Annotated in this window: 49 protein-coding genes; 15 read left to right on the top strand and 34 right to left on the bottom strand. The window is 72.7% G+C overall.

Annotation, left to right across the window (positions count from 1 at the left end; genetic code table 11):
* Nucleotides 1-429: 429 nt before the first annotated feature.
* Nucleotides 430-1695: a tyrosine--tRNA ligase gene (gene tyrS, locus ABT118_RS31850; protein WP_350677728.1), complete on the bottom strand. Its 1266-nt coding sequence runs from the start codon at nt 1693-1695 to the stop codon at nt 430-432.
* A gap of 248 nt (nt 1696-1943) precedes the next feature.
* Between tyrS and ABT118_RS31845 the strand changes: the two genes are divergently transcribed.
* Nucleotides 1944-2459, top strand: coding sequence for an HNH endonuclease (locus tag ABT118_RS31845; protein WP_350677708.1), 516 nt, complete (start codon nt 1944-1946; stop codon nt 2457-2459).
* A 66-nt stretch (nt 2460-2525) separates the two neighbouring features.
* Here ABT118_RS31845 and ABT118_RS31840 read toward each other — a convergent pair whose 3' ends face one another.
* The 6 genes from ABT118_RS31840 to ABT118_RS31815 form a co-directional block, all read right to left on the bottom strand.
* The gene (locus ABT118_RS31840) at nt 2526-4271 is read right to left on the bottom strand and encodes an outer membrane protein assembly factor BamB family protein (protein WP_350677702.1); all 1746 of its coding nucleotides are present in this window, start codon (nt 4269-4271) and stop codon (nt 2526-2528) included.
* Between the two features lie 98 nt (nt 4272-4369).
* The gene (locus ABT118_RS31835) at nt 4370-4666 is read right to left on the bottom strand and encodes a 4a-hydroxytetrahydrobiopterin dehydratase (RefSeq protein ID WP_350677697.1); all 297 of its coding nucleotides are present in this window, start codon (nt 4664-4666) and stop codon (nt 4370-4372) included.
* Between the two features lie 34 nt (nt 4667-4700).
* Entirely contained in the window at nt 4701-5459 is a 759-nt protein-coding gene (locus ABT118_RS31830) for a sulfite exporter TauE/SafE family protein (RefSeq protein WP_350677694.1), read from the bottom strand.
* Between the two features lie 174 nt (nt 5460-5633).
* Nucleotides 5634-6650 carry an SPFH domain-containing protein gene (locus tag ABT118_RS31825; RefSeq protein ID WP_350677689.1) on the bottom strand — a complete coding sequence of 339 codons (1017 nt, stop codon included), beginning with the start codon at nt 6648-6650 and terminating at the stop codon, nt 5634-5636.
* Between the two features lie 10 nt (nt 6651-6660).
* Entirely contained in the window at nt 6661-7083 is a 423-nt protein-coding gene (locus ABT118_RS31820) for an NfeD family protein (protein WP_350677683.1), read from the bottom strand.
* A gap of 124 nt (nt 7084-7207) precedes the next feature.
* A complete protein-coding gene (locus ABT118_RS31815; protein ID WP_350677678.1) occupies nt 7208-7999 on the bottom strand; it encodes an ABC transporter ATP-binding protein in 792 nt (263 codons plus the stop codon).
* Nucleotides 8000-8206: 207 nt separating this feature from the next.
* Between ABT118_RS31815 and ABT118_RS31810 the strand changes: the two genes are divergently transcribed.
* Complete coding sequence (locus ABT118_RS31810) at nt 8207-9001, top strand: Rv1486c family protein (RefSeq protein WP_350677673.1); 795 nt, start codon at nt 8207-8209, stop codon at nt 8999-9001.
* On the opposite strand, the gene ABT118_RS31805 is transcribed toward ABT118_RS31810, so the two are convergent.
* From ABT118_RS31805 to ABT118_RS31795, 3 genes are all read right to left on the bottom strand, one after another.
* Complete coding sequence (locus ABT118_RS31805) at nt 8998-9645, bottom strand: response regulator (RefSeq protein WP_350677670.1); 648 nt, start codon at nt 9643-9645, stop codon at nt 8998-9000. The two genes, ABT118_RS31810 and ABT118_RS31805, sit on opposite strands and share 4 nt — an antisense overlap.
* Entirely contained in the window at nt 9638-10783 is a 1146-nt protein-coding gene (locus ABT118_RS31800; protein WP_350677665.1) for a GAF domain-containing sensor histidine kinase, read from the bottom strand. The genes ABT118_RS31805 and ABT118_RS31800 overlap by 8 nt, the downstream gene beginning before the upstream one ends.
* 85 nt (nt 10784-10868) lie before the next feature.
* Nucleotides 10869-13307: an FHA domain-containing protein gene (locus ABT118_RS31795; RefSeq protein WP_350677659.1), complete on the bottom strand. Its 2439-nt coding sequence runs from the start codon at nt 13305-13307 to the stop codon at nt 10869-10871.
* Between the two features lie 148 nt (nt 13308-13455).
* On the opposite strand from ABT118_RS31795, the gene serB reads away from it, so the two are divergent.
* Nucleotides 13456-14700, top strand: a complete 1245-nt coding sequence (gene serB, locus ABT118_RS31790; RefSeq protein ID WP_350677655.1) for a phosphoserine phosphatase SerB — start codon at nt 13456-13458, stop codon at nt 14698-14700.
* A 4-nt stretch (nt 14701-14704) separates the two neighbouring features.
* Here the strand turns inward: serB and ABT118_RS31785 are convergent, their stop codons facing one another.
* From ABT118_RS31785 to ABT118_RS31770, 4 genes are all read right to left on the bottom strand, one after another.
* Complete coding sequence (locus ABT118_RS31785; RefSeq protein WP_350677652.1) at nt 14705-16609, bottom strand: glycoside hydrolase family 20 protein; 1905 nt, start codon at nt 16607-16609, stop codon at nt 14705-14707.
* 167 nt (nt 16610-16776) lie between these two features.
* Nucleotides 16777-17307, bottom strand: coding sequence for a SixA phosphatase family protein (locus tag ABT118_RS31780; RefSeq protein ID WP_350677647.1), 531 nt, complete (start codon nt 17305-17307; stop codon nt 16777-16779).
* 73 nt (nt 17308-17380) lie between these two features.
* Entirely contained in the window at nt 17381-17503 is a 123-nt protein-coding gene (locus tag ABT118_RS31775; RefSeq protein ID WP_350677642.1) for an SGM_5486 family transporter-associated protein, read from the bottom strand.
* Nucleotides 17504-17547: 44 nt separating this feature from the next.
* The gene (locus ABT118_RS31770; protein ID WP_502884752.1) at nt 17548-18804 is read right to left on the bottom strand and encodes a CynX/NimT family MFS transporter; all 1257 of its coding nucleotides are present in this window, start codon (nt 18802-18804) and stop codon (nt 17548-17550) included.
* A 79-nt stretch (nt 18805-18883) separates the two neighbouring features.
* On the opposite strand from ABT118_RS31770, the gene ABT118_RS31765 reads away from it, so the two are divergent.
* Nucleotides 18884-19552: a FadR/GntR family transcriptional regulator gene (locus ABT118_RS31765; RefSeq protein ID WP_350677635.1), complete on the top strand. Its 669-nt coding sequence runs from the start codon at nt 18884-18886 to the stop codon at nt 19550-19552.
* 101 nt (nt 19553-19653) lie between these two features.
* Here the strand turns inward: ABT118_RS31765 and fabI are convergent, their stop codons facing one another.
* Together fabI and fabG are read right to left on the bottom strand one after the other, a co-directional pair.
* On the bottom strand, nt 19654-20424 hold the full coding sequence (fabI, locus tag ABT118_RS31760) for an enoyl-ACP reductase FabI (RefSeq protein ID WP_350677628.1): 771 nt from the start codon (nt 20422-20424) through the stop codon (nt 19654-19656).
* Between the two features lie 2 nt (nt 20425-20426).
* Complete coding sequence (gene fabG, locus ABT118_RS31755) at nt 20427-21146, bottom strand: 3-oxoacyl-[acyl-carrier-protein] reductase (RefSeq protein ID WP_350677623.1); 720 nt, start codon at nt 21144-21146, stop codon at nt 20427-20429.
* A gap of 300 nt (nt 21147-21446) precedes the next feature.
* Here fabG and ABT118_RS31750 point away from each other — a divergent pair, with 300 nt between their 5' ends.
* From ABT118_RS31750 to ABT118_RS31735, 4 genes are all read left to right on the top strand, one after another.
* Complete coding sequence (locus ABT118_RS31750) at nt 21447-22580, top strand: MBL fold metallo-hydrolase (RefSeq protein ID WP_350677616.1); 1134 nt, start codon at nt 21447-21449, stop codon at nt 22578-22580.
* Nucleotides 22581-22792: 212 nt separating this feature from the next.
* Complete coding sequence (locus ABT118_RS31745) at nt 22793-24346, top strand: TldD/PmbA family protein (protein ID WP_350677613.1); 1554 nt, start codon at nt 22793-22795, stop codon at nt 24344-24346.
* Complete coding sequence (locus tag ABT118_RS31740) at nt 24346-25743, top strand: metallopeptidase TldD-related protein (protein ID WP_350677608.1); 1398 nt, start codon at nt 24346-24348, stop codon at nt 25741-25743. Before ABT118_RS31745 ends, ABT118_RS31740 begins: the two co-directional genes overlap by 1 nt.
* Nucleotides 25744-25745: 2 nt before the next feature.
* A complete protein-coding gene (locus ABT118_RS31735; RefSeq protein WP_350677721.1) occupies nt 25746-26300 on the top strand; it encodes an RNA 2'-phosphotransferase in 555 nt (184 codons plus the stop codon).
* Here the strand turns inward: ABT118_RS31735 and ABT118_RS31730 are convergent.
* The gene (locus ABT118_RS31730) at nt 26283-26549 is read right to left on the bottom strand and encodes a GlsB/YeaQ/YmgE family stress response membrane protein (RefSeq protein WP_350677602.1); all 267 of its coding nucleotides are present in this window, start codon (nt 26547-26549) and stop codon (nt 26283-26285) included. The genes ABT118_RS31735 and ABT118_RS31730 overlap by 18 nt on opposite strands.
* 183 nt (nt 26550-26732) lie before the next feature.
* Here ABT118_RS31730 and ABT118_RS31725 point away from each other — a divergent pair, with 183 nt between their 5' ends.
* Nucleotides 26733-27062 carry a DUF3099 domain-containing protein gene (locus ABT118_RS31725; RefSeq protein WP_350677597.1) on the top strand — a complete coding sequence of 110 codons (330 nt, stop codon included), beginning with the start codon at nt 26733-26735 and terminating at the stop codon, nt 27060-27062.
* A 260-nt stretch (nt 27063-27322) separates the two neighbouring features.
* Nucleotides 27323-27568 carry a hypothetical protein gene (locus ABT118_RS31720; RefSeq protein WP_350677593.1) on the top strand — a complete coding sequence of 82 codons (246 nt, stop codon included), beginning with the start codon at nt 27323-27325 and terminating at the stop codon, nt 27566-27568.
* 7 nt (nt 27569-27575) lie between these two features.
* On the opposite strand, the gene moaA is transcribed toward ABT118_RS31720, so the two are convergent.
* The 4 genes from moaA to ABT118_RS31700 all read right to left on the bottom strand — a co-directional run bounded on the left by moaA (nt 27576) and on the right by ABT118_RS31700 (nt 31869).
* Entirely contained in the window at nt 27576-28565 is a 990-nt protein-coding gene (moaA, locus tag ABT118_RS31715) for a GTP 3',8-cyclase MoaA (RefSeq protein ID WP_350677588.1), read from the bottom strand.
* Nucleotides 28566-28680: 115 nt separating this feature from the next.
* Complete coding sequence (locus ABT118_RS31710) at nt 28681-30291, bottom strand: monocarboxylic acid transporter (protein ID WP_350677584.1); 1611 nt, start codon at nt 30289-30291, stop codon at nt 28681-28683.
* On the bottom strand, nt 30288-30641 hold the full coding sequence (locus ABT118_RS31705) for a DUF485 domain-containing protein (protein ID WP_350677579.1): 354 nt from the start codon (nt 30639-30641) through the stop codon (nt 30288-30290). Before ABT118_RS31705 ends, ABT118_RS31710 begins: the two co-directional genes overlap by 4 nt.
* Nucleotides 30642-30825: 184 nt before the next feature.
* On the bottom strand, nt 30826-31869 hold the full coding sequence (locus tag ABT118_RS31700; protein ID WP_350677575.1) for a zinc-dependent alcohol dehydrogenase family protein: 1044 nt from the start codon (nt 31867-31869) through the stop codon (nt 30826-30828).
* A gap of 168 nt (nt 31870-32037) precedes the next feature.
* On the opposite strand from ABT118_RS31700, the gene ABT118_RS31695 reads away from it, so the two are divergent.
* From ABT118_RS31695 to ABT118_RS31685, 3 genes are all read left to right on the top strand, one after another.
* Nucleotides 32038-33027: a DEDDh family exonuclease gene (locus ABT118_RS31695; RefSeq protein WP_350677570.1), complete on the top strand. Its 990-nt coding sequence runs from the start codon at nt 32038-32040 to the stop codon at nt 33025-33027.
* Nucleotides 33028-33095: 68 nt separating this feature from the next.
* Nucleotides 33096-33878: an SURF1 family cytochrome oxidase biogenesis protein gene (locus ABT118_RS31690; RefSeq protein ID WP_350677567.1), complete on the top strand. Its 783-nt coding sequence runs from the start codon at nt 33096-33098 to the stop codon at nt 33876-33878.
* 29 nt (nt 33879-33907) lie between these two features.
* Nucleotides 33908-34669, top strand: coding sequence for an SDR family oxidoreductase (locus tag ABT118_RS31685; RefSeq protein ID WP_350677564.1), 762 nt, complete (start codon nt 33908-33910; stop codon nt 34667-34669).
* A 188-nt stretch (nt 34670-34857) separates the two neighbouring features.
* On the opposite strand, the gene ABT118_RS31680 is transcribed toward ABT118_RS31685, so the two are convergent.
* From ABT118_RS31680 to ABT118_RS31640, 9 genes are all read right to left on the bottom strand, one after another.
* Nucleotides 34858-35481, bottom strand: coding sequence for an Asp23/Gls24 family envelope stress response protein (locus ABT118_RS31680; RefSeq protein WP_350677558.1), 624 nt, complete (start codon nt 35479-35481; stop codon nt 34858-34860).
* Nucleotides 35478-36011 carry a DUF6286 domain-containing protein gene (locus ABT118_RS31675; protein ID WP_350677554.1) on the bottom strand — a complete coding sequence of 178 codons (534 nt, stop codon included), beginning with the start codon at nt 36009-36011 and terminating at the stop codon, nt 35478-35480. The genes ABT118_RS31680 and ABT118_RS31675 overlap by 4 nt, the downstream gene beginning before the upstream one ends.
* A complete protein-coding gene (locus ABT118_RS31670) occupies nt 36008-36331 on the bottom strand; it encodes a hypothetical protein (RefSeq protein ID WP_350677552.1) in 324 nt (107 codons plus the stop codon). The genes ABT118_RS31675 and ABT118_RS31670 overlap by 4 nt, the downstream gene beginning before the upstream one ends.
* A complete protein-coding gene (locus ABT118_RS31665; protein ID WP_350677549.1) occupies nt 36331-36522 on the bottom strand; it encodes a hypothetical protein in 192 nt (63 codons plus the stop codon). The genes ABT118_RS31670 and ABT118_RS31665 overlap by 1 nt, the downstream gene beginning before the upstream one ends.
* 27 nt (nt 36523-36549) lie before the next feature.
* Nucleotides 36550-37008, bottom strand: a complete 459-nt coding sequence (locus ABT118_RS31660; protein ID WP_350677713.1) for an Asp23/Gls24 family envelope stress response protein — start codon at nt 37006-37008, stop codon at nt 36550-36552.
* Nucleotides 37009-37180: 172 nt separating this feature from the next.
* Nucleotides 37181-37987 carry an enoyl-CoA hydratase/isomerase family protein gene (locus tag ABT118_RS31655; protein WP_350677544.1) on the bottom strand — a complete coding sequence of 269 codons (807 nt, stop codon included), beginning with the start codon at nt 37985-37987 and terminating at the stop codon, nt 37181-37183.
* A gap of 220 nt (nt 37988-38207) precedes the next feature.
* Nucleotides 38208-38441: a helix-turn-helix domain-containing protein gene (locus ABT118_RS31650; protein WP_350677540.1), complete on the bottom strand. Its 234-nt coding sequence runs from the start codon at nt 38439-38441 to the stop codon at nt 38208-38210.
* 340 nt (nt 38442-38781) lie between these two features.
* Complete coding sequence (locus tag ABT118_RS31645) at nt 38782-40380, bottom strand: ABC-F family ATP-binding cassette domain-containing protein (RefSeq protein WP_350677536.1); 1599 nt, start codon at nt 40378-40380, stop codon at nt 38782-38784.
* Between the two features lie 210 nt (nt 40381-40590).
* On the bottom strand, nt 40591-41496 hold the full coding sequence (locus tag ABT118_RS31640) for a PQQ-binding-like beta-propeller repeat protein (protein WP_350677530.1): 906 nt from the start codon (nt 41494-41496) through the stop codon (nt 40591-40593).
* A gap of 186 nt (nt 41497-41682) precedes the next feature.
* Between ABT118_RS31640 and ypfJ the strand changes: the two genes are divergently transcribed.
* Together ypfJ and ABT118_RS31630 are read left to right on the top strand one after the other, a co-directional pair.
* Entirely contained in the window at nt 41683-42564 is an 882-nt protein-coding gene (gene ypfJ, locus ABT118_RS31635; RefSeq protein WP_350677527.1) for a KPN_02809 family neutral zinc metallopeptidase, read from the top strand.
* Nucleotides 42565-42713: 149 nt separating this feature from the next.
* Nucleotides 42714-43787, top strand: a complete 1074-nt coding sequence (locus ABT118_RS31630; protein ID WP_350677523.1) for a glycoside hydrolase family 26 protein — start codon at nt 42714-42716, stop codon at nt 43785-43787.
* On the opposite strand, the gene ABT118_RS31625 is transcribed toward ABT118_RS31630, so the two are convergent.
* The 4 genes from ABT118_RS31625 to ABT118_RS31610 are packed head-to-tail and all read right to left on the bottom strand — an operon-like array spanning nt 43764 to nt 47673.
* Complete coding sequence (locus ABT118_RS31625; RefSeq protein ID WP_350677518.1) at nt 43764-44921, bottom strand: GNAT family N-acetyltransferase; 1158 nt, start codon at nt 44919-44921, stop codon at nt 43764-43766. The genes ABT118_RS31630 and ABT118_RS31625 overlap by 24 nt on opposite strands.
* A complete protein-coding gene (locus tag ABT118_RS31620) occupies nt 44918-45616 on the bottom strand; it encodes a YveK family protein (protein WP_350677513.1) in 699 nt (232 codons plus the stop codon). The genes ABT118_RS31625 and ABT118_RS31620 overlap by 4 nt, the downstream gene beginning before the upstream one ends.
* A gap of 57 nt (nt 45617-45673) precedes the next feature.
* Nucleotides 45674-46855: a glycosyltransferase gene (locus tag ABT118_RS31615; protein WP_350677510.1), complete on the bottom strand. Its 1182-nt coding sequence runs from the start codon at nt 46853-46855 to the stop codon at nt 45674-45676.
* On the bottom strand, nt 46852-47673 hold the full coding sequence (locus ABT118_RS31610) for a polysaccharide deacetylase family protein (RefSeq protein WP_350677507.1): 822 nt from the start codon (nt 47671-47673) through the stop codon (nt 46852-46854). Before ABT118_RS31610 ends, ABT118_RS31615 begins: the two co-directional genes overlap by 4 nt.
* Between the last annotated feature and the right edge of the window lie 195 nt (nt 47674-47868).

Here is a 47868-nt window from a genome sequence, read left to right as displayed (position 1 = left end):
TATCTGGCGTTGACTTTTGGCACGCTGTTGAGTTCTCAAGGAACGGACACTTCCTTCGAGCCGCTTATCAGGCGGACCCTCCGGGCGCTTCGTTCGTTCTTTCGTGTTTCAAGCTTATCAGATCCGCTATTCGGCGTTTTCCGACTTGCTTTTGCCTTTCGGCGTTTGTGCCTTTCGGCGCTCCCGAACTCTACCAGAGTTATTCGGTCCGCTTTTCCCGCTCGAATGTGCATCCGAATGGGCGCGTGACGAAGTGACTCGTCAGGGTTTGGGGGTTCCGCTGTCCGGTGTGACCCGGTTTCAGCGACTCGGACTACGTTAGGGCACCGTTGGGCCTGCGTCAAACACAGAGGGGCCGGATCTGTCCAGATCCGGCCCCTCCTTGACTGCTCCGCAGCTCAACTGGCGTGCGGTTTCAGCCATCTGACACTAGTTCGAGGCAAGCTCGATCGCGGCCAGGTTGCGCTTCCCTCGCCGCAGGACCAGCCAACGGCCGTGCAGCAGATCCGAGTTGGCGGGTACGGCCTCCTCGTCGGCGACCTTGGTGTTGTTCAGGTAGGCGCCGCCCTCCTTGATGGTGCGGCGGGCGCCGGACCGGCTGGGGGCGAGGCCGACCTCGACCAGGAGGTCGACGACCGGGAGCAGCTCGGTGACCGTGGCCTTGGGGACCTCGGCCAGAGCGGCCGCCAGGGTGGCGGGCTCCAGGTCGGCCAGGTCGCCCTGGCCGAAGAGGGCCTTCGACGCGGCGACCGCGCGCTCGTACTGCTCGGCGCCGTGGACCAGGGTGGTGAGCTCCTCGGCCAGGGCACGCTGGCCGAGCCTGGCCTGCGGGCGTTCGGTGGTCTCGCGCTCCAGCTCCTCGATCTCCTCCCGCGAGCGGAAGGAGAAGATGCGCAGGAAGTTCGAGACGTCCCGGTCGTCCGCGTTCAGCCAGAACTGGTAGAAGGCGTACGGGGTGGTCAGCTCCGGGTCCAGCCAGATGGTGCCGGACTCGGTCTTGCCGAACTTGGTGCCGTCCGCCTTGACGATCAGCGGGGTGGCGAGGGAATGGACGGACTTGCCCTCGGCCTTGCGGATCAGGTCGCCGCCGGCCGTGAGGTTGCCCCACTGGTCGCTGCCGCCGGTCTGCAGGGTGCAGTTGTACCGGCGGAACAGCTCCAGGTAGTCCATGCCCTGGAGGATCTGGTAGCTGAACTCGGTGTACGAGATGCCGGCGTCGGAGTTCAGCCGCCGGGCCACCGCCTCCTTGGCGATCATGTTGTTGACCCGGAAGTACTTGCCCACGTCGCGCAGCAGGCTGATCGCCGACATGCCGGACGTCCAGTCCAGGTTGTTGACCATGCGGGCCGCGTACTCGCCCTCGAAGTCGAGGAACTTCGAGACCTGGCCGCGCAGGCGCTCGACCCAGGCCGCGACCGTCTCGGGGTCGTTCAGCACCCGCTCGGCGGTGGGCTTGGGGTCGCCGATCAGGCCGGTGGCGCCGCCGACCAGGCCGAGCGGGAGGTTTCCGGCCTGCTGGATCCGGCGCATGGTGAGGATCTGGACCAGGTTGCCGAGGTGCAGGCTGGGCGCCGTCGGGTCGAAGCCGCAATAGAACGTGACCGGGCCGTCCGCGAACGCCTTGCGCAGTGCGTCCTCGTCGGTGGACAGGGCGATCAGCCCTCGCCACCGCAGCTCGTCGACGATGTCCGTCACGGTCACGCTTCTCCTTCGGTCGGGCGCCAGGTCCGCGCTCGGGCCCGTTCGGTCGGGCCCTGCACCTGGACGGCTCCAGCGTGCTAGAGCCTACGCGGTCCCGGCCAGCGCATTTCCGGCGCGCCCGCCCGCCGCACGGAAATTCCGTTGTTCGCAGCACCGATGGGGTTCAGAGTGAAGTACCGCCGAGCGGCGGACAGGTACTGGACGGGCGTGCCGTCGGCACGGTCCGCAGGGAGGTGGCCGAGGTGCGCAACACGCTGGTTCTGAACGCGAGCTATGAACCCCTGACGACGGTGTCGCTGAAGCGTGCCGTGGTGCTGGTACTCCAGGACAAGGCCGTGGTCGAGCACGCCCATCCGCTCGGTGTGGTGCGGGCGACCGGGATCACCGTCCCGGTGCCCCGGGTGATCAGACTCCAGCGCTACGTCCGGGTGCCGTTCCGACAACGGGCCCCGTGGTCGCGGCGCGGTGTGCTGGTCCGGGACCAGCACCTGTGTGCGTACTGCGGACGGCGGGCCACCACGGTGGACCACCTGCAGCCGAAGTCGCGCGGGGGTGCCGACTCCTGGCTGAACACCGTCGCGGCCTGCGCGGAGGACAACCAGCGCAAGGCGGACCGGACGCCGGAGCAGGCCGGGATGAGGCTGCTGCGCAAGCCGTTCGAGCCGACGCCGGAGGCGACGCTGATGCTCGCGCTCGGCCTGCACCGCAGTGAGATGAACGAGCTGGCGGCCTGGCTGCCGGCTGCGGCGGTGGCGTAGCCCGCCCTACGGAACGTGGGCCGACCCGATCGGGGGACGGGTCGGCCCACCAACGGCGACCGGGTGTCAGCCCTTGGCCTGGAAGGCGCCGGCCAGGCCGAAGTTGGCCGAGTGCTCGGGGAGCACGACCACCTTGCCGCCCCCGCTCAGCACCCGGCCGGAGATCAGCAGCGAACCGGTGCCCTGCGGATAGCCGCCGCCCGTCGTCGCCCGGCCGTCGGCCACGGCGTACCGGCTGAGGTGGGCGGGCTGGTCGAGCCGTTCGTCGCCGGCCAGCAGCAGCGCGCCGTTCTCCAGGCCGACCGGGGCGGTCTTGCCCTTCTCGGCGACCGCCGTCCTCCAGCGCGGCTTACCGGTCGTCAGGTCGTAGGCCACGGCGGACTGCTTGCCGCCGTCGGCACCACTGAGCGTGGTCAGCAGTGTCTGCTCGTGGAAGAAGACGGTGGGGGTGGCGTCGAAGCTGCCGCGGGACACGTCCAGCCTGGCGCCCTCGGTGACGACCGGGATCTCGGCGGCCGGGTCGCCGGTGGCGCCCCAGGCGAAGATCCGGTCGTCGGCGGGCTGCGCGCCGGTGGTGAGCACCACGGCGGGCTCGGCGGAGAGCACGGTGACGGTCTTGGGCTGGTTGTTCAGCCCGCGCCACCAGTGCAGCTTGCCGTCCTCGGCGTTCAGCGCGACGGCCTGGTCGGCCGGGACGCTGTCGGCGCAGGTGCTGTGCAGCACGACGGTCTTGCCGCTCGCGCCGCCGCTCAGGGTGCAGAACTTGCCCTGGCCGCCGTACGTCCACAGGTCCTTGCCGTCGGCGGCGGCCCAGGCCGTCGCCCGGTCGTCGCCGACCGCGACCACCTTGTCGTCCAGCACCGCGACGTGGGCGCCGTAGGCGTCCTTGGTGTCGGAGAGCGGCTTGGTCCAGGCGGCCTTGCCGCTCTTGGTGTCGACGGCGGAGACCAGGGCGCAGGCGCTCTTCGGGTCGGCCGAGACCCGGAAGAGTGCCGCACCGATCCCGGCCGGGCCGACCGTGGGCGAGAGCCCGCACGGGATGGCGCCCTCGACCGGCGGGGCGAGCGTCCAGGTCGGCTTGCCGTCGGCGAGCGCGTAGGCGTGCACGCCGGTGCTGTCGGCGCGGACCACCGCGTCGGCCAGGAGCCAGCCGCCGACCAGCGTGTCGTCGACCCCGGCGGCCGGGGCCGCGGCGGGCTGGGCGGCCCAGGCCTTGGCGTGCTCGACGGTGAAGGTCCTGGGGATCTCGGCCGGGCCGCCGGCCGCGCTCTGGTCGGACCGGCCCGCGACGACCGTCGCACCGGCGGCGATCAGCACGCCCAGGGCGGCGACGCCGGCCCCGGCCCGGATCAGCAGGGCGCGCTTGCTCGGCGCGTGCTCCCCCGAGATCACCGAGGCGGCCAGGTCCTTCAGCCGGTCGGCCGGGGAGGCCTTGCGCTGGCGGGGTACGGGGGGCTCGGCCGCAACCGCCGCAGCCGCCGCGACCACCGGCCCGGAGCCGGGCCCGGGGTCGGCTGACGGCGGCTCAGGCGCCACGGGCGGCTCGACCGGCGCGGTCGGGGCCTCGTACGGCACCGGCTGCTCGTAGTACTGCGGCGCGTACAGCTCCTGCTGCCCGTACCCGGGGTCGGCCGGCTGCTGGTAGTACTGCTCGGGCTCGCGCTGCTGCGGCATCCCGGGCTGCCACTGCGGCTGCTCCTGGTACCCGTAAGCCTGGTCGCCGTAGGGCTGTTGCGGGGTCGGGTACCAGCCCTGCTGGTAGTCGTAGCCGACCGGCTCCTGCCCGGCCGTGCCGGAATGGTCCTGAGCCATGCGTTCCGTCCGTCCGACTGCTTGCTGCGGCTGTCAGCATCTCACGCCGGTCGGACCATCCCGCCCGGAACCGGAGGTATCGGGCATCCCACGGAGGGTCAGGCGTCGCGCAGCGCCTGGTCGATCCGGGCCGCCATGGCGAGGTCGAGACCGGTCAGGCCGCCCGCGCTGTGGGTGGAGAGGACGAACCGCAGGGTGCGCCAGCGGATGTCGATGTCGGGGTGGTGGTCGAGTTCCTCGGCCGCCAGCGCCACCGTGCCGACCACCGCGACGGCGGTCGGGAAGCTCGCGGTCTCGGCGGTCCGGACGATGGAGCCGCCCTCCCGGGTCCAGTCCGGGAGGGCGGCCAGGCCGGCCGTGATCTGATCGTCGGTCAGTAGCGTTCGCTTGCTCATCGCCCCAGCGTACGAGCGGGCGCGCGAACGGCGCTCAGCCGAGCAGCATTCGGGTCACCGCGACCAGGCCGACGGCGACGATCACCCCCCGCAGGGCGGGCGGCGGCAGCCGGCGGCCGACCTTGGCGCCGAGCTGGCCGCCGACGGTGGAGCCGACCGCGATCAGCAGGACGGCAGTCCAGTCGATCTCGGAGGTGAAGAGGAAGAAGACCGCCGCCACGGCGTTGACGATCAGGGCCAGCACGTTCTTGGCGCCGTTGATCCGCTGCATCGAGTCCTGCAGCAGCATGCCCATCACCGCGACCAGCAGCACGCCCTGGGCCGCGCCGAAGTAGCCGCCGTAGATGCCGGTCAGGAAGACCCCGCCGAGCAGCAGCGGCCCGATCCGGTCCCCCTCGCCGTCCCGGCGCCGGGCGGCCATCGCCCGGGACACCCGGGGCTGGACCACCACCAGCACCAGGGCGAGCAGGATCAGCACCGGGACGATGGTGTCGAAGGCCGAGCTGGGCAGCCGGACCAGCAGGTACGCGCCGAGCAGCCCCCCGAGCAGCGAGGCGGTGCCGAGCCGGAGCAGCCGGCCGCGCTGCCCGCCGAGTTCGTGCCGGTAGCCGATCGCGCCGCTGAGCGTGCCGGGCACCAGGCCGATGGTGTTGGAGACGTTGGCGGTCACCGGTGGCACGCCGAAGGCGAGCAGCACCGGGAAGGTGATCAGGGTGCCGGACCCGACCACGGTGTTGATGGTTCCGGCGCCGACCCCGGCGAGCAGGACGGCGAGCCCCTCCCAGAGCGTCATGAGTTCCCCGTTTCTGGCCCCGCTCCGGTACACGGCACGGGGGCTCGCGTCAGGACGGGGCCGAGCAGTTGTCGGGCTGATCATCCATCAGCCCGGGCCGCCGGGGCCAGGGGGTGTCCAGTACGCGAACGGGCCCGCTCCCCCGGAGGGGAGCGGGCCCGTCGGCGCCGAGGCCTACTCGGGGTCGAGCTTGGGGTACTCGCGGTTGGGCTCGACCCGGGGGCGGGCGGCGCCCTTGTCGGTGTCGACCGGACGCGGCCCGGCCGGGCGGTCGACCGGGATCGGGGCGCTGGCCGGAGCCGCCGCCGGGGCGGCGCCGCCGGTCAGGCCGGAGAACGCGCCGCCGAGGCCCTTGAGCGCGTCGCCGACCTCGCTCGGGATGATCCAGAGCTTGTTGGAGTCGCCCTTGGCCAGCTCGGGCAGGGTCTGCAGGTACTGGTAGGCGAGCAGCTTCTGGTCGGCGTCGCCCTCGTGGATCGCCTCGAAGACGGTCCGGATCGCGGCGGCCTCACCGTCGGCGCGGAGCACCGCGGCCTGGGCCTCACCCTCGGCGGTCAGGACGGCCGCCTGCTTGTCACCCTCGGCCCGCAGGATGGCGGCCTGCCGGGCGCCCTCCGCGGTGAGGATGGCGGCGCGCTTGTCGCGGTCGGCGCGCATCTGCTTCTCCATCGAGTCCTGGATGGAGGTCGGCGGCTCGATCGCCTTGAGCTCGACCCGGTTGACCCGGATGCCCCACTTGCCGGTGGCCTCGTCGAGGACGCCGCGCAGGCCCGCGTTGATCACCTCACGGGACGTCAGGGTGGACTCCAGGTCCATCGAGCCGATGATGTTGCGCAGGGTGGTGACGGTGAGCTGCTCGATCGCCTGGATGTAGCTGGCGACCTCGTAGGTGGCGGCCCGGGCGTCGGTGACCTGGTAGTAGATCACCGTGTCGATGTTCACCACCAGGTTGTCCTGGGTGATCACCGGCTGCGGCGGGAAGGGGACGACCTGCTCGCGCAGGTCGATCCGGTTCCGGACCCGGTCGATGAACGGGACCACGATGTTCAGGCCTGCGTTCAGCGTCCGGGTGTAGCGACCGAAGCGCTCCACGATGGCGGCGCTGGCCTGCGGGATCACCTGGATCGTCTTGATCAGTGCGATGAAGGCCACCACGACCAGGACGACCAGCACGATAAGGACGGGTTCCACGCGTTCTCCCCTAGACGACCAGGGCGGTGGCGCCCTGGATTTCGACGACGTCGACCTGTTGACCCGGCTCGTAGACACTGCCGGGGTTGAGCGCGCGTGCTGACCAGATCTCGCCGTTCAGCTTGATCCGACCGCCCTGTCCGTCGACCTGCTCCTGCACGATCGCGGTGGCGCCGGTCAGCGCGTCGATGCCGGTCCTGATCCCCGGCCCCTGCTTCAACTGCCGGTAGGCGATCGGGCGGACGAAGACCAGCAGGGCGACGGACACCCCGACGAAGATCAGGAACTGCCCCACCACCCCGACGCCCAGCCCGGCCGCGGCGGCGGCCGCACCCGCACCGACCGCGAACATGGCGAACTCCGGCATCGCCGTGAGCACCAGCGGTATGCCAAGACCGACGGCGGCCAGGAGCCACCAAATCCAGCTGTCCACAGTTCCATCCTAGGGAGGCGAGGTCTCTCCCGGCGGAAAGTTCCCGCAGGTGGACGGGTGGAAACCGGCCGTACGTACGACCGGTCCCAGTTCAGTCCAGTTCCGTACCCGTTCAGTACCCGGATCAGCCGAGCGGCAGACCCTGCGCCGACCAGCGGTCGCCGTGCCGCTCCAGGGTGAGCGGGAGGCCGAAGCAGCGCGAGAGGTTGCGCGCGGTCAGCTCGGTGTCGATCGGGCCCGCGGTGAGCACCTTGCCCTGACGGATCATCAGCACGTGGGTGAAGCCGGGCGCGATCTCCTCGACGTGGTGGGTGACCATCGCCATCGCCGGGGCGAACTCGTCCTGCGCCAGCGCGCCGAGCCGGCGGACCAGGTCCTCGCGGCCGCCGAGGTCGAGGCCGGCGGCCGGCTCGTCCAGCAGCAGCAGCTCGGGGTCGGTCATCAGCGCCCGGGCGATCATGGTGCGCTTGCGCTCGCCCTCGGACAGGGTGCCGAACTTGCGCTGCACGTAGTCGGCCATGCCGAGGCGGTCGAGCAGCGCCAGCGCGCGCGACTCGTCGGTGGTCTCGTACTTCTCGTTCCAGGTGGCGGTCATCCCGTACGCGGCGGTCAGCACCGTCTGCAGCACGGTCTGGTCGGTCGGGAGCTTGTCCAGCAGCGAGGCGCTGGCCAGGCCGATCCGCTGGCGCAGCTCGAACACGTCGACCGCGCCGAGCTTCTCGCCGAGCACGGCGGCCGCGCCGGCGCTCGGGAAGAGGTAGGTGGAGGCGACCTGGAGCAGGGTCGTCTTACCGGCGCCGTTCGGGCCCAGGATCACCCAGCGCTCGCCCTCGGAGATCGACCAGGAGACCTGGTCGACCAGCGCGCGCCCCTCCCGGACCACGGAAACGTCCACCAGCTCCAGCACGTCGCTCATGCCTACGCCTTCCCCAATGCAGAAATTCGGCCGTCCGAGGGCCTTTGCGCGCGCGGGTCCTCGGGGTGCGGTCCACTCGTGTCGACAGTCGGCCGCGGGCGGGCAGCGTACTCCGGGGGCCGGGTGAGGCTCGGAGGGGGTGCGCCGCTCACAGCACAGGCCAAACCTACGCCACGCGGATGGCCGTACTTTCCGTAGGCTGGCCGGATGCCAGCTTCAACCACTGACAATCCGTACGAAGAGCCGCGCTCCGGGCGGCTGACCGCGTGGGGCAACGCACTGCTCGGCGGTCACACCTCTCCCGACCACGCCGCCCTCGCCGTCCAGGGCGAGGACGAGGGCCACCGGTTCACCGGCCTGCCGGGCGACACCGACGGCGAACTCCACAGCCCGGCCTGGGCACTCGGCCGGCTCCGGGTGCTCGGCGCGACCGGCCTGCGGCTGGCCCTGCCGGCCCCCGGCCACCCGCTCGGGCTGACCGGCCCCGCCCCGTTCAACGCCGCCGCGCTCACCGCCGGCGAGGCCGTGCTCGCGGTCGGCCTGCCGATCGGCTTCGTCCCCGAGGTCGAGGTGTACGGGCCGGAGGGCGACCGGGGCGTCCGGGTGCTGTGGCGCTGCTCCACCGTCAACGAGGGCCCGCCCGCCGACGTCCCGTCCCTGCACGAGGCGGAGCGCGAACTCGCGGACGGGCTGCGGGAGACCACGCTGCTGCTGACCAAGCTGGACGTCGCGGGGGCCGGGCCCGAGGCGGTCCGGGCCCTGACCGAATGGCGCCGGCGCGGCCACACCGAGCTGCTCGCCCCCGGCTACCCGCCGCGCGCCGTCCGCATCCTGGAGTCGGCCCGGCAGATCTCCGCCCTGCTCGCCATCGCCCTGGGCGGCCACGGCGCAGCGGTCAGCGCCTCCGAGATGGCGGCCCGGCGCGAGATCCTGGCGCCGCTCGGCCGCACCGCCCGCCGCGCGACGGCGGCGGCCTACAACGCGCTGGTCGACGAGCCCTAGGCCTCGTTGTTGCGGACGGCCCAGAGGGCGGCCTGGGTGCGGTCCGCGAGGTCGAGCTTCATCAGGATGTTGGACACGTGGGTCTTGACGGTCTTCTCGGAGAGCAGCAGCGCCCGGGCGATCTCCCGGTTGGAGCGTCCGTCCGCGATGTGTCCGAGCACCTCGCGCTCACGCTCCGTCAGGGTGCCGCCCCGGCCCTGCGGGGCGCGCGGGGAGTCGTCGGAGAGCAGCGCCGACGCCAGCTCCGGCTGGAGCAGGACGTGCCCGGCGTGCACGGAACGGATCGCCCCGGCCAGCGCCTCCGGGTCGACGTCCTTGTAGACGTACCCGGCGGCGCCGGCCCGCAGGGCGGGGACCATGGTGCGGTGCTCGGTGAAGCTGGTGACGATCAGCACCCGGGCCGTGCTGCCGCGCTCCTTGAGCAGCTTGAGCGCCTCGATCCCGTCCACCCCGGGCATCTTCAGATCCATCAGCACCACGTCAGGTCCGAGCGCCTCCGCCTGCTCGACGCCTTCGGCGCCGTCGGCGGCCTCGCCCACCACCTCGATGTCGTCCTGGACCTCCAGGAAGGTGCGGAGTCCGCGCCGGACCACCTGGTGGTCGTCCACCAGCAGGACGCGGATCGGTGACGTGGTGTCAGGCACCGGGTACCTCCAGCTCGATGGCGGTCCCCCGACCGGGGGCCGATTCCAGCGACAGCGTCCCGCCGACGGCCGCCGCGCGGTCCCGCATGGAGACCAGGCCCAGGTGCCGGCCCTCCCGGCGGACGGCCTCCGGGTCGAAGCCGTGTCCGTCGTCGTGCACCCGCAGCCGGGCGCCGCGGCCGGGCGTCCCGGTCAGCGTCACCTCGACCAGGGCGGCGCCGGAGTGCCGCAGCGCGTTGTGCAGGGCCTCCTGAGCCACCCTCAGGACGGCGGCCTCCTGTCCGGGCGGCAGGGTGCGGACGCCGTCCGAGCTGAACCGGACCTCCGCCGTGTGGGCCCGGTCGAGCACCTGGGCCTGGGAGGCGAGGGTGGCCACCAGGCCGTCCTCGTCGAGGGCGGCGGGGCGCAGCTCGATCACCACGGTGCGGAGTTCGTCGGCGGCCTCGGCGGCCAGCCGGGCCACCTCGGCGAGTTCGGCCCGGGCCCGGGCCGGGTCGCGGTCGACCAGGGTGGCGGCGGCCTTGGCGGTGAGGCGGAGCGAGAACAGCTTCTGCGCGACGGCGTCGTGCAGGTCGTGCGCGATCCGGGCGCGTTCGCCGGCCAGGGTGAGCTCACGGCTGCGCTCGTACAGGCGGGCGTTGCCGAGGGCTATCGCGGCGTGCGCGGCGAGGATCCGCAGCAGTTCCTCGTCGTGGGCGGTGAACCCGCCCGCCTTGTTGGCGAGGAACACCGCCCCGAGGATCTCGGTGCCGTCCACGATCGGCATCCCGAGGAAGTCCTTCAGGTCGGGGTGCGCGTCCGGCCAGCCCTCGAAGTCGGGGGCGCGGCGGACGTCGTCCAGCCGGGTCGGGGTGAGCCGGTGCAGCATCGCGGCCAGCACGCCGTGCTGCCGGGGCAGCGGGCCGATCGCCTTCCACTGCTCGTCGGTGACGCCGTCCACCACGAACTGCGCGAAGCCGCCGTGGTCGTCGGGCACGCCCAGGGCGGCGTACTCGGCGCCGAGCAGGGTGCGGGCCTCGGCGGTGATCCGGCGCAGCACCTCGCGGACCTCCAGGTGACGGCTCATCGCGAGGACGGCGCTGCTGATGGCCTCGATCCCGCTCAGGGACGGGTCGCAGGGGGGTGGTTCGGCTGGCATCCCCCCACGCTACTGCCGCCCACCGGCCGGGGCATGGGGCAGCGGGTCTAGGTCGGAAGCCCTACCCCCGGTCCTGCCCCGTGTCCTACCCCCGCTGCATCACCTCGGGTTCGTGCCGCCGCTGGAGCCGGTTGAGCAGCAGGCCGAGCAGGCCCGCGAAGACCAGCAGGGCGAGCCAGTCGAGCAGCAGCGTGCCGACCGAGTGGGCCCACAGCGGGTCGGCGCCGGGTGCGACCGGGGAGATCGCGGCCAGGTCGAGGGTGGTGCCGGGGGCGGCGACCCCCCAGCGGGCGGGCATCAGCCAGGCGAACTGCTCCAGCCCGGGCGCGTCGTAGAGCTGGAAGACGGCACCGGTGAAGACCAGTTGGACGATGGTGAACATCACCAGCAGCGGCATGGTCTTCTCCGCCGTGCGGACCAGGGCCGAGATGACCAGGCCGACCATCATCGCGACGAAGCCGAGCAGGGTGATGCCGACGGCCAGCTCGACCGCCGGGGCGCCGGTGAGCAGCAGGCCGCGTTCGGGGAGTTCGCGCAGGCCGAAGCCGACGGCCGAGATCAGTCCGCCCTGCACCAGGCTGACCGCGCCGAGCACGACCACCTTGGACATCAGGTAGGCCGAGCGGGAGAGCCCGGTGGCCCGTTCCCGTTCGTAGATCGGCCGCTCCTTGATCAGCTCGCGGACGGAGTTGGCGGCCCCGGCCAGGCAGGCGCCGACCGCGAGCACCAGCAGGACCATCCGGGCCCCGCCGTTGGGCTGGGGTCCGGTGCAGGCGACCAGTCCGCAGTCGTCCGGGATGAGCGCGCTCACGCCGCCGAGCACCAGCGGGAGGATCAGCGAGAGGGCCAGGAAGCCCCGGTCCGCGCCGAGCACCGCGAGGTAGCGGCGGACCAGGGTGGACAGCTGGGACCGCCAGCGCTGCGGCTTGGGCGGTTCGGCCCGGGGCCGGTCGGCGGCGAGGACGGGCAGCGGGGTGGCGGCCGAGTCGGCGGAGTACTCCTGGTGGTGCGGGGAGCTGCGGTAGCGGCCGGCCCAGTCGTGGTCGGGGTGGTTCTCGAAGGCCTGGAAGACGTCGGCCCAGCTCTGGTAGCCGAAGAAGTAGAGGGCCTCGTCCGGCGGCCCGAAGTAGGCCACCGTGCCGCCCGGGGCGAGCACCAGCAGGCGGTCGCAGAGAGCCAGTTCGGCCACCGAGTGGGTGACCACCAGGACGGTGCGGCCGTCGTCGGCGAGCTTGCGCAGGGTCTGCATCACCTCGCGGTCCATCCCCGGGTCGAGGCCGGAGGTGGGCTCGTCCAGGAAGATCAGCGAGGGCTTGGTGAGCAGTTCGAGGGCGACCGAGACCCGCTTCTGCTGGCCGCCGGAGAGGGTGCTGATCCGGCTGTCGGCGCGCTGGTCGAGCCGCAGCTCGGCCAGCACCTCGTCGATCCGGCGCTCCCGCTCGGCCGCCTCGGTGTCGCCGGGGAAGCGCAGCTCGGCGGCGTAGCGCAGGGCCCGGCGGACCGTCAGCTCCCGGTGCAGGATCTCCGACTGCGGCACCAGCCCGATCCGGGCCCGCAGCTCGGCGAACCGGCGGTACAGGTCGCGCCCGTCGTACAGCACCTGGCCCTGGTCGGCCGGGCGGTAGCCGGTGAGGGCGCGCAGCAGGGTGGACTTGCCGGAGCCGGACGGGCCGACCACCGCGACCAGCGACTTCTCCGGCACGGTGAAGCCGACGTCCCGGAGCAGGGTCCGGCGGCCGCCCTGGTACGGCACCTCGACGCTCAGGTGCCGGGCCGAGAAGGTGACCGCGCCGTCGTCCACGTACTCCTGGAGCTGGCCGCCGACCAGGGCGAAGCCGGAGCGTCCGACGGCCAGCCGGTCCTGCTCGCCGACCAGCGCGCGCTGGACCGGCTGGCCGTTCAGGAAGATCCCGTTGTGGCTGCCCAGGTCGACGATCTCCCAGCGGCCGTCCGGGAGTTGGCGCAGCTCGGCGTGGTGCCGGGAGACCTGGAGGTCGGCCAGCACGACGTCGTTGTCGAGCGCCCGGCCGATCCGGATGGTCCGGGTGGTCGGGCCGAGGCTGCGGATGACGGTGGGTGCGGAGCGGTCGCGCTGCGCGGGGAAGGCCGCTGCGGGGAAGGGCGACCCGGGGAAGGCCGCGGCCGGGAACGGGCTGGGGGTGCTGCGTCCGGTGATCGCGGCGTGCCAGGGCACCGGCGGCAGCACCGGCGTGGTCGGGACGGGCTCGGCGGCCGGGGCCCGGACGGTCAGCAGGGGGCCGCTGGCGACGCTGCCCAGCCGGATCTCGGCGCCGGGCCGCAGCGGCACCAGTTTGGCCCGGACGCCCTGGGCGAAGGTGCCGTTGGTGCTGTCCTGGTCGGTGAGCAGCCAGGCCCCGTCCCGGTGCGCCAGGGTGGCGTGCCGCCAGGACACCCTGGCGTCCTCGGAGCGCAGGTCCGCCGCCGGGTCGCGGCCGATCAGATAGGTCCGGTCCGGGTCCAGGGCCAGCTGCTGGCCGTCGATCTCCACTATGAAGTGCGGCACTGTCCCTGCCCCCGCTGGTACTGACAACTGACGGCCCGACATCCTTCCAGGTACGGGCCCGAAGCACTATCCGCCCAGCCCGGGGCTGGTCCAGAGGGCGGACGCCGTTACGGGCCGGGGCGGGCGGCCCGGTAGCGTGGGTCGCACCATGAACGCTGCGCCCCTCCCCCCGCTGCCCCGGTCGTACGACGACGAGCGCACCTTGCTGGTCAAGGTCTTCGGCAAGGACCGCCCCGGTATCACCACAGGGCTGTTCAGCACGCTCGGCGACTTCGGTGTGGACGTGATCGACATCGAGCAGATGGTCACCCGCGGCCGGATAACGCTGTGCGCCCTGGTGGCCACGCCGTCCGGCGGGCCGGGCGCGGAGGGGGCGCTGCGCTCCACCGTGCACCGCTGGGCGGAGGAGCTGAAGCTCCAGGCCGAGATCATCTCCGGCACCGGTGACAACCGGCCGCGCCGCGAGGGCCGCTCGCACGTCACCGTGCTCGGCCACCCGCTGACCGCCACCGCGGTCGCCGCGCTGACCCGGCGGATCACCGAGGCCGACGGCAACATCGACCGCGTCTTCCGGCTGGCCAAGTACCCGGTGACCGCCGTCGAACTGGCCGTCTCCGGCGTCGCGACCGAGGAGCTGCGGGCGGTGCTGGCCCTGGAGGCCGCCGCCCAGCAGGTCGACATCGCGGTGGTGCGGGCGGGCCTGGAGCGCCGGGCCAAGCGGCTGGTGGTGATGGACGTCGACTCCACCCTGATCCAGGACGAGGTGATCGAGCTGTTCGCCGCCCACGCGGGCTGCGAGCAGAAGGTCGCCGAGGTGACGGCCGCCGCGATGCGGGGCGAGCTGGACTTCGCCGAGTCGCTGCGGGCCCGGGTGGCGCTGCTGGCCGGGCTGGACGCCTCGGTGACCGAGAAGGTCAGGGCCGAGGTCCGGTTCACCCCGGGCGCCCGCACCCTGGTCCGGACGCTGCGCCGGCTGGGCTTCCAGGTGGCCATCGTCTCGGGCGGCTTCACCCAGGTCACCGACCACCTGGTCGAGGAGCTCGGGCTGGACTTCGCCGCCGCCAACACCCTTGAGGTGGTGGACGGGAAGTTCACCGGCCGGGTCACCGGCGAGATCGTCGACCGGGCCGGCAAGGCCCGCTGGCTGGAGCGCTTCGCCGAGCAGGCCAAGGTCCCGATCGAGCAGACGGTGGCGATCGGCGACGGCGCCAACGACCTCGACATGCTGAACGCGGCCGGGCTCGGCGTGGCCTTCAACGCCAAGCCCGTGGTCCGCGAGGCCGCCGACACGGCGGTGAACGTCCCGTTCCTGGACACCGTCCTCTACCTGCTCGGGATCACCCGCGAAGAGGTCGAGGCGGCGGACGAGCTGGACGGCACCCCGACCGAGTGATCCGTCACCCGGTGCCGTAGGCCTCCAGCTCGTACAGCGAGTAGCCCCAGCCGGTGCCGCGCCGGGTGCCGTACATCCGCAGGTAGCGACCGCTGCCGGTGAGCCCGGTCAGGGTCTCGGTGCCACCGGCGCCGGCGGTGGTGGAGTAGAGCGTGCGCCAGGTCACCGCGTCGTCGGAGACCTGGAGCTGGTACGCCTTGCCGTACGCCGCCTCCCAGCGCAGCACCACCCGGCCGATGCTCCGGACCGCCCCCAGGTCGACCTGGAGCCACTGCGGGTCGCTGTAGCCGCTGGCCCAGCGGGAGCCGGGGTCGCCGTCGGTGGCCGCGGCGGCGGGGAAGTTCGCCGTCTCGGTGCTGGAGGCGGTGGTGGGCCGGTTCAGCGCCAGGTTGCCCGGCTGGGAGCTGCCGCCGGTCCAGCCGGGGTGGTGCCCGACGGCGGTGGCGATCGGGGTGAACTCCGCGTACGTGGCGACCGGCTTCGGCGATCCCCAGGTCTGCTGGGCCAGCCCGCGCAGCGGGAACACCAGGCCGGCGGCGATCTGGTCCTCGGTCTCGGCGTTCGGGTTGTCGCACCAGACGTGGATCAGCGAGCCGAGGTTCCCGGTGGCGTCGGTGATCCGGTTGCCGCCCTGGAACAGGTCCGGGGTCCAGGTCTCGTACATCCACCGGGTGTCCGGCTTGGCGCCGCCGAGCACGTAGTAGGTCGGCGTCCAGGACTCGTTGGCGACCCGGTGCCCGGCGTCCACCAGCTGCTGGGGCGTCAGGCCGTAGGTGTACCAGTACTCGACCACGATGCCCGGGTTCGGCCTGAGGGTGCCGTCGCCGGACTTGATGCCGTCGTTCCACATCCGGGTGGTCTTCCCGGCGGCCCGGACCAGGGCGTCGGACCAGTTGACGAAGCCGTAGTAGGTGTCCTTCGCGGTGGCGTTCGCCCCGTAGGCGGCCCGGGCGTAGCCGAGCAGCTGCGGGTACTGGCTGTAGTCCGTGACGTACTCGTCCGCGCCGATGTGCCAGTACGGGCCGGGGAACAGCGGCAGGTACTCGTCGACCAGGTCCTTGACCAGCGTGTACGTACCGGGCAGCGACAGGTCCACGAACTCGCTGCTGGCCGTGCCCGCCTTGTTCCTGAGCCTGAGCTCGGGGTGGGCGGCCAGGATCGGGTTCATGTGTCCGGGGGTGTCGATCTCCGGCACCACCGTCACGTGGTACCGGGCCGCCAGCGCGACCAGGTCGGTGATCTGCTGCTTGCTGTAGTGCTCGGCCGAGACGATCTCCGGGTGGGTGCTGCTCTCCAGCCGGAAGCCGAAGGTGTCCGAGAGGTGGAAGTGGAAGTGGTTGAGCTTGAGGTAGGCCAGCTCCTTGATGTGCTGCTCCAGCCAGCCGACGCTGAAGAACTTCCGCCCCTGGTCGACCATCAGGCCGCGCTCGGCCTTGGCGGGCCAGTCCGCGGCGGTGCCGGCCGGCACGGTGGACGACTGGTGCAGCAGCTGCAGGACGGTCCGGGTGCCGTAGAAGGCACCGGCGGCGGTGCCGGCCCGGACGGTGATGGTCTGACCGACCGTCATCCGGTAGCCCTCGGCCGGGAGCGTGGAGTCGCCGAGGGTCAGGGCGATGTCGCCGGGGGCGGCGGTGCCGGTCAGCACCGTCACCGTGCGGCCGGCCAGCGCACCCAGGTCGGCGGCGAAGGTGGTTGCTTCGCCCGCCAGTTGAGCGGCGTACCCGGGGTCGACCACGATCCTGGCGGCGGGGCCGAAGAGGTAGCTGCCGCTACCGGCGGTCCACTGGCGCAGCGCCGGGACGGTCCGGGGCGGATCGGGGGCGGTGGCCCGGGCGGCGGTCGGTGCGGGAAGTGCGAACGCGGCGGCCACGGTACAGAGCACGGACAGGAGGAGCCTGAGTACGCGCATGTGAACACCCTTGGTGAGGAGGGGAGTTCAGCGCAGTGCAGCGCGGCGGGCCCAGGGCGTCAACGGGTGTTCGAAATACTGGCAGAACACGCATAATCGCGCACGGGGCAGTGGAAGGGCCCCGACGGCGACCGTCGGGGCCCTTCCACTGCTCGGTCCGGGTGCGCTCAGTCCTCGTGCGGCGTGTGGAAGGTGTCCAGCCGGGCGACGCCGGGCTCGACCGACTTCCACGGGCCGGTGAAACCGAGCACCGCGATCGCGGCGGTCGGGAAGCCGCCGTTCTGGAGCCGGGCGAGGGCGTCCGGGTCCCCCTGGTCGCCGGCCAGGATCTGGGTCAGGCCGAGCACGCCCGGGTTGTGGCCGACCAGCACGACGTCCCGGTACTCGTCGGGGGTCTCCTGGAGCACCGCGATGATCTCGCCCGGGCTGGCCTCGTAGATCCGGTCCTCGTGGACCGTCTTTCGTGCGCGCTTGGGCAGCTCGTGCACCGCGAGCTTCCAGGTCTCCCTGGTCCGCAAGGCGGTGGAGCAGAGCACGTAGTCCGGGTTGATGCCCGAGTCGGTCAGCCAGCGGCCGGCATCCGGAGCCTGGAGGCGGCCGCGGTCGGCCAGCGGCCGCTCGTGGTCGTCGACCTGGTTCGGCCAGTCGGCCTTGGCGTGGCGGAGAACGATGATCCTTCGAAGGGTGTCGGCGCTCATACCCCGAGCTTTCCAGAAAACCGCCCGCCGGGCGCGGCGCTCAGGACCTGCGCCACCCCCAGGGGTGGCCGGCTCAGCCGAAGCCGTTCGCCACGCTGGCGATCACGGAGACCAGCACCACGATGCCGGCGATCAGGCCGAGCAGCTGGAGCAGCTTCTTCTGGCCGTTCGGGGGGTTGGGTTCGAGTACGGGCATGGTCAGAAGTCTCGCATCCGTTCACACCCCGGCCCGCAGCCGGGTCAGGCCTCGTCCTCGATGTGGCGGGCCTGGCCGGCCCGCAGGCCGAAGGCCATCTGCGGGATCAGCAGCAGGGCCAGAAAGCCCAGCGGCAGGTACCACTGGCCGGTCGCCTGGTAGATCGAGCCGACCAGGATCGGGCCCGGGATCGAGATCAGGTAGCCCAGGCTCTGGGCGAAGGCGGACAGCTGGGCCACCCCGCCCGGGGTCCGGGCCCGCAGGCCGATCATGGTGAGGGCGAGCGGGAAGGCGCACATCGACAGGCCGACCAGGCAGGCCCAGAGCCAGGACACGGTGCCCGCCGCGAAGGCCAGCCCGGTGTAGCCGACGATTCCGCACAGGGCCAGCACCACCACGAACAGCCCCTGCTCACCGCGCCGGACGGCGAGGTTGGGCAGGATGAAGGAGGCGGGCACGCTGATCGCCATCACCAGGGCGAGCAGCACCCCCGAGCTGCCGGCCGAGACCCCGGCGTCCTGGTAGATGGTGGGCAGCCAGCCCATGGTGGCGTACGCGCTGGTGGCCTGGAGGCCGAGGAAGACGGCCAGCGCCCAGGCGGTCCGGCTGCGCAGGATCGGCAGCTTCGCGGCGGCCGGGGCCTGCTCGGTCGCGGCGGTGCCGGAGCGGTCCCGCCGGAGGAAGAGCGTGACCAGCCAGATCAGCAGCCCCACCAGTGCGAGCAGGCCCCAACTGCCGAGGCCCTCGCGCCAGTTCCCCCCGAACGCCTTGGTCATCGGGACGGTGGCGGCGGCCGCGGCCGCGGTGCCGACCGAGAGCGCCATCGAGTAGAGGCCGATCATCGGGCCGACCCGGTCCGGGAAGTACCGCTTGATCACCACCGGGATCAGCACGTTGGAGACCGCCACCCCGGCCAGGGCGACGGCGGTCAGCAGCAGGAAGACCGCCGTGCCCCCGGCGAAGGAGCGGGCCAGCACGCCGAGCGCGATCGCCCCCATGCCCGCCGTGACCACCACGACCGGGCCGAGCCGCCGGGACAGCGCCGGGGCGGCCAGGCCGAACAGCGCGAAGCAGAGCGAGGGCACCGCGGTGATCAGCCCGGCCACCGTGGCGCTCATCCCCAGGTCCGCCTGCACCTGCTTGAGCATCGGGCCGAGGCTGGTGACCACCGGGCGCAGGTTGAGCGCGGCCACCGCGATGGCGAGCGCCAGCAGCCAGCCGAGGCGTCTGCGGGCCGGGCGGGCCGGGGGTGGCGACATCTCGACGGGCAGGTCGGTGGTGGACTCAGCTGCGGTGGACATGGCGCCCATCATAGAATGATGGGATGAATTTTGGCACGCCGGTATCCTGAGCGTGTCCGTCCAGCTGACAGGGAGTCCGATGGCACTGTCGACCACCCGCCGTACCCCGCTCTCCGACCAGGTGATCGCCCAGCTGCGCGCCCAGATCACCTCGGGCGAGTGGCCGGTCGGGTCCCGGATCCCCACCGAGCCGGCTCTGGTGGAACAGCTCGGGGTGGCCCGCAACACCGTCCGGGAGGCCGTCCGGGCGCTGGCCCACAACGGGCTGCTGGACATCCGGCAGGGCTCGGGCACCTACGTGCTGGCCACCAGCGAGCTGGCCGGGGTGATGCACCGCAAGTTCGCCGACGCCGACCAGAACGAGGTGGCCGAGCTGCGCTCGATGCTGGAGACCTCGGCGGCCGGGCTGGCGGCCGTCCGCCGCACCGACCGGGACCTGGAACTGCTGGAGACCGCGCTGTCCCGGCGCGAGGCGGCCTGGCGGGCCGGCGACCCGGAGGACTTCATCCAGGCGGACGCCGCCTTCCACCAGGCGGTGGTGGCGGCCGCGCACAACGACGTGATCGCGGCGGTGTACGCGGACCTCGGCGAGGTGATGCGGGCGCACCTGCGGCACGACGTCGGCCCGGAGCTGATCGCGGAGCGGTACGTGGGGCACGGCGGCATCCTGGACGCGATCCGCGGGCGGGACGCGGCGGCCGCCTCGGTCGAGGCGGGGCGGGCGATCGGGGTCTGCTCGGAGGCGTAGCCGCACACGCCGAGGGGCGCGGGGAGGTGCGCGGAACAGGTGGGGCGAAGGCCCCCTGCCGTCCCGCGCGGTTCCCCGCGCCCCTCGTCAGGCTCCGGCGGTCAGGCGCCGATCGCGTGCAGCCCGCCGTCGACGTGGATGATCTCGCCGGTGGTCTTCGGGAACCAGTCCGACAGCAGCGCGACGACGCCGCGACCGGTCGGCTCCGGGTCGGTGAGGTCCCACTTGAGCGGGGAGCGGTTGTCCCAGGTGGCGGCCAGGTCGGGGAAGCCCGGGATGGACTTCGCGGCCATCGAGCCGATCGGACCGGCCGAGATCAGGTTGCAGCGGATGTTCCGCTCGCCCAGGTAGCGGGCCAGGTAGCGGTTGGTGGACTCCAGCGCGGCCTTGGCCGGGCCCATCCAGTCGTACTGCGGCCAGGCGTACTGCGCGTCGAAGGTCAGGCCGACCACCGAGCCGCCGTCCTGCATCAGCGGGAGCAGCGCCGTGGTGAGCGACTTCAGCGAGAAGGCCGAGACCTGCATCGCGGTCGCGACCGACTCCCACGGGGTGTTCAGGAAGTTGCCGCCGAGCGCGTCCTGCGGGGCGAAGCCGATCGAGTGGACGATGCCGTCCAGGGTCGGCAGGCCGGCCGCGCGGACCTGGTCCGCGATGCCCGCCAGCTGCTCCTCGCTGGAGACGTCCAGTTCGAGGGTCTCGACCGGGCGGGGCAGCTTCTTGGCGATGCGCGCGGTCAGGCTGGGCCGCGGGAAGGCGGTCAGGATGATCTCCGCGCCCTGCTCCTGGGCCAGCTTCGCGGTGTGGAAGGCGATGGAGGACTCCATCAGCACACCCGTGACGAGGATGCGCTTGCCCTCGAGAATTCCACTCATGTTCAGTGACCCATGCCCAATCCGCCGTCGACGGGAATGACGGCTCCGGTGATGTATGCGGCGTCGTCGGAGGAGAGGAAGCGCACCGCGGACGCGACCTCGGCGGGCGCGGCGTAACGGCCCAGCGGCACGCCCGAGACGATCTCCTTGCGGCGCTCCTCGGTGAGCACCGCGGTCATGTCGGTGTCCACGAAGCCGGGGGCGACCACGTTGACGGTGATGCTGCGCGGGCCGAACTCGCGGGCCAGCGAACGGGCGAACCCGACCAGCCCGGCCTTGGAGGCGGCGTAGTTGGCCTGCCCCGGGGAGCCGGTCAGCCCGACCACCGAGGAGATCAGCACGATCCGGCCCTTCCGGGCCCGGAGCATCTTGGCCGAGGCCCGCTTGACCACGCGGAAGGCGCCGGTCAGGTTGGTGTCGAGGACCGAGGTGAAGTCCTCCTCCGTCATCCGGAGCATCAGGGTGTCCTTGGTGATCCCCGCGTTGGCGACCAGGACCTCGACCGGACCGTGGGCGGCCTCGATCTCGGTGAAGGCGGCGTCCACCTGCGCAGCATCGTTGATGTCGCAGCGGACGGCGATCGCCTGGAGCTTGGCCAGCTCCTCGGGCAGGTCGCCCGAACGGCTGGTGACGGCGACCTTGTCCCCCGCCTCTGCGAAGGCCAGGGCGATCGCGAGGCCGATGCCCCGGTTACCTCCGGTGACGAGAACCGAGCGGCTCACGGACACACCTCTCTCCGTAGTGGACCAGCGGCCCGAAGACCGGCACGTGGGGTGCCGGTCGGGGCCGCAGTGGGTACGCAGTGCGCGCGTACGCACTGTGACGCTATCGGTCGTTTCCGGCCAGCGACGAATCCAGCTCCCACAGGTCCGTCCGGTCCGAACTGTCGCATCCCGACAATGCGTGCACCCACCGAACATTCGGCAGTGCGCCCGCACCATCGGGAACACCGGCCCCGCCGAAGCCGTTGGCCACGTGGACCGGTTACCGGCCCACCTGGACCGAGAGCGAAGAAGAGACGGATGAGCGAGCGACGACCCGGCAGCCGCAAGACCCTGCTGGCACTGGCCGCCCTGACCGCAGCGGCCACCGCCGCCGCGTGGGCGTTCCGTGAGGTACCCGCGTCTTTCGGCCGCCGCCCGGACGCGGCCGACCCCCGGGTGCGCAACTCCCCGCAGTTCCGGGACGGCGTCTTCCACAACGCACCGTCCGAGCTGGCCCGGCCCACCCCGACGACGCCGGTGAACCGGGACACCCTGCGCCGGATGCTGTTCGAGCGCCAGGGCAAGCCGGTCGGCGAGGTGCCGCTGGCCCGGTTCGACGGCGGTCCGGGGCGGCCGGCCGCCGAGGGGGTGGAGATCACCTGGTTCGGCCACGCCTCGGCGCTGGTCGAGGTGGAGGGCAGCCGGGTCCTGCTGGACCCGATCTGGAGCGACCGCTGCTCGCCGTCCTCGCACGTCGGCCCGAAGCGGCTGCACCCGGTGCCGGTCGAGCTGGAGCAGCTGCCGCCGGTGGACGCGGTGCTGATCTCGCACGACCACTACGACCACCTGGACATGGCCACCGTCCAGCGCCTGACGGCGGCCCAGTCCGCCCCGTTCGCGGTGCCGCTCGGCATCGGCGGCCACCTGCGCCGCTGGGGCGTGCCCGAGCACCGGATCATCGAGCTGGACTGGGACGAGACCTGCACGCTCGGCGACCTGACGCTGACGCTGACCTCGGCGCACCACTTCTCCGGCCGCGGCACCACCCGCAACACCACGCTCTGGGGCTCCTGGGTGATCGCCGGGCCGAGCCGCAAGGTCTACTACACCGGCGACTCGGGCTACTTCGAGGGCTACGCGCGGATCGGCGCGCAGCACGGCCCGTTCGACGCCGCGCTGGTCCAGATCGGCGCGTACGACCAGGCCTGGGCCGATATCCACATGACGCCGGAGGACGCCGTCCGGGCGCACCAGGAGCTGCGGGCCGAGCTGCTGGTGCCGGTGCACTGGTGCACCTTCGACCTGGGCCTGCACCCGTGGGCGGAGCCGATCGAGCGGCTGCTGGCGGAGGCCAAGCAGCAGGCGGTGCCGATCGCGGTCCCCCGCCCCGGCCAGCGGGTCGACGTGGACAACCCGCCGGAGCTGGACGGCTGGTGGGAGTCGGTGGCCTGAACGGCCGCTCCAGGCGGCGGAGCTGTGCAGGCCGGCCCCCGGGAGGACAACCCCGGGGGCCGGTCCGGCAGTACCCGGGGCGGCCCTCGACCTCGACCGGCCCGGCGCGCGGTTAATCTGCTGGCCCCCGGCGGTCGGACAGGCGATGATGCGATGCGGGTGCCCCTGCCCGGGTCACCCGCCGCCGTCCGTCCCCCGATCCAGGGAGCCCGATGCCCCCGACGCCCAGCGCAGGCCGTACCCAGAGCCGCGCCGTCGATCCGCTGTTCCTCCGGTACCCGCTGCGCACCCTCGCCGACGCCGCCCTGGGCCGGGCCGTCCAGCTGGGCGCCGCCCACGCCGACTTCCGGCTGGAGCGGGTCCGCAGCGCCTCCTGGCGGCTGCGTGACGCACGCCCGGCCGGCTCCTCGGACAGCGTCCAACTGGGCTTCGCCGTCCGGGTGCTGCTGGACGGCGCCTGGGGCTTCGCGGCCGGGGTGGACCTGACCCCGGAGGCGGCCGTGCTGGTCGCCGAGCAGGCGGTCGCGGTGGCCCGGCTGTCGGGCGGGATCAGCCGCGCGGCCGGCGGCACCGACCTGGTCGAGCTGGCCGAGGAGCCGGTGCACGCGGACGCCACCTGGGTCTCCGCGTACGAGGTCAACCCGTTCGAGGTGCCGGACGCGGAGAAGACCGCGCTGCTGGCCGAGTGGAGCAGCCGCCTGCTGGCCGCCGACGGGGTCTCGCACGTGAGCGCGAGCCTGCTCACGGTGCAGGAGAACAAGTTCTACGCGGACACCGCGGGCACCACCACCACCCAGCAGCGGATCAGGCTGCACCCGACGCTGGAGGCCACCTCGGTGGACGAGCGCACGGGTGCCTTCGACTCGATGCGCACGCTGGCGCCGCCGGCCGGGCGGGGCTGGGAGTACCTGCTCGGCACCGGCTGGGACTGGAACGCCGAACTCGCCGAGCTGCCCGGCCTGCTGGCCGAGAAGATGAAGGCGCCGAGCGTCGAGGCCGGCCGCTACGACCTGGTGATCGACCCGTCCAACCTGTGGCTGACCATCCACGAGTCGATCGGGCACGCCACCGAGCTGGACCGGGCGCTGGGCTACGAGGCCGCCTACGCGGGCACCTCGTTCGCCACCTTCGACAAGCTCGGCTCGCTGAAGTACGGCTCCGAGCTGATGCACGTCACCGGCGACCGCACCGCCGAGCACGGCCTCTCCACCATCGGCTACGACGACGAGGGCGTGGCCACCCAGTCCTGGGACCTGGTCAAGGACGGCGTCCTGGTCGGCTACCAACTCGACCGGGCGATGGCGCGGTTGAAGGACCTCGGCCGCTCCAACGGCTGCGCCTACGCGGACTCCCCCGGGCACGTCCCGGTGCAGCGGATGGCCAACGTCTCGCTCCAGCCGGCCGCCGACGGGCCGAGCACCGAGGGCCTGTTCGCCCAGGTGGAGAACGGCCTGTACATCGTCGGCGACCGCTCCTGGTCGATCGACATGCAGCGGTACAACTTCCAGTTCACCGGCCAGCGCGCGTACGCCATCCGGAACGGCGAACTGGCGGGCCAGGTCAAGGACTTCGCCTACCAGGCCACCACCACCGACTTCTGGGGCTCGATGAGCGCCGTCGGCGGCCCCGAGACCTACGTGCTCGGCGGTGCCTTCAACTGCGGCAAGGCCCAGCCGGGCCAGGTCGCGGCGGTCAGCCACGGCTGCCCGTCCGCGCTGTTCCGCGACGTCAACGTGCTCAACACGCAGCAGGAGGCGGGTCACTGATGCCGTACATTCACCCGCACGAGCTGGTCGAGCGCGCGCTCGAACTGTCCCGGGCCGACGGCTGCGTGGTGATCGCCGACGAGGAGTCGACGGCCAACCTGCGCTGGGCCGGGAACGCCCTGACCACCAACGGCGTCACCCGGGGCCGCCGGCTCACCGTGATCGCCACCGTGGCCGGCGCCCAGGGCACCGCCTCCGGCGTGGTCGCCCGCGAGGCGGTCACGCTGGACGAGGTCGAGAGCCTGGTCCGGGCCGCCGAGGCCGCCGCCCGCGACGCCGGCCCGGCCGAGGACGCCCAGCCGCTGCTGCCGGGCCGGCCGGCCTCGGCCGACTTCACCGCTCCCCCGGCCGAGACCTCGATCGAGGTCTTCGCCGAGTTCGCCCCCGCGCTCGGCCGGGCCTTCGCCCGGGCCCGGGCCGCCGGCCAGCTGCTGTACGGCTTCGCCCGGCACGAGCTGACCAGCAGTTACCTCGGCACCTCCACCGGCCTGCGGCTGCGCCACGACCAGCCCACCGGCACGGTCGAGCTGAACGCCAAGACCGAGGACCTGGCCGCCTCGGCCTGGGTCGGTGCCGCCACCCGCGACTTCACCGACGTGGACGTCACCGCGATGCACACCGAGGCCACCAAGCGGCTCGGCTGGGGCGCCAAGCGGATCGACCTCCCGGCCGGGAAGTACGAGACGCTGCTGCCGCCCACCGCCGTCGCCGACCTGATGATCTACCTCAGCTGGTCCGCCGGCGGCCGGGACGCCACCGAGGGCCGCACGGTCTTCTCCAAGCCCAACGGCGAGACCCGGCTCGGCGAGCGGCTCAGCCCGCTGCCGCTCACGCTCCGCTCGGACCCGGCCCGGCCCGGCCTGGAGGCGGCGCCGTTCGTGCTGACGCACTCCTCCGGCGACGACAGCTCGGTCTTCGACAACGGGCAGCCGCTGGCCGCCACCGACTGGATCAAGGACGGGGTGCTGGCCAACCTGCTGACCACCCGTCACTCCAGCGAGCTGACCGGCCTGCCGCTCACCCCGCCGGTGGACAACCTGGAGCTGGCCGTCGACGACCAGGCCGGCGCGCCGACCCTGGACGAGATGATCGCCCGCACCGAGCGCGGCCTGCTGCTCACCTGCCTCTGGTACATCCGCGAGGTGGACCCGGCCTCGCTGCTGCTCACCGGCCTGACCCGGGACGGCGTCTACCTGGTCGAGCACGGCGAGGTGGTCGGCGCGGTGAACAACTTCCGCTTCAACGAGTCCCCGGTCGGCCTGCTGGAGCGGATCACCGAGGTCGGGCGGACCGAGCCCTGCCTGCCCCGCGAGTGGGGCGACTGGTTCACCCGCGCCGCGATGCCGCCGGTCCGGGTGGCCGACTTCAACATGAGTTCGGTGAGCCAGGCGTCATGACCCTGGACGAGAAGCGGACGGTACGGGTCTCCAAGACGCTCTCCCGCGTGCTCCGGCACGACCCGGCCTCGATCGGCATCACGCTGGACGAGGCCGGCTGGGTCACGGTCGACACCCTGCTCGCCGCGCTGGCCCGGCGCGGCACCCGGGTCAGCCGGGCCGAGCTGGACCACGTGGTGGAGACCAACAACAAGCGCCGCTTCGCGTACTCGGACGACGGCTCGCTGATCCGGGCCAGCCAGGGCCACTCGGTGGCGGTCGACCTCGGTCTGGCCGCCACCGAGCCGCCCCCGGTGCTCTACCACGGCACCACCGGACGGAACCTGGACGCGATCCACCGCGAGGGCCTGCGCCCGATGAGCCGTCAGGACGTGCACCTGTCCGCGGACACCGAGACGGCCGTGCGGGTGGGTTCCCGACACGGCCGTCCGGTACTGCTGCGGGTGGACGCCGCCGCGATGGCGGCGGCCGGTCACGAGTTCAGGGTCAGTGCCAACGGTGTCTGGCTGACCGACCTGGTCCCGCCGGAGTACCTGTCCTCACACCTTCTTCCGTGAGGCCCAGACCGGGCTGATGACCACGATCAGCAGGACCGCCGCGCCCAGCTGGAAGGCGTGCCGCCACCAGTCGAAGCCCCTGGTGTCGGCCACCCCGAAGAGGTGGGCGACCAGGTTGCCGAGCAGGGCCCCGACCATGCCGAGCACCATGGTCAGCCAGATCGGGATGTCCTGCTTTCCCGGAATCACCAGCCGTGCGATCCCACCCAGAATCAGACCCTCGATCAGCGCCGAGATGATCGCCCACATGTCAGCTCCCGGGACCGCGGCCGCCGACCCTCGGCGGTGCTCCCCTTGTTGATCACAGTTTTTGCCCCGTCCGGCCCATCCGCACCTCGGGTGGGCCGTTTCGTGCCCCCACCCTCCTCCGGGCGGGTGAAGCAGGCGTACCGTGAGGACGCCGTACCGGGACCGGACGAGGGTGGTAGCAGCATGGGCAAGCGGGGCGAGATCTTCCGGATCACCGGGGCGCGGAGCAGTCTCTCCGAGGACGTCCGAGCCCGCCAGCGGCGCTACGTGATCTCGATGCTGGTGCGCACCCTGTGCGTGCTGCTCGCGGTGGTGCTCTGGGACGTGCAGCGCTACCTCGCGTTCGCCGCGCTCGGCGGCGGGCTGCTGCTCCCCTACTTCGCGGTGCTGATCGCCAACGCCGGCCGGGAGCGGGCACCGGGCCTGCCGAGCACCTTCGCGGTGCCCGCCGACACCCCCCTGATGCTCGGCCCGGGCGGCACCGGCGGCGGGGGCGACCAGGGCAAGGCCTGAGGTCAACGCCCGATTTGCCGCCGTATCAAGTGATTTGACCGACAGAAAGCTCAGAACAAGCTCAGATTAATCTTGGCAGAGCTAGCCACACGGGGCTTTCAGCGTGACATACTGCGTACGCGCTCCGCATCCCCCGTCGGAGCGACAGACCGACGCCGGGCGGCTCCCCCCGTGGCTGCCCGGCGTCGTCATGCCCTCGTTCGGCGAGATGCGAGACTGGCGGTGCTCACTCCCCGCCCACGGCTCCAGGACGGCTCACCATGGACACCCCCGCGTTCAGTCTCTTCGGCGGGCCGGACGGCCCCGAGGGCCCCCCGGTCTGCTCGGGCAAGGGCTGCCGGAAACCGGCCGAGTGGGTGCTGGTGTGGAACAACCCGAAGCTGCACACGCCGGACCGGCGGAAGACCTGGCTGGCCTGCGAGGACCACCGCGAGCACCTGTCCCAGTTCCTGGGCGTGCGCGGCTTCCTGAAGGAGACCGTCGCACTGGAGCAGTGGGAGGGCTGACGGCGGGTCAGCCACCGATCGCGGACATCGGCCGCTCGGGCTGGAGGAACTCCGGGTTGTCGATGCCCGCACCGGCCTTCTTGCCCCACATCGCGGCCCGCCAGAGCGCGCCGATCTCGGCGTCGCTGCCGCCCGCGCGCAGGGCGGTGCGCAGGTCCGTCTCCCCGGTCGCGAACAGGCAGTTGCGGACCTGGCCGTCGGCCGTCAGCCGAGTCCGGTCGCAGGCCCGGCAGAACGGGCGGGTGACCGAGGCGATCACCCCGACCACGGCCGGGCCGCCGTCCACCAGCCAGCGCTCGGCGGGTGCCGCGCCCCGGGCCGCGGACGGCTCGGGGGTGAGTGCGAACCGGGTGTGCAGGCGGTCCAGGATCTCCTCGGCGGTGACCATCTGCGAGCGGTCCCAGCCGTGTTGGGCGTCCAGCGGCATCTGCTCGATGAACCGCAGCTGGTAGCCGCGCTCCAGGCACCACTCCAGCAGGTCGGCCGCCTCGTGGTCGTTCACCCCGCGCATCAGCACCGCGTTCAGCTTCACCGGGGTGAGCCCGGCGGCCTCGGCGGCGGCCAGCCCGTCCAGCACGTCCTGGTGGCGGCGGCGGCGGGTCAGGGTGAAGAAGACGTCCGGGTCCAGGGTGTCCAGCGAGACGTTCACCCGGTCCAGGCCGGCCGCCTTCAGCGCCGTCGCCGTCCGGGCCAGGCCGATGCCGTTGCTGGTCAGCGAGAGCTCGGGGCGGGGCGCCAGCTCGGCGCAGGCGGCCACGATCGACACCAGCCCGGGGCGCAGCAGCGGCTCGCCGCCGGTGAACCTGACCTCGGTGACCCCGAGGTCGTGGACGGCGATGGTGACCAGCCGGACGATCTCCTCGTCGGTGAGCAGCTCGCTCCTGCCCAGCCACTGGAGCCCTTCCTCGGGCATGCAGTAGGTGCAGCGCAGGTTGCACTTGTCGGTCAGGGAGACCCGGAGGTCGACGGCCTGTCGGCCGAAGGTGTCGAGCAGCACGGCGACGGTCCCCTTTCCCGGAGAGTGCGACTGGCCCGGCCGCCGGTAACGGCGGACCGGGCCAGCTTAACTCCGTGGTGCGTCAGGACCGGAGCGGCATCCAGGTGCCGGGACGTCAGTGCGCGCCGAGACCGGTCAGCGAACGCACCTCCAGCTCGGCCGCCTTGGCCGGATCGGCCTTGTCCTTGGCCAGCAGGGTGCCCAGCCAGCCGGCCAGGAAGCCGATCGGGATCGAGACCAGGCCCGGGTTCTCCAGCGGGAACCAGTGGAAGTCGGCGTGCGGGAAGAGCGACTTCTCGGTGCCGGAGACCACGGTGGAGAAGAACACCAGGGTGACCGAGCTGATCAGGCCGGCGTAGACCGAGCTGACCGCACCGGCGGTGTTGAAGCGCTTCCAGAACAGCGAGTAGAGCAGCGTCGGCAGGTTGGCCGAGGCGGCCACCGCGAAGGCCAGCGCCACCAGGGCGGCGGTGTTGAGCTTCTCGGCGAACAGGCTCAGCACGATGGCGACCGCGCCGATCCCGATCGCGGCCAGCTTGGCCGAGCGGACCTCCTCCTTCTCGCTCGCCTTGCCGCGCCGGATCACGTTGGCGTACAGGTCGTGGGCGAAGGAGGCCGAGGAGGCCAGCGTCAGACCGGCGACCACGGCCAGGATGGTGGCGAAGGCCACCGCCGAGATGACCGCCAGCAGGATCGCGCCGCCGGTGGTGCCCGCACCGCCGCCGAGGTACTCGGCCAGCAGCGGGGCGGCGGTGTTGCCGGCCGGGTTGGAGGCCTTGATGGTCTTCGGGCCGACCAGTGCGGCCGCGCCGAAGCCGAGCGCCAGGGTCATCAGGTAGAAGCCGCCGATGATGCCGATCGCCCAGAGCACCGACTTCCGGGCCGCCTTGGCGGTGGGCACGGTGTAGAACCGGACCAGGATGTGCGGCAGCCCGGCGGTGCCGAGCACCAGGGCCAGGCCGAGGCTGAGGAAGTCCAGCTTGCTGGTCTCGGTGGCGCCGTACTTGAGCCCCGGTTCCAGGAAGGCCGTGCCCTTGCCGGAGGCGTCGGCGGCGGCGCCGAGCAGGGCGGAGACGTTGAAGTTGTACTTGGCCAGCACCAGGACGGTCATCAGCGCGGTGCCCGCGATCAGCAGCACCGCCTTGACGATCTGCACCCAGGTGGTGCCCTTCATCCCGCCGATGGCCACGTAGATCACCATCAGCGCGCCGACCGCGACGATGGTCCAGCGCTTGGCGCCCTCGCCGCTCACCCCGAGCAGCAGGGCCACCAGCGAACCGGCGCCGACCATCTGGGCCAGCAGGTAGAAGATCGACACCACGATGGTGGAGATGCCCGCGGCGGTGCGCACCGGCCGCTGGCGCATCCGGAAGGCCAGCACGTCGGCCATCGTGTAGCGGCCGGAGTTGCGCAGCGGTTCGGCCACCAGCAGCAGCGCGACCAGCCAGGCGACCAGGAAGCCGATCGAGTACAGGAAGCCGTCGTAGCCGAACAGCGCGATCGCCCCGGCGATGCCGAGGAACGAGGCGGCGGACATGTAGTCGCCGGAGATCGCCAGGCCGTTCTGGAAGCCGGTGAAACCGCGCCCGCCGGCGTAGAAGTCGGCGGCGTCCTTGGTCTGCGACCCGGCCCAGATCGTGATGCCCAGGGTGGCGAGCACGAAGATGCCGAACAGGGTGATGGTCAGGCCGCGGTGTTCGGTCGCGGCGGTGGCCAGGATGTTCATTCGCCCGCCCCCCGGGGGTTGATCACGATGGCCCGCTCGCGGATCGCGGTGGCGGGCGGGTCGAGCCGGCGGTCCGCGAAGCGCGCGTACCAGGCCGCGATCGCGAAGGTGCTGGCGAACTGGAGCAGTCCGAGCAGCAGTGCCATGTTGATGTGCCCGAACAGCTTGATCCCCATGAAGGCGGGGGCGTAGCTGGAGAGCAGCACGTACAGCAGGTACCAGAGCAGGAATCCTGCGGTCACCGGGAAGACGAACCCCCGGAAGGTCTTCCGCAGTGCGGCGAACTCGGCGCTCTCCTCGATCAGTTGGACTTCCGTCGGGGTGCTGTCGGCGGTGGGTGGACTATCCATTCGGTGTCTCCTGTGTGTTCGGGCGGCACTGGGGGAAACGAATGGGACGTGAGGGGCGTCACAGTCGTGGGATCGGCTGCATGTTAGGGCCTACGAACCACCCGGGACAGACTCCGTACCGAACTTTGACCAGAAAACGTCAAATGGCGGCACCGCCGTGCGGTGCCGCCATTCTGAGGGAGCGTCAGAAAGCGATCCGGACCTTCAGCGCCGAGCGGTCGTCCATCGCCCGGTAGCCGTCCGGCACCCCGTCCAGGTCAACGGTGCGGTCGAAGACCAGGCCCGGGTTGATCGTCCCGGCCAGCACGTCGGCGAGCAGCTCCGGGATGTACGCGCGGGCCGGGGCGACGCCGCCGCCGACCGAGATGTTGCGGTTGAACATCTGGCCGATGTCCACACCCGCGCTGCCGCCGTGCGGGACGCCGACGTAGCCGACCCCGCCGCCGTCGCGGGTGATCGAGATCGCGGTGCGCATCGACTCCTCGGTACCGACCGCCTCCAGCACGGCGTGCGCGAGCTGACCGCCGGTCAGCTCGCGGACCGCCTCGATCGCCGCCTCGCCGCGCTCGGCCACCACGTCGGTGGCGCCGAAGGCCCGGGCGATGTCGGTCCGGGCCTGGTGCCGCCCGAGCGCGATGATCCGCCCGGCGCCGAGCCGGTGCGCGGCCAGCACGCCGCACAGGCCCACCGCACCGTCGCCGACCACGGCCACGGTGGAACCGGGGCGCACCCCGGCCGCGACGGCGGCGTGGTGGCCGGTGCTCATCACATCGGAGAGCGCCAGCAGCGAGGTGAGCAGCTTGTCGTCCCCGGCCGCGTCCTTGGGCAGCTGCACCAGCGTGCCGTCGGCGTACGGCACCCGGACCGCCTCGCCCTGGCCGCCGTCGGAGCCGACCTCGCCCCAGAAGCCGCCGTGCGGGCAGGAGGTCTGCAGGCCGTCCCGGCAGAACTCGCAGACGCCGTCCGACCAGACGAAGGGCGCGACCACCAGGTCGCCCGCCTTCACGCTCGACACCTCGCGGCCGACCTCCTCGACGATGCCGAGGAACTCGTGCCCGATCCGCTGCCCGGGCTGACGCGCCGCCACGCCCCGGTAGGCCCACAGGTCGCTGCCGCAGATACAGGCGTTCAGCACCCGCACGACGGCATCCGTGGGCCGCTGGATCACCGGGTCGGGGACCTCCTCGATCCGGATGTCGTTCGGGCCGTGGATCACGGTGGCGCGCATGAGGGATCTTCCTTCTGCCTGGTGCGTTGTGCGGGGTCGCCCTGGTAGGACCACTCCGGGTCCCACGATATTCCGGGGTGTCGCGTACGCCACTTTCGGCGCTCGTGGGCGGTCCGGAATCCGCCGAACGACCTTGGGTGTGGGCGCGCGCCCTTAAGCTGGTCCACCATGTACGCGATCCAGTCCCCGAGCGGCGAACCCACCTGGGCCGCGCCGCTCCCGGCGCAGCGCAGCACCGAGCACGGTCAGGGCTTCGCCGTGGTCGACGTCGAGACCACCGGGCTCGGCCGCACCGACCGGGTGATCTCCGCCGGTGTCTACCAGCTGGACGCGCACGGCGAGGTCACCGACCACTGGTACACCCTGGTGAACCCCGAGCGCGATCCCGGCCCGACCTGGATCCACGGCCTGACCAGCCGGGAGCTGGCCGGGGCGCCGACCTTCCCGGAGATCGCCGCCGAGCTGGGCGAGCGGCTGGCGGGGCGGGTGATGGTGGCCCACAACGCGCTCTTCGACTGGAACATGATCTCCCGTGAGTACTCGCGAGCCGGGCTGCGTGCTCCCGTGGAGCAGCGGCTCTGCACCATGGTGCTCTCCCGCGACCTCGGCCTGCCGCTGCCGAACGGCAAGCTGGCCAGCCTGGCCGAGTACTTCGGTGTCCAGCAGCGCCAGGCGCACAACGCGCTGGACGACGCCCGGGTGCTGGCCGAGGCGTTCCGCCCCAGCCTGCAGCTGGCCCGGCAGGTCGGGGTGCCGCTGCCACTGACCAACTGCGTGGCCGTCACCGACCTGGGCGAGGACAGCTCCGCCCCGGCCCGGTCCGGCTACACCTCGTCCTACCGCCCGAGCCGCAAGCGCCCGGCCTGCCCGTACCCCAACCCGGGCCGCTGGGTCGACGGCCGTCCGCTGGTCCAGGGCATGCGGGTGGCCATCACCGGCGACACCGCCACCGACCGCGAGCTGCTGGAGGACCGCGCCGTCGAGGCCGGCCTGCACATCGCCTCCTCGGTCAGCCGCCTCACCAGCCTGCTGGTCACCAACGAGGCGGGCAGCTGGAGCGGCAAGGCCCGCAAGGCCCGCGAGTACGGCACCCCGGTGGTCGGCGAGGACGCCTTCCTCCACCTCCTCCGCGAGGTCGCCCCGCACCCGGGCGTGTGAACCGCCCCGGGCAGCGGTTCCGCACCCCCGGTGTGTGCGCCCGGCGTCAGTACGCGTAGTTTGCCGATGTGTACCGATTTCTGCTCTCCTGGCGCTGGGCGGCCATCGCCCTGCTGGCCGCCCTGCTGATCCCGACCATGGTCGAGCTGGGCTTCTGGCAGTTCCACCGGCACCAGGCCCGGGTCGCCCGCAACGAGCTGATCACGCAGAGCCTGACCGCCGCGCCGGTCGCCTTCGACACCGTCTCCAAGCCCGGCTACGCCGTGCCCAAGGACCTCACCTGGCGCACCATGAGCGCCACCGGGCAGTACGACACCGCGCACGAGTTCGTGGTCCGCGGCCGGACCGAGCCCGAGGGCAGCAGCATCGGCTACTTCGTCGTCACCCCGCTCCGGCTGGCCGACGGTGCCGGCTCGGTGCTGGTCAACCGCGGCTGGGTGGAGTCGGGCGAGGACGCCACCACGTACCCCGCCGTCCCCGCCCCGCCGGCCGGCCAGGTCACCGTCACCGGTCGGCTGCGGGCCGAGGAGACCCCCGGCAGCGGCATCAAGGTCCGCGGCAAGCTGCCGGACCGTCAGTTCCAGCTCATCAGCAGCACCCAGCAGGCCGAGCTGACCGGTCTGCCGGTGCTCGGCGGCTACCTGGAGCTCGCCTCCTCCGCCCCCGGCCAGGGCGACTCCCCGGTGGTGCTGTCCGAGCCCGACCACTCCTCGATCGGCCCGCACATGGCGTACGCCGTCCAGTGGTGGCTGTTCGCGGCCCTGGTCCCGGTCGGCCTGGTGGTGCTGGCCCGCCGCGAGGCCCACGAGGACGCCCCGGCCGAGCCCGCACCGGAGCCGGTCGCCGTCTGACGGTCCGTCGATCGGGCAGGATGGCCCTCATGGATCTCGGACTTCAGGACAGGGTGTACGTGGTGACCGGCGCGACCCGGGGCCTCGGCTTCGCCTCCGCGCGCGAACTGGTCGCCGACGGCGCCAAGGTGGTGCTCAGCGGCCGCACCAAGGAGGCGGTGGACGCGGCGGTCGCCGCCCTGGACGCCCCGGGGCAGGTGCACGGCGTGGTCGCCGACAACGCCGACCCGGCCGGCGCCCAGCTGCTCGTCTCGGCCGCCCAGCAGACCTACGGCCGCCTCGACGGCGTCCTGGTCAGCGTCGGCGGGCCGCCCGCCGGCACCGTCCTGGACTCCACCGAGGCGGACTGGCAGCACGCCTTCGAGACCGTCGTGCTCGGCGCCCTGCGGATCGCCCGCACCGCCGCGGCCGCCCTCGGCGAGGGCGGCGTGATCGCCTTCGTGCTCTCCACCTCGGTCCGCCAGCCCGTCCCGGGCCTCGGCATCTCCAACGGACTGCGGCCCGGCCTGGCGATGGCCGCCAAGTCCCTCGCCGACGAGCTGGGCCCGCGCGGCATCCGCGTCCTCGGCCTGCTCCCCGGGCGGATCGCCACCGACAGGCTCCGCGAGCTCGACGCCCTCGGCGGGGACCCCGCCGCCGCCCAGCAGCGCGCCGCCGCCACCATCCCGCTCGGCCGCTACGGCACCCCCGCCGAGTTCGGCAAGGTCGCCGCCTTCGCCCTCTCCCCCGCCGCCTCCTACCTCACCGGCATCATGCTCCCGGTCGACGGCGGCGCCCTGCGCTCGCTCTGACCCCTGCCCCGGCGCGGCCTCGCGACCCTTCGGCAGGCGCTCGACCACGGCGCAGCCAGGGGCTCGGGGAACAGCGAGGACGTCCGGCGTGCGGGCCAACAGGCAGGGTGGCCGACCCCGCCCGCACGGTGAACACTCCTGAGGTCGGCGTCGCAGTTTCCCCGAGCCCCCTGCGCGGCGGGCGGTGCTCAGAGCACGCGCCGGGGGGCCGGGGCGCGGGAGGCCGCTGGGGCCCGGGTGACCCGCAGGCGGAGGTCCGTGGGCAGGTCGTCCTGGCCGAGGGTGGTGCGGGCGTGGGCGAGCGGGCCGGTCAGGAAGTCGTCCACCGCTCCGGCCGGGTCGCCGCCCGGGGCGAGCCGGACGGCCGCGCGGAGCAGCAACTGCTTCGGACGCCCCGTCAGCCGGGCCTGCACCCGGGTGACGTCGGGCAGCGCCACCGTCTCGGTCTCGACCGCGTCGGCCAGCGCCCGGCTGCGCAGCCGCACCGTGACCCCGGCCCCGCCCACCGGCAGCGTCACCGAGCTCGGCCCGCTCCGCCGCACCTGGGCGAAGAGCCACCACAGAGCCAGCGCGACCGTCAGCCCCAGCACCGCGAACACCACCGGCCACCACCAGGCCTCGCCGGACCACCGGGTCCGCGAGGCGTCGCTCAGCACCGGCTGGTCCGGCGAGGTGAGCGGCCACCAGGTGGGCATCCGCACCCCGAGCCGCCCGTACAGGTCGAGCCCGCCGGCCAGCACCAGCACTCCGCCGACCAGCAGCAGGGCACCGGCCAGGCCCAGCACCACCCGGTTGACCGTGCTCCGGCTCATCGCCGCCCCTTTCCGGTCCGAACGTCCAACCGGTGCTCGCCGGCCAGCGGCACCCGGGCCAGCTCCGTCCGCAGCTCCCGCTGCACGTCGGCCGGATCGACCCGGCCGACGAAGGTCACGGTGGTCCGCCCGCGCCGCACCTTGGCGCCGGCCGAGTGCACGCCGTCCAGCTGCTCCGCCCGCCGGGTGACCAGCGCAGCCACCCCGGCGCGGTCGATCACCGCGCCGGGCTGCCGCAGCAGCAGCCAGCGCCGCAGGCCGGGTGTCAGCGCCAGGACCAGCAGGAGCACCCCGAGCAGGACGGCCGCTCCGGCGGAGATCAGCACCACCGGGTCGTCCAGGTGCAGAGTGGCCAGCCGGTCGGCGGTCTCGGCCCGCCAGGGGCGGGCCCGGTGGCCGGTCCGGACGGCCACCGCGTCGTAGAGCAGTCCGCCGCCGAGCACCAGCGCCGCCACCACCACCGGCCCGGTCCAGCCCGTCCGGTTCGAGCGCAACCGCCGGACCCTGGGCGGGATCTGATCGTCCGTCATTCCTTCGGCACCAGCCGCTCGACCACCACCACGATCTCACCGACCGTGGTCCCGGCCAGCCCCGCCAGTTCGGCGGCCACGGCGGCCCGGACGGCCCCGGCCAGCGCGGCCAGGTCGGCCGGGAACGGCAGTTCGACGCCCAGGGTCAGTCGGACGTCGCCGCCCGCACCGGACACCGCGACCCGCCGGACCGCGCCGGGGCGCCCGCCGAGGGCCTGCCCCGTGGCGCGCTCGGCCAGCCGGGCGAGCACCCGGTCGGCGATCCGCAGCCGGCCGCGCTCGGCGGCCGGCACCACCGCGGGCACCACCGCCGCCGCCATCAGCGGCGCCGGTCGCGACCGCGCAACAGCTCGGTCAGGTCGCCGAGTTCGAGGTCGCCCTCGATCAGGCGGCCGGCCACGAAGCCGACCGCACCGAGGACCGCGACCAGCAGGAAAGCGGCGAACCCGCCGAAGTACCCGGCAAAGCCCAGGGCCATCCCCACCACCAGCCCGATCAGGCCGAGATTCATCCGCTGCCGCTCCTGTCCCGTGTCGCTCTACTGGACCCTGGGCCGCTGGCCGCTGCCGGCCATCGACTCCTCTTCCTCGTCGGCGTCCGGCTCGTCGGGCAGGTGGACGTCGTTGACGGCGATGTTCACCTCGACCACCTCCAGGCCGGTCATCCGCTCCACCGCCGCGATGATGTTGGCCCGCACCTCGGCCGCGAGCTTCGGGATCACCACGCCGTACTCGACGATCAGCGCGATGTCGATCGCCGTCTGCTTCTCGCCCACCTCGGCCTTGATGCCCCGGCCGACGCTGGACTTGCCGCCCGGCACCCGGTCGCGCATCGCGCCGAAGGTGCGGGAGAGCCCGGAGCCCAGGGCGTGGATGCCGGAGACCTCCCGGGCGGCCATGCCCGCGATCTTCTCCACCACGCCGACCGCCAGCGCCGTGCGTCCGCGCTCCTCGGCGGACGGCGGTGCGGCGGGCTTGTGGGTGTCGGTCTTCGGCATCGCGGCGGGCGTCGGGGTGTCGGCCATGGCGGTCTCCCTGTGTGTGCATCCAGCTATATCGCAAACCAGACCAACTCTGACATTCCGCCACGGCCGCCGCTCCCCGGAGACCACCGGACAGCGCAAAGGGCCCACCCCGGTCGGGGTGGGCCCTCGGGCGGGTGACCGGCCGTCAGTCGCCGAGGCCCGCGAGGTCGCGCAGGCGGCGCGCCTGGGCGGCCCGCTCGGCCACCCGCTGCTCCTCGAAGGACCGCCCGGCCGCCCCCTGGAGCAGTGCCTTGGTCTCGATCACCGCGCTGCGCGGTGCGGCCAGCAGGGCGGCGGTCAGGTCCCGGACGGTGGCGTCCAGCTCGGCCGCGGGGACGGCGAGGTTGGCCAGCCCGGTGGCCACCGCCTCCTCCGCGCCGACCCAGCGGCCGGTCGCGCAGATCTCCAGCGCCCTTGCGTAGCCGACCAGTTCGGTCAGCGGCTTGGTCCCGGCCAGGTCGGGAACGAGGCCGAGCGAGGTCTCCTTCATGGCGAACTGGACGTCCTCGGCGACCACCCGCAGGTCGCAGCCGAGCGCGAGCTGGAAGCCCGCGCCGACGGCGTGCCCCTGCACGGCGGCGATGCTGATCAGGTCCGGACGGCGCCACCAGGTGAACGCCTCCTGGTACCCGGCGATGGTCTCGTCCAGGTCCTTGTCGTCCGCCGCGGCGAGCTGGAGGAAGTTCCGCTCGCCCGGGATGCCCTCGGGGGTGAACATCGCCCGGTCCAGGCCGGCCGAGAACGAGACGCCCTCGGCCCGCAGCACCACGACCCGCACGGTGCCGGGCAGACTGCGGCCGATCCCGGCCAGCGCCCGCCACATCGCCGGCGACTGGGCGTTGCGCCGCTCCGGGCGACAGAGCGTCACCACGGCGGTCTCACCGTCGAGTTCGAGCCGGACTCCGGCCTGCTCCCAGAGCTGCGGGTCGGTGTCCAGGATGGGGGTGCTCATGGCGGTACCTCCGGCGACGGTGCGGTTGGCTACCGGAGAGTAACAAAAACCGGCGCCGCCGGACAGGCCCCCTCGGACCCACCCCTGCGACACCGGGAACGACGATCGGCGGTCCGGATGTCCGGCCGCCGAGTCGTCTCGAGCTGATTGGTGCTCACTGAACTGCTGGCGCTTTGATCAACTGGCACTGCCCTGCCGGATCATTTCCCCTGACGATATGTCAGGAACCGGCTGCCGCAGTCACCTTGCCCTTGCCACGCGTGGCACCGCCGCGGCCCCGGAGATTGACTCCGGACTCGCTCAGCATGCGGTGCACGAAGCCGTAGGAGCGGCCGGTCTCCTCCGCAAGCGCGCGGATGCTCGCCCCGGAGTCGTATTTCTTCTTCAGATCGGCCGCGAGCTTCTCACGCGCGACACCAGTTACCCGGCTGCCCTTTTTCAGAGTCTCGGCCACCCGTGCCTCCTCGTAGCTTTGCTCGGTCAGATTCCCATGATCACCCATAGCCAGGCTCCTGGCCACCCATTCGACAAGGTCGATACCGGGAAAGCGCAGTCTGCCGGTCGTGATCGCAGCGCACAAGGGCGCTCACGGAGGGTGCTCACGCCCCCTCAGGGGGCGGGGGTCCGGGCGCGGTGGGGGACGAAATTGCTGATCAGCCCGGCCGGGCCGAGGGGTGAACAGCGGGTCGACGACAGCGGAACTCCTCAAACGGAATCCGGGAGTCTCCCATTCCCGGATTCCGTCGGAGACCGGCTTTTCTACGCCAGATCAGCTAGTCGGCGTCTACTCCGGGTCAGGCCAGCGCCACCAGGTCGAGGTAGCCGGGGCTCCACAGGTCCTCGACGCCGTCCGGCAGCAGGATGATCCGCTCCGGCTGGAGCGCCTCGACCGCGCCCTCGTCGTGGGTCACCAGGACCACCGCACCGGAGAAGGTGCGCAGCGCGCCGAGGATCTCCTCGCGGCTGGCCGGGTCGAGGTTGTTGGTGGGCTCGTCGAGCAGCAGCACGTTGGCGCTGGAGACCACCAGCGAGGCCAGCGCGAGCCGGGTCTTCTCGCCGCCGGAGAGCACCCCGGCCGGCTTGTCGACGTCGTCGCCGGAGAACAGGAAGGAGCCGAGGATCTTCCGGATCTGCACCAGGTCGGTGTCCGGCGCGGCCGAGCGCATGTTCTCCAGCACCGTCCGCTCCGGGTCGAGCGTCTCGTGCTCCTGCGCGTAGTAGCCGATCTTCAGACCGTGGCCGGGAATCACCTCGCCGGTGTCTGGCTGCTCGACGCCCGCGAGCATCCGCAGCAGGGTGGTCTTGCCCGCGCCGTTGAAGCCGAGGATGACCACCCGGGAGCCCCGGTCGATGGCCAGGCCGACATCAGTGAAGATCTCCAGCGAGCCGTAGGACTTGGAGAGCCCGCTGGCCGTCAGCGGCGTCTTGCCGCACGGGGCCGGGTCCGGGAAGCGCAGCTTGGCGACCTTGTCGGAGGCGCGCACCTGCTCCAGGCCGGAGAGCAGCTTCTCGGCCCGGCGGGCCATGTTCTGCGCGGCGACGGTCTTGGTCGCCTTGGCCCGCATCTTGTCGGCCTGCGAGTTGAGCGTCGCGGCCTTCTTCTCGGCGTTGGCCCGCTCGCGCTTGCGGCGCTTCTCGTCGTCCTCGCGCTGCTGCTGGTACTGCTTCCAGCCCATGTTGTAGATGTCGATCTGCGACCGGTTGGCGTCCAGGTAGAACACCTTGTTGACCACGGTCTCGACCAGTTCGACATCGTGCGAGATCACGATGAAGCCGCCCTTGTACGTCTTCAGGAAGTCGCGCAGCCAGACGATCGAGTCGGCGTCGAGGTGGTTGGTGGGCTCGTCGAGCAGCAGGATGTCGGAGTCCGAGAACAGGATCCGGGCCAGCTCGACCCGGCGGCGCTGACCGCCGGAGAGGGTGTGCAGCTGCTGGCCGAGGATGCGGTCCGGCAGGCCCAGCGCGGCGGCGATGGTGGCGGCCTCGGCCTCGGCGGCGTACCCGCCCTTGGTCAGGAACTCGGTCTCCAGGCTGGCGTACTTCTTCATCGCCTTGTCCCGGGTGGCGCCCTGGCCGTTGGCCATCCGGTCCTCGTTCTCGCGCATCTTCTTCAGCACGGTGTCGAGGCCGCGGGCGGACAGGATCCGGTCCCGGGCCAGCACGTCGAGGTCGCCGGTGCGCGGGTCCTGCGGGAGGTAGCCGACCTGGCCGGTGCTGGTGACGCTGCCGCCGGCCGGGATGCCCTCGCCGGCCAGCACCTTGGTGAGCGTGGTCTTGCCGGCGCCGTTGCGGCCGACCAGGCCGATCCGGTCACCCGGGGCAATCCGGAAGTTGGCGGACTCGATCAGCACGCGGGCGCCGGCGCGCAGCTCCAGTGCGTTCGCGGAAATCATGGCTGGGGTACTCCTGAGGCGGGCGGGGCGGCGGGATGGGGGCGGAGCTGGGGTGAAGGCGCCTCGGGCGCCGCACGTCCGCTAATGCCCGGAGAGAACAGCCATGCGGCCCAGTCTACCGGCACCCGTCCAGAGCCTTTTCTGCCACGGCGACGGAAGCCGGGGGCGGTCCGGCTCCCGGCCGCGCCCCGGCCGGGGGCCGAGGCCCGGTCAGCCGGCCGGGCAGCCCAGGGCGGCGAAGGGGGTGGTGCAGGCGGACTCGGGGGCGGCGAGCTTGGTGTCGTAGGTGCGGGTGCCGAGGACGGGGCCGTCCTCGATCGCGATCCGCTGCTCGTCGAGGCGGCGGAGCTGCACGTTGGGCCCGGTGTCGATCTGGAAGGTGCGGGCGGACAGGCGGAAGCCGGTGACGCCGCCGGGAAGCGGGCTGCCCGAGCTGTTGGTGCCGGTGCAGGACCGCGGCACCAGGACCGCGTACGAGGTGTGCACGGCCCGCAGCGGGTCGTACGAACACCCGGCCAGCGGGCGGGAGTTGAACCGGAGGTCGCCGTCGCTGTCGCGGAAGCCCATGGTGAGCGCCGGTGTGACGACCGCCACCCAGGTCTCCTCGCCGTCGACCGGCTGGAGCGCGGCGGCGGCCCGCCGGACCTCCTCGGCGAGCTTCTCCGCGTCGGTCCGCTCGGTGCCCTCCTTGGCGTCGGAGCCGTGCAGCCAGTCGGCCAGGCCGGGGACGGCCCGGTGCCAGCGGACCTCGTGGTCGCTGGGGCGGACCGAGGTGACCATGCCGTCGTCCCAGACCACCACGGCGCTCTCGCCGACCAGGGCCTGGTGGAGCGCGGTGGCGCCCTCGCGGCGGTACGACCAGAGGTGCTCGCCGGTGCTGCGGTCGAAGGCCTCCAGACCGGGGCCGACCCGGAGGTCCAGGCTGCCGGCGGCGCGGGTCTGGGCGCTCACCGGGCTGGCGTCGACACCGTCCGCGTTGCCCGGCTTGACCAGGCGGTCGCCGAACGGGACCGGCCGGTTGGCGTGCGCGGCAGCGCCCACCCCGAGGACCGCCAGAACGGCGATGGCGGGCAGCACGGATCGTCGGGTGAGGGCACGGAGCGGCTTCCAGGACACTGGCGGAGCCTACCCAACCCTCGCGGCTTCCGTCAGCCAGGCGCGTCGGTACACCCCTGGGGATGACGGGCCGCCCGGCGTTCACGCGCAGGCCGGAAGCCCAGGTCCGCCAACGGGCGAGGGGTCCGGAGCGCCGCTAGGGTGCGACTGCGGTCACGGGACGGACTGTTACAGAGGTGGTACGCGATGCAGTTTGACGACCAGGCGGATCTCGACACCTCGCAGGTGCAGGACCGGCGCGGGATGTCCGGCGGGAAGATGGCGCTGGGCGGCGGTGCGGTGGGCATCGTCGGCCTGATCATCGCGCTGCTGCTCGGGGTCGATCCGAGCACGCTCGGGGTCTCCGACGGCGGTGGCGGCTCGGCCGGGCAGACCAGTGCCGGGCAGGTGCAGGACACCTGCAAGAAGGGCTCCGACGCCAACCAGCGGCAGGACTGCCGGACGGTCGCGGTGGTCAACAGCGTGCAGAACTTCTGGCAGGGCGAGTTCACCCGCCGGGCCGGGGCGTACCGGCCGGCCGAGACGGTGCTGTTCACCGACCGGGTGTCGACCGGCTGCGGGGCGGCGAGCTCGGCGGTCGGGCCGTTCTACTGCCCGGCCGACCGGAAGGCGTACTTCGACCTCGGCTTCTTCAACGAGCTGAGCAGCCGGTTCGGCGCCAAGGGCGGACCGTTCGCGGAGGCGTACGTGGTGGCGCACGAGTACGGGCACCACATCCAGAACCTGACCGGGCAGATGAAGAAGGTCGGGCAGGACCGGCAGGGGGCGAACAGCGGCTCGGTGAAGCTGGAGCTGCAGGCCGACTGCTACGCGGGGGTCTGGGCGTACCACGCGACCCGGACGCCGCAGGCGAGCACCGGGCGGCCGCTGATCAGCTCGCTGACCGACGCGGACATCGCGGCCGGGCTGGACGCGGCGGCGGCCGTGGGCGACGACCGGATCCAGCAGCAGGCGCAGGGCCGGGTCAATCCGGAGAGCTGGACGCACGGGTCCTCGGCGCAGCGGCAGCAGTGGTTCGCCACGGGGTACCGAACGGGTGACATGGCGCGCTGCGACACCTTCGGTTGAGCCGAACGGGAAGCGCCTGGGCCTGATGGGCCAAGGCCGCTGCGACCTACCACTATCGAGTGACATGAGGCTTTTCTGACGGTCTGTGGGATTACCGTCGTGCCTACTGGCCTGGACAGGCCCCGCACGCCGTCCCGAGGAGAAGACCCATGCGATTGGCCCGCCTGACGCTGGCCGCCGCCGCGCTGCTGTTGGTGACCACGGCGAGCGTTCCCTCCGGTACTCCGCTGAGCCAGACCGAGCGGCACACCGCCCTCTCCTCGGACGCCATCGAACCGCGCGGGGCCGCCCCCCGGCCGACCGTCCAGCGGGCGAAGCACGAGCCGCCGTTCGGCGCCTTCGTCGGATCGTGGGACAACTACATCCCCAACATCGCCCGGATGGCCACCTGGCTGAACGGCGCCAACATGCAGGTCGGCCACACCTACCTGGCGGGCAACAGCTGGCACGACATCGAGGGCGAGCCGGTGGTGCTCGGGCTCTGGTCGCAGTGGAAGCTGGCCGACCCGCAGCGCAAGCTGATCCTCGGCGTGCCCATGCTGGTGCCGAACGAGGGCAACGTGCCGGACGCCGAGGTGGCCCGGCTGCTGGCCCGGGGGAACAAGGGCGAGTTCGACCAGCACTTCCTCAAGCTGGCCCGGAAGCTGGTCGCGCTCGGCGGGCAGGACACGGTCATGACGCTGGGCTGGGAGATGAACGGCACCACCTACACCAGCCGCTGCAAGCCGGACCCGACGGCCTGGAAGGCGTACTGGCGGCGGATCGTGACGGTGATGCGCTCGGTGCCCGGGCAGCACTTCCAGTTCGACTTCAACCCGACCCGGGGGCTGGACGCCATCCCGTGGACGCGCTGCTACCCGGGCGACGACGTGGTCGACATCATCGGGATGGACAGCTACGACCAGCCCGCCGGCGGCACCTTCGACGAGTACATCTCCGAGCCGTACGGGCTGCAGGACCAGGTGGAGTTCGCGGCCAAGCGGGGCAAGCCGGTCTCGTACCCCGAGTGGGGGCTGTTCCGCAACGGCGACAACCCGGAGTTCGTCCGGCGGATGGTGGACTGGATGCGCACCCACGACACCGCCTACCAGACCGTCACCGACTACTGCCCGCACGGATTCTGGGAGTGCGACCGGAACCCGAAGTCGACCGCGGTGTTCAAGCAGCTGATGACCGGGTCCCGGGGCTCCGTCGTCCCGTCAGCTCCGCATCCGGGCCAGTAGCGCCTGCTTCACGCCGGGCAGCCTGGTGCGCAGCTGGTGCACCAGGGCCTGCCTGATCCGGACCCGGACGGCCCGGGCGGCGGCCCACGGGGCCAGCCGTCCGGGGCCCAGCACCAGCCGCTGGTTGGGGAGTTGGTCCGGACGCCAGCGCTGCTTGTACGGCTCCTGGCCGCGCAGCAGGCTGAGCACCGGGATCCCGGCGGCCCTGACCTCGTCCAGCGCGGCGCCGAACAGCAGGCCGGCGATGTCGAGCCGCTCGCGCAGCGCGGGGCGGGCCCCGTACATGTAGAGGCCGCCGAACGGGGGGCTGAGCAGCAGCAGGTTCACCGCGACCAGCTCGCCGTCCAGGTGGAACTGGTGGACGGCGGCCCGGCCGGTGGCGACCAGCCCGGTGGTGGACTCGATCAGGTGGGCGGCGAACCGCTCGGTGCGGTGCTCGGGGGTGACGCCGCGGTCCTGCCACTGCTCGATGTGCAGCCGGAGCAGCCCCCGGATCGCCTCCGGCACCTCCTCCGGCGTGCAGCTGCGGGTCCGGACGCCGGACTCGGCGATCTTGCGCTGCTTGACCCGGCTGCGCTGGGCGGTCTTGCCGGGCAGCCGCTTGAGCAGCTCCTCCATCGGGACCGCGGGCAGGTACTGGCAGAGCGAGTCGGCGAACCGGAACCGGCGGCCGCGCCAGTGCCGGAACACCTGCTGGACGGCGGCCTCCGGCCGGACCTCGCGCAGCTCCAGCGAGTGCCAGGGACGGGTGAGCGGGAGGGCGGCGGCCAGCTCGGCGGCGGCCCGGTCGGTGCAGGAGTCGTCCAGCAGGACGTCGGTGAAGTCCACCAGGCCCGCACCGAGGTTGGTCAACCCGCCGAACGGGCCCCGGCGTTGCAGGGCGGCGGCGCCGACCAGCCGGTCGTCCCGGCGGACCAGCACCAGCACCAGCGCGCCCGGGCTGCCGTACTGGCGCCACCAGGAGGCGAGCCAGGCGGCCGCCTGGAAGGAGGTGGCGGTGGCGCAGCGGGCGGCCAGCCCGTCCCACTCGGCGGTGACCAGGTCGAGCGCGTCGTCCTCGCGGCGGATCTCGGTCCGCCAGCGCGGGACGCCGGTCTGGCCGGGCAGGGTGACGGTGGAGATTTCGGTGGTCATCCTCGGCTCCCGGTCTGCTGCGGTTCCTTGGCCGCGGCCTCGGCCCGGCGCTTGGGCACCTCCAGCGAGAGGGTGACGGTCTGTTCGGCCGGCGCCTCGGGGCCGGTGGGCACCGGGGCGGGGGCGGGGGCCGTGGTGTTCTTCGGCCGACGGGTCATCAGCACCAGCGCGCCGAGCAGCAGCCCGCCCGCCGCGCCGACCGCCACGTCCAACTGGGCCGAGGGGGTGGCCGGGCGGTCCGGTACGGCGGCCCCGGCCAGCGGGACCAGCTTGACGCCGGTCTCCTTGGTGCTGGTGTTGGCGAAGGCGATCAGCGACTTGGCCACCGCGTCGGCGGCGTGCGCGGCGTCCGCGCCCTTGCGGCCGGAGCCGGTGATCTCGATCACCGGGGCGTCCGGCGAGGTGGTGCCGCGGACCAGGTCGGCCAGCTCGTTGATGGTCTTTCCGGTCTCGGCGGCCGCCCCGGCCAGCACCTGCGGCTGCCCGGCCAGCCGACCGTACGCCTGGGCGAAGTTGACCGCGGTGGCGCCCTCACCGGGGCCCTGCGGGACCACCACCACATAGGAGTTGGCGGCGTAGCTGGGGTGCGAGACGACGGCGTAACCGGCGCCGGCCATGGCACCCAGCGGGACGGCGAGCGCGACCGGCCACCAGCGGCGGGTCAGGGCACGCGCGCTCCGGCGCAGTTCGGACATGGGAAGCTCCTTGGCTAGAACGTTCGTTGTGGGTACTCGGGGTCCGCCGGGGCTGCGTCAGCGGGACCGGGCGGCCAGCGGCTCGCGCTCCCCCGGCACCCGGTCGGCCGGCCCGCCGAAGCGGTCGTAGAGCAGGGCGAGGCGCTCGGCGATCCGGGCGATGTCGTAGTGGGCGACGGCGGCCGGCTGCGGCAGCACGGTGCTGCGACGGCTCCACAGCTCGCACAGCGAGGTGGTGTACGCGGCCGCCGTGGCCGGCAGTTGGACCGCATCCGGGGCGGCCCCGGGCGGCAGGTCGTCCAGTGCCGGGCAGGCGCTGTGCCGGACCGGCAGCCCGGCGGCCAGGGCCTCCAGCACGGTCAGGCCGAAGGTCTCGCCGGCCGAGGGGGCGGCCAGCACGTCCATCGCGGTGAGCAGTTCGGGCACGTCGGCCCGCTCGCCGGTGAGCAGCAGCCGGTGCAGCACCCCGCGCTCGCCGGCCTGCCGGAGCAGCGCCTCGCGCTCGGGCCCGGCCCCGACCACCAGCAGCCAGGGCTCCCGCAGCGCGGGGTGCTGGGCGCCGAGCGCGGTCAGCTCGGCCAGCACCGGGACCAGCAGGTCGAACTGCTTGGTCGGCACCAGCCGCCCCACCGCGCCGATCACCCAGGCCTGCTGGGGCAGTCCGAGCTCGGCCCTGACCCGCCGCCGCATGGCGGCCCTGAGGTCGGCCGGCAGGGCGTACCCGGCCGCGTCGATGCCGTTCGGCAGCAGCTCGACCCGCTGGGCCGGCACACCCCAGTCGGTGAGCGTGCCGGCCACCTGGCGGGAGACCGCGATGGTGCTGCTGCCGAGCCGTTCGGCGGCCAGGTAGAGCGCCTTGACCCCGGGGGTGACCGGGCGGCCCTCGATCATGGCGGGCTGGAGCGAGTGCTCGGTGGCCAGGACCGGACGGACCCCGGCCAGCCGGGCGGCCAGCCGGCCGTACAGCCCGGCCCGGTAGAGGTGGGTGTGCACCAGGTCGTACCGGCCCTGCCGGATCAGGCCGGTGAGCCTGGGCAGCACGCCGAGGTCGCGGTTGCCGCGCATCTCCAGGTCGTGCACCGGCACGCCGTCGGCGGCCAGGGACGCGGCCACGGTGCCCGGGTTGGTGAGGGTGGCCACCTCGCACCGGTGCCGCTCGGGGAGATGACGGAGCATCAGCTCCAGCTGGCGTTCGGCGCCGCCGGAGGCCAGGCCGGTGATCACGTGCAGGACCTTCACCGGGCGGCCCTCCGCAGGCGGTGCGAACGCAGCCCGGTGACCGCGTCCCGGAGCCGGTGCCGCCCGCGTTTGGCCCGCAGCCGCCAGGCGCCGTCCCGGTCGCCGACATAGCTCCGGGGCAGGGCGTAGCGGCCGGTGAGCCCGCCGTGGGCGATCGCACAGGCGTAGTCGTACCCGGCGTCCCGCACCGCCAAGGTGGCGGCCCGGTCGACCGCGCCGTACGGGTAGCAGAAGCCGGTGACCGGTCCGCCGATCAGCTCCTCCAGCGCCCGTCGGCTCTCCCGGGTCTGCACCGCGAGCTCGGCCGCGGGCAGCCCGGGCAGGGCCTGGTGGCCGAGGCCGTGCGAGCCGATCTCCCAGCCGGCCCGGGCCAGTTCGGTCACCTGGTCGACGGTGAGCAGCTGCTTGCGCGGGCCCTTCACGTCCCAGCCGTTCTCGGTGCCGAGCAGGTCGGGCACCACGTACGCGGTGGCGGTGAAGCCGTACTCGTGCAGCACCGGGACGGCGTACCGGGCGAAGTCCGCGTAGCCGTCGTCGAAGGTGAGGCCGACCAGGTGGCCCGCGGTGCCCGCGGCCCTGGCCCGGAGCAGCTCGCGGACGCTGACGCCGCGTCGGCCGGTGCGGTGCAGCCAGGCCATCTGGGCGGCGAACTTCTCGGGGCTGACGGTGAGCAGGTACGGGTCCTCCTCCTCGTCGGCCACCGAGTGGTACATCAGGATCCACGGGGCGCCCCGGCCGGACCCGGCCAGGGGTTTTCTGTGACCGGTGGTCGTTGCCTGCGCCGGGAGGCGCAACTGCTGATCGGAGTCGACATCCATGGGGCAGCTTCCCTTCAGCGGCCGAAGGTGGCGGGGGAGCCCGGGGGCGGGCGGGGTGGGGGGCGGGGCGGCGGCCTCGGCGGGGGCGGCCGCCGCGGCGCGGCTGGGATCGTGTGGTATGAGACTGGCACCGCCCGTGCACGGAGCGTGGAGAGAGCCAACTCACACCCCCCGAACGTAACTTTGCGCCCCCGA

Source organism: Kitasatospora sp. NPDC002040 (assembly GCF_040296785.1).
In the GTDB taxonomy this organism is placed as follows: Bacteria; Actinomycetota; Actinomycetes; order Streptomycetales; family Streptomycetaceae; genus Kitasatospora.
This window is presented reverse-complemented; position numbering and strand designations above follow the sequence as displayed.

What these genes read in the sequence shown, in the direction of transcription:
- ABT118_RS31775 (WP_350677642.1), bottom strand. Translation starts at nt 17,503, where the DNA reads ATGCCCGTACTCGAACCCAACCCCCCGAACGGCCAGAAGAAGCTGCTC.
- ypfJ (WP_350677527.1), top strand. Translation starts at nt 41,683, where the DNA reads ATGCAGTTTGACGACCAGGCGGATCTCGACACCTCGCAGGTGCAGGAC.
- ABT118_RS31630 (WP_350677523.1), top strand. Translation starts at nt 42,714, where the DNA reads ATGCGATTGGCCCGCCTGACGCTGGCCGCCGCCGCGCTGCTGTTGGTG.
- ABT118_RS31730 (WP_350677602.1), bottom strand. Translation starts at nt 26,549, where the DNA reads ATGTGGGCGATCATCTCGGCGCTGATCGAGGGTCTGATTCTGGGTGGG.
- ABT118_RS31610 (WP_350677507.1), bottom strand. Translation starts at nt 47,673, where the DNA reads ATGGATGTCGACTCCGATCAGCAGTTGCGCCTCCCGGCGCAGGCAACG.
- ABT118_RS31620 (WP_350677513.1), bottom strand. Translation starts at nt 45,616, where the DNA reads ATGTCCGAACTGCGCCGGAGCGCGCGTGCCCTGACCCGCCGCTGGTGG.
- ABT118_RS31670 (WP_350677552.1), bottom strand. Translation starts at nt 36,331, where the DNA reads ATGGCGGCGGCGGTGGTGCCCGCGGTGGTGCCGGCCGCCGAGCGCGGC.
- ABT118_RS31840 (WP_350677702.1), bottom strand. Translation starts at nt 4,271, where the DNA reads ATGGCTCAGGACCATTCCGGCACGGCCGGGCAGGAGCCGGTCGGCTAC.
- serB (WP_350677655.1), top strand. Translation starts at nt 13,456, where the DNA reads ATGAACGCTGCGCCCCTCCCCCCGCTGCCCCGGTCGTACGACGACGAG.
- ABT118_RS31645 (WP_350677536.1), bottom strand. Translation starts at nt 40,380, where the DNA reads ATGATTTCCGCGAACGCACTGGAGCTGCGCGCCGGCGCCCGCGTGCTG.
- ABT118_RS31675 (WP_350677554.1), bottom strand. Translation starts at nt 36,011, where the DNA reads ATGACGGACGATCAGATCCCGCCCAGGGTCCGGCGGTTGCGCTCGAAC.
- ABT118_RS31835 (WP_350677697.1), bottom strand. Translation starts at nt 4,666, where the DNA reads ATGAGCAAGCGAACGCTACTGACCGACGATCAGATCACGGCCGGCCTG.
- ABT118_RS31830 (WP_350677694.1), bottom strand. Translation starts at nt 5,459, where the DNA reads ATGACGCTCTGGGAGGGGCTCGCCGTCCTGCTCGCCGGGGTCGGCGCC.
- ABT118_RS31765 (WP_350677635.1), top strand. Translation starts at nt 18,884, where the DNA reads ATGGCACTGTCGACCACCCGCCGTACCCCGCTCTCCGACCAGGTGATC.
- ABT118_RS31785 (WP_350677652.1), bottom strand. Translation starts at nt 16,609, where the DNA reads ATGCGCGTACTCAGGCTCCTCCTGTCCGTGCTCTGTACCGTGGCCGCC.
- ABT118_RS31810 (WP_350677673.1), top strand. Translation starts at nt 8,207, where the DNA reads ATGCCAGCTTCAACCACTGACAATCCGTACGAAGAGCCGCGCTCCGGG.
- ABT118_RS31750 (WP_350677616.1), top strand. Translation starts at nt 21,447, where the DNA reads ATGAGCGAGCGACGACCCGGCAGCCGCAAGACCCTGCTGGCACTGGCC.
- ABT118_RS31705 (WP_350677579.1), bottom strand. Translation starts at nt 30,641, where the DNA reads ATGGATAGTCCACCCACCGCCGACAGCACCCCGACGGAAGTCCAACTG.
- ABT118_RS31740 (WP_350677608.1), top strand. Translation starts at nt 24,346, where the DNA reads ATGCCGTACATTCACCCGCACGAGCTGGTCGAGCGCGCGCTCGAACTG.
- ABT118_RS31665 (WP_350677549.1), bottom strand. Translation starts at nt 36,522, where the DNA reads ATGAATCTCGGCCTGATCGGGCTGGTGGTGGGGATGGCCCTGGGCTTT.
- ABT118_RS31660 (WP_350677713.1), bottom strand. Translation starts at nt 37,008, where the DNA reads ATGCCGAAGACCGACACCCACAAGCCCGCCGCACCGCCGTCCGCCGAG.
- ABT118_RS31780 (WP_350677647.1), bottom strand. Translation starts at nt 17,307, where the DNA reads ATGAGCGCCGACACCCTTCGAAGGATCATCGTTCTCCGCCACGCCAAG.
- ABT118_RS31710 (WP_350677584.1), bottom strand. Translation starts at nt 30,291, where the DNA reads ATGAACATCCTGGCCACCGCCGCGACCGAACACCGCGGCCTGACCATC.
- ABT118_RS31800 (WP_350677665.1), bottom strand. Translation starts at nt 10,783, where the DNA reads ATGCCAGCCGAACCACCCCCCTGCGACCCGTCCCTGAGCGGGATCGAG.
- ABT118_RS31680 (WP_350677558.1), bottom strand. Translation starts at nt 35,481, where the DNA reads ATGAGCCGGAGCACGGTCAACCGGGTGGTGCTGGGCCTGGCCGGTGCC.
- ABT118_RS31625 (WP_350677518.1), bottom strand. Translation starts at nt 44,921, where the DNA reads ATGACCACCGAAATCTCCACCGTCACCCTGCCCGGCCAGACCGGCGTC.
- ABT118_RS31655 (WP_350677544.1), bottom strand. Translation starts at nt 37,987, where the DNA reads ATGAGCACCCCCATCCTGGACACCGACCCGCAGCTCTGGGAGCAGGCC.
- fabI (WP_350677628.1), bottom strand. Translation starts at nt 20,424, where the DNA reads ATGAGTGGAATTCTCGAGGGCAAGCGCATCCTCGTCACGGGTGTGCTG.
- ABT118_RS31685 (WP_350677564.1), top strand. Translation starts at nt 33,908, where the DNA reads ATGGATCTCGGACTTCAGGACAGGGTGTACGTGGTGACCGGCGCGACC.
- ABT118_RS31725 (WP_350677597.1), top strand. Translation starts at nt 26,733, where the DNA reads ATGGGCAAGCGGGGCGAGATCTTCCGGATCACCGGGGCGCGGAGCAGT.
- ABT118_RS31770 (WP_502884752.1), bottom strand. Translation starts at nt 18,804, where the DNA reads ATGTCCACCGCAGCTGAGTCCACCACCGACCTGCCCGTCGAGATGTCG.
- ABT118_RS31745 (WP_350677613.1), top strand. Translation starts at nt 22,793, where the DNA reads ATGCCCCCGACGCCCAGCGCAGGCCGTACCCAGAGCCGCGCCGTCGAT.
- ABT118_RS31700 (WP_350677575.1), bottom strand. Translation starts at nt 31,869, where the DNA reads ATGCGCGCCACCGTGATCCACGGCCCGAACGACATCCGGATCGAGGAG.
- ABT118_RS31815 (WP_350677678.1), bottom strand. Translation starts at nt 7,999, where the DNA reads ATGAGCGACGTGCTGGAGCTGGTGGACGTTTCCGTGGTCCGGGAGGGG.
- ABT118_RS31720 (WP_350677593.1), top strand. Translation starts at nt 27,323, where the DNA reads ATGGACACCCCCGCGTTCAGTCTCTTCGGCGGGCCGGACGGCCCCGAG.
- ABT118_RS31695 (WP_350677570.1), top strand. Translation starts at nt 32,038, where the DNA reads ATGTACGCGATCCAGTCCCCGAGCGGCGAACCCACCTGGGCCGCGCCG.